38 protein-coding genes and 1 pseudogene are annotated in these 57,671 nt (G+C 58.8%); 29 read left to right on the top strand and 10 right to left on the bottom strand.

All coding sequences use genetic code 11. The features are described from left to right. Positions 1 to 216: 216 nt before the first annotated feature. Positions 217 to 2,643: a DUF3772 domain-containing protein gene (locus tag HDE79_RS15705; protein WP_184603149.1), complete on the bottom strand. Its 2,427-nt coding sequence runs from the start codon at positions 2,641 to 2,643 to the stop codon at positions 217 to 219. Between the two features lie 102 nt (positions 2,644 to 2,745). Here HDE79_RS15705 and nfi point away from each other — a divergent pair, with 102 nt between their 5' ends. The 4 genes from nfi (at position 2,746) to HDE79_RS15685 (ending at position 7,111) form a co-directional block, all read left to right on the top strand. After that, positions 2,746 to 3,480, top strand: coding sequence for a deoxyribonuclease V (gene nfi, locus HDE79_RS15700; RefSeq protein ID WP_184603147.1), 735 nt, complete (start codon positions 2,746 to 2,748; stop codon positions 3,478 to 3,480). Positions 3,481 to 3,671: 191 nt separating this feature from the next. Next, positions 3,672 to 5,513, top strand: coding sequence for an ABC transporter ATP-binding protein (locus tag HDE79_RS15695; RefSeq protein WP_184603651.1), 1,842 nt, complete (start codon positions 3,672 to 3,674; stop codon positions 5,511 to 5,513). Between the two features lie 214 nt (positions 5,514 to 5,727). Continuing rightward, positions 5,728 to 6,333 (top strand): outer membrane beta-barrel protein, encoded by a 606-nt coding sequence (locus tag HDE79_RS15690; protein ID WP_184603145.1) that lies wholly within the window; start codon positions 5,728 to 5,730, stop codon positions 6,331 to 6,333. 583 nt (positions 6,334 to 6,916) lie between these two features. After that, entirely contained in the window at positions 6,917 to 7,111 is a 195-nt protein-coding gene (locus HDE79_RS15685; RefSeq protein WP_184603703.1) for a hypothetical protein, read from the top strand. 524 nt (positions 7,112 to 7,635) lie between these two features. Here the strand turns inward: HDE79_RS15685 and HDE79_RS15680 are convergent. From HDE79_RS15680 to HDE79_RS22160, 5 genes are all read right to left on the bottom strand, one after another. Beyond that, positions 7,636 to 8,373: a tail fiber protein gene (locus tag HDE79_RS15680; RefSeq protein WP_184603144.1), complete on the bottom strand. Its 738-nt coding sequence runs from the start codon at positions 8,371 to 8,373 to the stop codon at positions 7,636 to 7,638. Further along, positions 8,370 to 11,399, bottom strand: coding sequence for a hypothetical protein (locus tag HDE79_RS15675; RefSeq protein ID WP_184603142.1), 3,030 nt, complete (start codon positions 11,397 to 11,399; stop codon positions 8,370 to 8,372). The genes HDE79_RS15680 and HDE79_RS15675 overlap by 4 nt, the downstream gene beginning before the upstream one ends. 34 nt (positions 11,400 to 11,433) lie before the next feature. Beyond that, positions 11,434 to 12,048 (bottom strand): hypothetical protein, encoded by a 615-nt coding sequence (locus tag HDE79_RS15670; RefSeq protein WP_184603141.1) that lies wholly within the window; start codon positions 12,046 to 12,048, stop codon positions 11,434 to 11,436. Between the two features lie 78 nt (positions 12,049 to 12,126). Further along, positions 12,127 to 12,678, bottom strand: a complete 552-nt coding sequence (locus HDE79_RS15665) for a hypothetical protein (protein WP_184603139.1) — start codon at positions 12,676 to 12,678, stop codon at positions 12,127 to 12,129. 279 nt (positions 12,679 to 12,957) lie between these two features. Next, on the bottom strand, positions 12,958 to 13,557 hold the full coding sequence (locus HDE79_RS22160) for a response regulator transcription factor (RefSeq protein ID WP_184603137.1): 600 nt from the start codon (positions 13,555 to 13,557) through the stop codon (positions 12,958 to 12,960). Positions 13,558 to 14,151: 594 nt separating this feature from the next. On the opposite strand from HDE79_RS22160, the gene HDE79_RS15655 reads away from it, so the two are divergent. From HDE79_RS15655 to HDE79_RS15605, 11 genes are all read left to right on the top strand, one after another. Then, positions 14,152 to 17,433: a winged helix-turn-helix domain-containing protein gene (locus tag HDE79_RS15655; protein ID WP_184603135.1), complete on the top strand. Its 3,282-nt coding sequence runs from the start codon at positions 14,152 to 14,154 to the stop codon at positions 17,431 to 17,433. Continuing rightward, positions 17,430 to 17,864, top strand: coding sequence for a hypothetical protein (locus HDE79_RS15650; RefSeq protein ID WP_184603134.1), 435 nt, complete (start codon positions 17,430 to 17,432; stop codon positions 17,862 to 17,864). Before HDE79_RS15655 ends, HDE79_RS15650 begins: the two co-directional genes overlap by 4 nt. 691 nt (positions 17,865 to 18,555) lie before the next feature. Then, entirely contained in the window at positions 18,556 to 19,884 is a 1,329-nt protein-coding gene (gene folC, locus HDE79_RS15645; protein ID WP_184603132.1) for a bifunctional tetrahydrofolate synthase/dihydrofolate synthase, read from the top strand. 70 nt (positions 19,885 to 19,954) lie between these two features. Further along, complete coding sequence (locus HDE79_RS15640; protein ID WP_184603131.1) at positions 19,955 to 20,986, top strand: SPOR domain-containing protein; 1,032 nt, start codon at positions 19,955 to 19,957, stop codon at positions 20,984 to 20,986. A gap of 82 nt (positions 20,987 to 21,068) precedes the next feature. Then, the gene (locus tag HDE79_RS15635; protein ID WP_184603129.1) at positions 21,069 to 21,734 is read left to right on the top strand and encodes a CvpA family protein; all 666 of its coding nucleotides are present in this window, start codon (positions 21,069 to 21,071) and stop codon (positions 21,732 to 21,734) included. Between the two features lie 14 nt (positions 21,735 to 21,748). Continuing rightward, on the top strand, positions 21,749 to 23,224 hold the full coding sequence (purF, locus tag HDE79_RS15630) for an amidophosphoribosyltransferase (protein WP_184603127.1): 1,476 nt from the start codon (positions 21,749 to 21,751) through the stop codon (positions 23,222 to 23,224). Between the two features lie 60 nt (positions 23,225 to 23,284). Next, positions 23,285 to 24,088: a ferritin-like domain-containing protein gene (locus HDE79_RS15625; protein WP_184603125.1), complete on the top strand. Its 804-nt coding sequence runs from the start codon at positions 23,285 to 23,287 to the stop codon at positions 24,086 to 24,088. A 500-nt stretch (positions 24,089 to 24,588) separates the two neighbouring features. Beyond that, entirely contained in the window at positions 24,589 to 25,623 is a 1,035-nt protein-coding gene (locus HDE79_RS15620; RefSeq protein WP_184603123.1) for a site-specific integrase, read from the top strand. Positions 25,624 to 26,164: 541 nt separating this feature from the next. Next, on the top strand, positions 26,165 to 26,872 hold the full coding sequence (locus HDE79_RS15615; RefSeq protein ID WP_184603121.1) for a hypothetical protein: 708 nt from the start codon (positions 26,165 to 26,167) through the stop codon (positions 26,870 to 26,872). A gap of 43 nt (positions 26,873 to 26,915) precedes the next feature. Next, positions 26,916 to 27,095, top strand: coding sequence for a hypothetical protein (locus tag HDE79_RS15610; protein WP_184603119.1), 180 nt, complete (start codon positions 26,916 to 26,918; stop codon positions 27,093 to 27,095). Further along, entirely contained in the window at positions 27,086 to 28,792 is a 1,707-nt protein-coding gene (locus tag HDE79_RS15605; protein ID WP_184603118.1) for a DUF2326 domain-containing protein, read from the top strand. Before HDE79_RS15610 ends, HDE79_RS15605 begins: the two co-directional genes overlap by 10 nt. A gap of 50 nt (positions 28,793 to 28,842) precedes the next feature. On the opposite strand, the gene HDE79_RS15600 is transcribed toward HDE79_RS15605, so the two are convergent. Then, positions 28,843 to 30,210 carry a hypothetical protein gene (locus tag HDE79_RS15600; protein WP_184603116.1) on the bottom strand — a complete coding sequence of 456 codons (1,368 nt, stop codon included), beginning with the start codon at positions 30,208 to 30,210 and terminating at the stop codon, positions 28,843 to 28,845. Positions 30,211 to 30,622: 412 nt separating this feature from the next. After that, entirely contained in the window at positions 30,623 to 30,967 is a 345-nt protein-coding gene (locus tag HDE79_RS15595) for a hypothetical protein (protein WP_184603114.1), read from the bottom strand. Positions 30,968 to 31,191: 224 nt separating this feature from the next. Between HDE79_RS15595 and mobQ the strand changes: the two genes are divergently transcribed. The 7 genes from mobQ to HDE79_RS15565 all read left to right on the top strand — a co-directional run bounded on the left by mobQ (position 31,192) and on the right by HDE79_RS15565 (position 38,197). Then, positions 31,192 to 32,379: a MobQ family relaxase gene (gene mobQ, locus HDE79_RS15590; protein ID WP_221440202.1), complete on the top strand. Its 1,188-nt coding sequence runs from the start codon at positions 31,192 to 31,194 to the stop codon at positions 32,377 to 32,379. Between the two features lie 3 nt (positions 32,380 to 32,382). Continuing rightward, positions 32,383 to 32,694, top strand: coding sequence for a hypothetical protein (locus HDE79_RS15585; protein ID WP_184603111.1), 312 nt, complete (start codon positions 32,383 to 32,385; stop codon positions 32,692 to 32,694). Positions 32,695 to 32,968: 274 nt separating this feature from the next. Further along, the gene (locus HDE79_RS15580) at positions 32,969 to 33,229 is read left to right on the top strand and encodes a hypothetical protein (protein WP_184603109.1); all 261 of its coding nucleotides are present in this window, start codon (positions 32,969 to 32,971) and stop codon (positions 33,227 to 33,229) included. Between the two features lie 422 nt (positions 33,230 to 33,651). After that, positions 33,652 to 34,035 (top strand): hypothetical protein, encoded by a 384-nt coding sequence (locus HDE79_RS15575; RefSeq protein WP_184603108.1) that lies wholly within the window; start codon positions 33,652 to 33,654, stop codon positions 34,033 to 34,035. A gap of 104 nt (positions 34,036 to 34,139) precedes the next feature. Further along, a complete protein-coding gene (locus tag HDE79_RS21850) occupies positions 34,140 to 34,436 on the top strand; it encodes a hypothetical protein (RefSeq protein ID WP_221440201.1) in 297 nt (98 codons plus the stop codon). A gap of 1,337 nt (positions 34,437 to 35,773) precedes the next feature. Then, positions 35,774 to 36,753 (top strand): IS5 family transposase gene (locus HDE79_RS15570; protein ID WP_184603106.1). Its coding sequence is split into 2 segments (ribosomal slippage): positions 35,774 to 36,680 and positions 36,680 to 36,753, totalling 981 coding nucleotides; the frame shifts between segments, so codons are not numbered across the junction. 607 nt (positions 36,754 to 37,360) lie between these two features. Beyond that, positions 37,361 to 38,197, top strand: coding sequence for a 4'-phosphopantetheinyl transferase superfamily protein (locus tag HDE79_RS15565; protein WP_184603105.1), 837 nt, complete (start codon positions 37,361 to 37,363; stop codon positions 38,195 to 38,197). A gap of 232 nt (positions 38,198 to 38,429) precedes the next feature. Here the strand turns inward: HDE79_RS15565 and HDE79_RS22005 are convergent. Continuing rightward, positions 38,430 to 38,615, bottom strand: a pseudogene (locus tag HDE79_RS22005) (IS5/IS1182 family transposase); the annotation flags it as partial. A gap of 295 nt (positions 38,616 to 38,910) precedes the next feature. Continuing rightward, positions 38,911 to 39,168 carry a hypothetical protein gene (locus HDE79_RS15560; RefSeq protein ID WP_184603103.1) on the bottom strand — a complete coding sequence of 86 codons (258 nt, stop codon included), beginning with the start codon at positions 39,166 to 39,168 and terminating at the stop codon, positions 38,911 to 38,913. 707 nt (positions 39,169 to 39,875) lie between these two features. On the opposite strand from HDE79_RS15560, the gene HDE79_RS15555 reads away from it, so the two are divergent. From HDE79_RS15555 to HDE79_RS15525, 7 genes are all read left to right on the top strand, one after another. Then, positions 39,876 to 40,949, top strand: a complete 1,074-nt coding sequence (locus HDE79_RS15555) for an IS5 family transposase (RefSeq protein WP_184603102.1) — start codon at positions 39,876 to 39,878, stop codon at positions 40,947 to 40,949. Positions 40,950 to 41,300: 351 nt separating this feature from the next. Then, positions 41,301 to 42,221 carry a cupin-like domain-containing protein gene (locus tag HDE79_RS15550; protein WP_184603100.1) on the top strand — a complete coding sequence of 307 codons (921 nt, stop codon included), beginning with the start codon at positions 41,301 to 41,303 and terminating at the stop codon, positions 42,219 to 42,221. A 187-nt stretch (positions 42,222 to 42,408) separates the two neighbouring features. Further along, entirely contained in the window at positions 42,409 to 44,709 is a 2,301-nt protein-coding gene (locus tag HDE79_RS15545; protein ID WP_184603098.1) for a M28 family peptidase, read from the top strand. A 190-nt stretch (positions 44,710 to 44,899) separates the two neighbouring features. Further along, on the top strand, positions 44,900 to 48,049 hold the full coding sequence (locus tag HDE79_RS15540; RefSeq protein WP_184603096.1) for a non-ribosomal peptide synthetase: 3,150 nt from the start codon (positions 44,900 to 44,902) through the stop codon (positions 48,047 to 48,049). A gap of 30 nt (positions 48,050 to 48,079) precedes the next feature. Next, positions 48,080 to 49,735, top strand: coding sequence for a cyclic peptide export ABC transporter (locus HDE79_RS15535; RefSeq protein ID WP_184603094.1), 1,656 nt, complete (start codon positions 48,080 to 48,082; stop codon positions 49,733 to 49,735). A 3-nt stretch (positions 49,736 to 49,738) separates the two neighbouring features. Next, a complete protein-coding gene (locus tag HDE79_RS15530) occupies positions 49,739 to 53,164 on the top strand; it encodes a non-ribosomal peptide synthetase (protein WP_184603092.1) in 3,426 nt (1,141 codons plus the stop codon). Continuing rightward, positions 53,164 to 57,671, top strand: a 4,508-nt coding sequence (locus HDE79_RS15525) for a condensation domain-containing protein (RefSeq protein WP_184603091.1), incomplete at its 3' end; no start/stop codon positions are given. The genes HDE79_RS15530 and HDE79_RS15525, both read left to right, overlap by 1 nt.

Here is a 57,671-nt window from a genome sequence, read left to right as displayed (position 1 = left end):
GACATTAAGTACGTCTTGTGGATTTTCGCAGGCGACATGTTCACTTCGCCCATTCAATCGACCAGCAGCGACCGAATGCGTGCGAGCTTGCGCATCGATCAAACCGTCAGCGGTGCGGCTGGCTGGCTTTGTTGAGTTCCATCGGCAAGTCCCCGACTGATGGCGATCAGTCCAGCCCTGACTTGGCTGGGGGTGAGGTGATTTAGCAGTCGCCGGTCAATCCTTGTCGTCGCGGTTGTCGTCGTTCGTTAGTGAGGCGGGCAAGGTGTGCACGATCATGCTTTGCGGGCTGGTCATCGGCAGCTTCGCGTCGCGCAGGCGGTCCAGCGTTTCGAACAGCAGATCGCTTTTCACAGCGCTGACGTCGCGCGGGCTGTTGACGTAGGCGGTGCAGTCGAACGTCATGGTGCCGGCGTCGAGGTTGTCCAGTCGTACGACCGGCGCTGGCGTGGCAAGTGTTGATGGATGTGCGTTAAGCACCTCCAGAATGATTTCGCGCGCCTTGCTGGCATCGGTATCCAGTGGCATCGGCAGGGTGATGTGCACACGTCCCTGCGCGTTGGCCAGGGTCACGTTGCGCACGTTCTGGGTGATGAACTGGGAGTTTGGCACGATCATGGTCGAGCGGTCGCCCATCTGGATTTCGGTAGCGCGCACGTTGATGCGGCGGATATCACCCTCGACACCGCCGATGCTGACCCAGTCGCCGACCTTCACTGGCCGCTCGGCCAGCAGGATCAGACCGGAAATAAAATTCTGCACGATCGCCTGCAGACCGAAACCAATACCGACAGACAGCGCGCTGGCCATCCAGGTGATGCTGGTCAGGTTGACGTTCAACTCGAGCAGTGCGAGCACGAACACGAATACGCCGCCAACATAGCCCAGCAAAGTCAGCACCGAGTTCTGCATGCCCAGATCGAATGAAGTCTTCGGTAGCAGTTGCTCGCTTAGCCAACGCTTGATCACCCGCAACACGACCAGGCCGATGCCGAATACCAGCAAGGCACCAAGGATATTGCTGGGTACGATCTTCAGCGAACCCAGCGAGCCACCCGACAGCAGCGTACCGATACGTCCAGCCAGTTCCTCGGGTCCAGCACCAAATGGCGCCAATACAAACGCTATCGCCATGATCAGCAGGATCGCGCGGGTCACGCCGGACAGCACGGTACCCACCTGTTCCAGCGCGCTGGCCGGCAGGCCAAAACTGTTCTGCATCCGCTTGCCGGTGCGGCCCTTCGGCGCAAAGACGGTATCGAAGATATCGTCGACCAGATGCATCATTAGATACAGCGCGGTGAGGATCACGCCGACCCACAGCATCTGTCGCGCGATAAAGAAGGCGAACGCGATATAGCCCGATGCGACGCCGAGCAGGGTGATGCCAACGGAGATGAACGCGGCGGCAACCACCAGACCGACCCAGATCGGTCGCTGGGCCGGCTCCTCGCCCGCCGCCAGCATGGCGCGCCGGGATTTGCCCAGGCGGATCAAGGCATCGGCTACCAGCACGCCGATCAGCACCGAGATAAAACCGCGAGTCGCAACCGAAGCCGACAAGCTGATGCCGATCGCGTCGTTGATGCTTTCCAGCAGGCCCAGCAGAAATGCCGCGCCGCCCAACAGCCACGGGAACATGCGCAGCCGCTGTGCGGCATCGTCGGATAACGCTGGAAGTCGCCATGACGGGCGTTTGATCGACAGCATGGCGCGACCCAGTCCGGTCATGAACGCCGCAAAGGTCACCAATCGCACCAGTCTTTGTGCCAGGCCGTCCAGGTCTTCGCTGAGGATGTCGTTCCAGTTCAACGCCAGATAGACGAAGTGGGCCGACAAGCCGACCGTTAAGGTATAGGCGAGTGTGATCGTGACGGCCAGTGCGCTGCGGCGTAGATGGCCGGCCGGCATGCGATTGGTGGTTACCTGCACCAGTGCGCGCTCAATCAGCCATCGACCGACCGTCAGCAGGAGCACGGCAACGATCAGGCACAGGATGAGCGATATACGATTTGGCGGCTGCCACGCTGTCGATACAGCGTCGGCCACCGAACTGTTCAAGTGCTGTTCGCGGGTGAGATCGTCGGGAAATGCCTGCGCTGGATCGACCCAGAATGCGCGGCTGAACGGCGTTGCGGTTCGTGAGGCCAACGAGGCCTGAAACTGGTCGCGGCGCAGTTCCGAAACGTGCACCGCCAACTGCGCCGCTTCCGTGCCGAGCGAATTGGCCTGCTTGATCTGGCCGTCCAAATCAGTTTTCGTTTTTGTCAGCTGCCGGCGCTGCGTGCTGAGTTCCGACGATTCGGGCGGTGCACCTTTGACCGGTGCTGGGCCAAGCACATCGAGCCGGGTCTGCAGGCTGGTCGATTGCGGTGACAGGCTGGTGGCGAGTTGTTCGGCCTGCTGCTGCACGGCCAGCGCACTGGTGCGCAGATCGTTCAACGGGACGTCCGGCTTTTTGGTGTCCACCGAACTCTTGATGTCGTCCAGTTGCGCGCGCAGCTGGGTCAGTGTCTGCACTGGCGTCAACGCAGGCTTGGCGATGGCCGAGCTGCTGGCTGCAGCTGGCGCGTCCTGTGCAAGTGCGATGCCGCCGGAAAAGGTCAGCAGAAGGACGAATAAATAACGAAGCAAGTTAGGCATTTCCCGATGATCCGGTCCTTGTTGCAGTCGGTCAACCGAAATGACTGTTGGGCCACGTCAGCTTTGACGCAGTGTTCAGATAGCGTAATCCACGCTAACGGCATGAATGGCCGAAGCATAGACAGCTGGCTAGACCTCGACATTGGGGACGCCTTGGCGTGGGATGGTGACGTCACTCGCGCTCGCGCACTGCAGACTGAACTCGCGCTTCGGGTCCGACTGGACGACGAATTCCCGCCGCTACGCCTGCTGGCCGGCGTCGATGTGGGCTTCGAGGCGGGCGGTGCGATCACCCGCGCGGCAGCGGTGTTGATCGATGCAGGGACTTTGCGGCCGATAGCCGAAGTCGTTGCGAGATTGCCTACGCGGATGCCATATATGCCCGGGCTGCTGTCGTTCCGCGAGTTGCCGGCGGTGCTGCAGGCATTGGCCGAACTGCCGCAGCAGCCCGATCTGATTTTCGTCGATGGGCAGGGCGTAGCGCATCCGCGTGGACTCGGCATCGCTGCGCACCTTGGGGTAATTACCGGTCTGCCGACGATCGGGGTGGCGAAATCGATCCTGGTCGATAGCCATGGCGAGCTTGGTCAATGCCGCGGCGACCGCACTGATCTGATCCACCGCGGCAGGATGATCGGCACGGTCTTGCGCAGCAAGGACCACATCAAGCCGCTGATTGTTTCGCCCGGGCATCGCGTGAGCCACGTCAGTGCGCCAGATCTCGTACTCGCCTGCTGCACGCGCTACAAGTTGCCCGAGCCCACCCGACTCGCGGACAGACTCGCGTCACGCCGCGACCGGTCGGGGCAGCAAAGCCTGGATCGGGGTCTGAGGTAAGGCGTTATCAGCCTTGCAGGCGTCTGCCGGGATTGGGTCTGTGAAAGTTGTATAGGGCGCTGGCGGCCTCGATTTGTCTTAGCTAAATGCCGGTTCGCACCGTGAATTCGAAGGTGCGCGACCCCATGTCATCGCGACTGCAGTGAGGTGCTTCAAGCACAATGACGGCCTGCAGCTCTGGAGCGCTCATGATTTTCCGCTGGTTCGAATCTCTCATCGACGCGTTCAAGGAACCGTCCGACGGCATGCCACCGCAGGCGGTGTGGCGTTTCTACGCATTTTATCTGCGTCAGGTATGGCCAGTGTTCCTGGCGGCAATCGTGGTGGGTTTCGGCGTGGCGATCGTCGAGGTGTCGCTGTTCGGCTTCATCGGCAGCATTGTCGATTTAACCAAGGGTATGCCGGGGCCGGATTTTTTCCACCTACACGGGCGCGAGTTAATCGGTATGGGTCTGGTTGCGCTGATTGCGCGGCCGGTGCTCGCTGGCTTGCATGACCTGCTGGTGAACCAGGCGATCGTACCCAGCCTGACCAACCGCATTCGCTGGCAGAACCATCGCTATGTGATCCGCCAGAGCCTGGGTTTTTTCCAGAACGATTACGCCGGACGTATCGCCAATCGCATCATGCAGACCGGCGCGAGCCTGCGTGAGTCGGCGGTGCAGATTGTCGATGCGCTGTGGTACGTCACCATTTATACTGGTAGCGCGATCGTGCTGTTCGCCAAGGCGGATGCGTGGTTGGCCGTACCGTTGGTGGTGTGGGTGATCTTTTATGTCGGATTGATGGGATATTTCATTCCGCGCATCAAGCAGCGTTCATGGCATGCGTCCGAGGCCCGTTCAAAACTGATGGGACGCATTGTTGATGGTTACAGCAATGTGCTGACGCTGAAACTGTTCGCGCATACACGGCGAGAGGAAGCCTATGTCGCCGACGCGATGGGCGAGCAAACCAGCAAACTGCGCCGCATGACCCGCCTCACCACGGGGATGGATGCCAGCATCACCACACTCAACGGGTTCCTGATTGTCGGCACGTCGGCGCTGGCGATCTGGCTGTGGAGCCAGGGCAAGGTCAGCGTGGGGGCGATTGCGTTGTCCACCGGCTTGGTGATCCGCATTAACAACATGTCCGGCTGGATCATGTGGGTAGTCAACGGTGTTTTTGAAAATGTGGGTACGGTGCAGGACGGCATCACCACCATCGCCCAGCCGCGTGCGGTGCAGGATCGTGAGGATGCGGAGCCGCTGACAGTGATGCGCGGCGATGTGCACTTTGATGACATTCATTTCCATTACGGCAAGCAGGGCGGTGTGATCGCCGGCCTCGATCTGGCTGTGCGTGCCGGCGAGAAGATCGGTGTAGTCGGGCCATCCGGTGCCGGCAAATCTACCCTGGTCAATGTGCTGTTGCGGCTTTATGACCTGGAGGATGGACGTATCCTGATCGATGGCCAGGACATCGCCAAGGTCACGCAGGAGAGTCTGCGCTCGCAGATTGGCGTGGTGACGCAGGACACCTCGTTATTGCATCGCTCGATTCGCGACAACCTGCTGTATGGACGTCCGGATGCCAGTGAAGCACAAATTCTCGACGCCGTGCGCAAGGCGCGCGCCGACGAATTCATTCCGCAGCTGGTCGACGGCGAGGGTCGTTTTGGGTATGACGCGCTGGTCGGTGAGCGTGGCGTCAAGCTCAGCGGTGGCCAGCGCCAGCGCATCGCCATTGCCCGCGTGCTACTGAAGGACGCGCCGATCCTGGTGCTCGATGAAGCCACTTCGGCGCTCGATTCCGAAGCCGAAGCGGCAATCCAGGACAGTCTCGATATTCTGATGCGCGGCAAGACGGTGATCGCGATTGCGCACCGACTTTCCACCATCGCGCGGATGGACCGCCTGGTGGTGCTGGACAAAGGCCATATCGTCGAAACCGGCACGCATGCCGAACTCATCGCGCATCAAGGTCTATACGCGCGACTATGGAAACGGCAGACCGGAGGTTTTGTGGCGGCTGAGGATGCGCTGGCGTGAAAGCTTAATTCTCGGCGGCTTTGATGGCTGTCGTGCAGATTGAGTTAGTCTGGTGAGTAGTGTTGCCTGCGTAATCTAGCGCTGCACGTACACTGCAGACGGGCCATGAAAGTTCGCCGCAAGACAACCTGAGCATGAGCATGGCACTGCGTAGACCATACGGTTAGCAGTGAATTTTTCTGATCTGGATCTACTACAAAATAAAAGGGGTTTCATGAACAAGTTCGTTCTTTCTGCCGCATTGGCTGCGGTGGTTGCATCTTCCTTGCTGAGCCATGCAGTTTGCGCTGCGGATAGCAATCCACTGGACAACTTCTATGTGGCTGGAAGCTTCGGTCAGAGCCAATATCGCGCCGATGCCAAGCATGCCGACAGCGTATTCCAGAACCTGCGCTTCGGCTGGCGCTGGAATGGCATTTTCGGGCCGGAAATCGGCTACGCCTATCTCGGTCGACGCAGAGACGTCAACTCGTCGGGCGGGTTTCGTTACAAGACTTCGGTCAATGCGCGCGCGGCCACCCTCGGCATCAGCGGCAAATACAACTTCGGCCAGAACTGGTTCTTTACAGGCCATGGTGGTTATCTGCGCTCGCATCGCAGTCTCGATGACCTTGGGTATGACAGCGGTAATACTTTGGCTACCCACAAGAGCTGGAACAATGGTTGGTACGGTGGCGTGGGCGTGGGTTATGACCTGACCAAGAATGTAAGCATAGGCGTGAACTACGACAACTATCACCTGCAATACGGTCACGACGGCGGCTTTCGTAGCAAGGTCAACGTGGCAGCGTTTTCCAGTTCGATTGAATATCGCTTCTGAATCCGCTGATTATCGGATCATGAAAAAGCTACGGCCGCCGATCGGCGGCCGTAGCTTTTTCAGACGGCCAATTGGCGCGATCAGTCGTTTGCACCAGCCAAGCGGATATCGGGAGCAGGCTGAGTTTCATGCCTGTTCGGAAAGCACGAATCTTGGACTCGCTGGGCAACGAACGAAGTGGCATATCAACGCTGCAATAGCGTTAGCTCGGTATTGCAGGAGAACAGCCATGCTGCACGACTCCACGTGTCGCCGGGGTGTACGACGTGGTGACGATTGTCACTGACGATGATTGACGGCTGCCTCTGCTTTGACTGAGGCAGTCGATGGATTATCTCTCCACGCACCGCGGTGGTGTCGGAGAACTGCCATGAAAATTTTCGTCGCTTACTCGATCTTCCATCAAGCCCTGGCCATCGTATTTGCGGTGCTCGCCACGGCGTCAGTCACCTTTGCCCTGTGTCAGGCCAGCCTGCTCATGCCGGCCTGATCCTGGCCCAACGTGCCAGGCGCAAGTTGCTGACCTTTCCAGTCATCCATCAAAGGCACCGCCCTCATCTGGACGAGTTGCAGGAGAACACTCATGAACGTATTCAATAATGACCGCATGAATGACAGCCGCGTCACCGACACCATCAGCAAATTGGAAAAATACATGCCGCTGATGTTTGGCTTGCTGATCGCATTTCTTGCCGGCAAGGCGCTGAAGAAAGTGTTCTGGACCGCATTTGGCATGTACATGGCCTTGCACTACAGCGGTATCCATCTGTTTGGTTGAGCGTGGCGAATGGGGCGCGCGTCCTAGCCATCATCCTGGTGCAGACCACTGGCTGGCTCGATGCATCGTGTTGCATTGTCCGTGCGCTCTTGCCGGTTTGCGCCTTCGGGACGTACGCCTCTAGCGCCGGCGCGCGTCATCGTCTATCGATTAGGCGCTAGCTGCCCTGATGTGGAACCCGTGGATGAGAGCATCCTTAGATAGGCTTTTTGCTCGAGCGTCGCATCGCAGAGATCGACGCCATATAGCGCATAACGTGAGCTTGCCCAGGTGACCGCTGCCAGTAGTGGCCCTGTGGCGAACGGGACGATTTTGCCATAGGGCTGGACGACGCGCTGTTCTGCGTGCGCGGCGCTATTCAAAACTGGGGGCATCGCGGTCGTACGACGCGCCGGCAAGCGAGCTGAAGGATTCCGCCTAGCCTTGTTGCCCTGCACCGACATTATTCGATCGTGCATCCGCAGGCACTGGGCACGTTGTGCCTGGGCCTGATATGGCTGCGCGGATCAGTCGACCGCGATGCGTCACTTTCGCGGCCGCCGCCGATCTCGTTGCGTCAGTTCGGCCAGCGACAGTTCTGCGGAGTACAGGCCCATCAGATGCGAAAGCGCCGCGGTGGGCTTTCCGACGGTGTGGGTGAATTTGATCAATAGATTGATCGAGATGTTAATCGGGCGCGTTTCTTTGAAAGCCTTGCCGACCCACTCCTCGGGCGCACCGTAGTCGGTGGCGCATGAGGCATCGGCGACAAGGGCCAGCAGACCTTCACCCTGCGCGACCAGATTAGCCTTTGGCGGCGTGGCAGGGACGAGGTGGTTGTAAGCATGTCCGTGGCTTTGGACTACCGTGCCCTGGGTCGAGCCGACGGCGGTCGGGTCCAGCGTGGGGCAGGATGGCGTGCGTTCTTTCCAGTCGGGATCTCGCGGCTGGTAGGGTTCTTTGGGGTCATGGCGGTTGTCGAAATCGCGTCCCCGGAAAAAGTAGCCGCGATAGTCCGGCAGATTGAAGCCGCTGCCGTCCCCACCGTAGATGGTGCCGATCACATGGAACAGCGGGCAGTAAATCGAAGGGGTTTTATCGAGGTTGTGAAAGGGAAGCGTCGAACCGTCGCAGACCAGCCAGCCGCAACTGCGCAGCTTTTGCCGTAGAGGCCCTGCTGGCGAGGCCTGGTCCTCGACGGGGCCGGCGTACATGATGACCGTGCCGATCGGTTCGTGGACAGGGTGCAACGAATGGCTACCGACGTCTTGGGCATGGCTCACCGTTTGCGCTCCCGTGGATATTCGCCTTCAGTGGGCGATGGGGTTGCCGGTTGCAGATCGACATGAGGCAGTTCGTCGCCTTCCTGCAGAACTTCCAGCGCGGTGGGTTCTTCTATCCACCAGCCGTGCCGACGTGACGTGCACGGATGCGCGATGTCGGCGGCGGCGTCCAGCCATGGCTCGGGCAACAGTGCAACGCCACCATCGGGTCGCCACAGTGCGCCGTAGCTCAAGTAGTACATCAGCGCGAGTTCGTAGCCGGGCGTCACCGGCAGCAGAACGCGGGCCGATCCGGCGGCAAGAAAGGCATCCAGCAATTCGGCGTCGCGGTGGCTGGCGCTATCGAGACCGCGCCAGTGCAGCCCCGCCTCCGCGCCGGGCTGGTCGACGTTCCAGGGGAAAAAAGCATAGGCCATCTGTCGCCACTGGAAAGCCTCGTCCAGCGTTGTCTTGACGAAGGAGGGAGCCGCCGATGGCGTGCCTGCGGGGGAGCAATACTGCGCCGCCAGAAGATCCAGTGCCTGGCGTTTGAGTTCGCTGACAAAGAATGCGCGTTCGGACGTGCCCAGATCGTTGCTCACCCGTTCCATCCGTTCGCGGTCGTAGTGGCGCCGCCGCTCGATACAGGCGGACAACAATTGGTCGTAGAGCGCCTGCTGCCACTGTTTGGTTCGTTCCGCATACATGCTGTCCTCCGCCAGCAAAGTCACCGTGAGGGCATAGGACTGCGCATGCGAATAGGCGAGGATCGGAATGTCGGTGGCCGACGGGTCGATCGTCACCGATGCATCCGTGCCCGCGGAGGGGATGACCGGCGGTATCGGCGGTTTCTGTGTGAACGGGTCGATCATCTTGCAGCATGGCGCCGCCGGGTCTTCGGCGGCTATCGCAGGCACGGTCGCTGGCGCAGGCGTCGAATTGGTGCCGCCATAGACGGCTTTATAGTCGCCGACGATGCATGCCAGCACTTCGGTCTTGTCCGAAGTGACATAGCTGAGCGTGGCCGTGACGGCTGACGATAGCGTCGTTGAGCCGCGGCCTGCGGAGGGTTTGAAGCCTTCGGGAAGGCAAATCGCTTCATGCGATGGCGACGCCTGACCCGAAAGTTGGGCGATGAACTGGCGATACTGCTCCGGCGGCGCTGGCGGGTTTTCGAAGCCGTAGATGCTGGCCAGCTCAAGGTAATTGCCGTGGTTGATGTCGGACGGATGATGGATGGAGAACGACGCGAGCGTCGGTGGTGGTGTGATCGGCACGCCGGCAGGCTGATCCACTTGTGTGATGAACGCCGCGGCCGGTGTTGCAATGAGGCATTCAATGACGAGGCGGCGGCCTTCGTCATGCAGCACCAGTCGCGAGCGCCGGATCAGCCAGCGATACAGCCCGTTGAGGTGCGCGGTTCCGTTACGGTTGTCGATGTCCCTGGCCACGGTATGTTGCCACCGCCGGGCATGGATCACGCGGCGAGTCTGCTGCACGCTGTCGGCGATGCGACGCGTGGCACGGCGCGTGATTTCCTGGGCGAGTCGGGTGACCTGCGTCTGATCGTGGACGTTGGCGGTGTCGGTATCGACCCAGTCGCCGCTGATGGTCTGCGGCATGTAGATGTCGCTGTAGACGATATTGAGCTTGTTGAAATCGCGCTCGTGGCAGCCCGACTCGACCGTCGCGCGCAGCGCCCCCTCCAGATCGCTGGCATGCATGTGGCTTTCGTCCGCCAGTGTCGTCGTCGCCTGGGCGGTAGCGTCGTCCAGGTGTTCGACGTCAACGCTTTCTTCGCTTGTCTGCACACGTCGACGCTCGCCCTGCAAGACAGTAAATGTGCGCGATACCGGGCCAAGCGCGTAGCGCTCGCATTCCTTGTAGATGGCCTGCAGTTCGCCTACGCCCAGTGCCCGTACATTGCCTTCTTTGGCGTGTGGGATAGCACCCGGCGGCGGTACCGCGCACGTTGGTATCACGATCACGCCCCCCAGACGATCCCGGCGGCCTTGCTCCTGCATCAGGCTGGTGTCCCTGATGCTTAGATCGAATACGAACACGGCGACGCGGAGTACATTGCTCAGCGCGTCGGCAAAGTTCACTTTACCCGTGGTCAGGATGAGTGCGATCAGGCTTTGCCATACGCGGATCCATTGGGTCCGGAATATTTTGTCTTCGGCGAACCGGGACCGGTCGGCGATAGTTTCGGCGACGATCGCATCGAGAGTATCCAGCGACACTTCGCCGTGTACCTGCAGCAGACGCCGCTGCAGATCGATGAACGACTGCCACTCCTTGTCCAGGTCCGCCAGTGATTTTATGTAGGGGTAGGCGACATCGCTCTTTGTCTTTGCACCCGCGCCGACATAGGTCGTTGCGGTTGCGCGTATGGCCGTCCATGCCGCGGCGGCATCCGTGGCTTTTTTCTGGTCTTGCCGTAGTGCCGAAAGCAGGGGGCAGGCGGCTATCGCCAGCACATGCTCTACCCGGATGAAACGCGGATTGTCGGCGGTCGCCGGCCGGATATCGCGCAACCAGAGAAAATTGAAGATCTGGTAGCGATTGCGCGGGTTGGCGATGTTGAAGCCGTGGGCCTGTTCCGGGTCGTGAAAAGGACTCCAGGAGGGGGAGTCGGGCTGGTCGGGACCGTCGGGGTCCGCCGGCCGTTCGGGCTCGCGTGGATCGGGCCGCGGCACCAGGAAGTCGCGAAACCATTTGTTGATGGCGACAGGAATATCGGCATGAATCCGTATGCGATCGTCGGCATCGTATTCGAGATGCATTTCGACGTGTCGCTCCTGCGGGCCGATGACATGAGCCGGCATACGGAATTTGCACACCGGCGCCGTTGCCATCGATAGCTTGCAGGTGTGGATGTGCGTCGCCGGCATCGTGATCATTGAGTGCAAATGCACGGTGACCGTTTCGCCGTCCTCCCACACCCAGTGCACCGACAGTTGCGCTGGTCCGCCGAGAAAGCGCGAGCATGCAGACTCTGCTTTTCCGGCGAGGGGAGAAGCTGACTCAATGTGGGCGGTAGTCATGGCGGTAATCCGGCGGTATCGCATAGAAAAGCGATCAGTGCGATCGCTTTTTACCCGTGCCTGCTTTGCTCTTGTCGGCCGGACGCTTGCCCGTCGACGCAGCAGTCAACGGCTTGGCCGATTTTTCCGAGGGCGGGGTCTCGGCTTTTTCAGGTGCATTCGGCCGTTCCATGAAAAGCCCGTAAGTACCCTGGGCGATCTTGGCGCGGCATCCGTTCGATGCGCCTAACTGGCAGTGCACGTGCAGGTACAAATGGGCGTGGTGGGGGAAGACGACGGGAATCGCCGAATCGGGCGAGGCCAGGAGTCCTCCCAGATAGATCAGGCCGTGGGTCTGAAAGGGATTGACGCCATCGCTTTCCGGCACGATTTCACCGAGAAGCGGCTGACGTTCGAGCCAGAACGGTTGGGGAGCGCTCTTCGGACTGAGCTGGATCGTGAGGGTCCCCGAAGGCGGGACATAACTCGGCGCGTCGTGCGGCCTGCGCGTATATAACTTGCAGACAAGCGTTGGAGGCCGGCTTTTCTCTTTCTCCAGCTTCCAGGCGATGACCAGGCCTGCGCTGCCCTTGAAGTACTCGATGCCTTCAAGCATCGACGGCAATTCGATCTTCTGTACGGGGTCGGGAACGACTGATGGATCATTCATGAGTAAATCGCCTCATTGATAGGTGGAGAAGGGCCGATCCGCTTCCTTCGAGGCGGATCGGCTCCGCTGCGTGTGGCGTCAGCTCACAAACTTCACGCTGTAGCCGACAAAATCGGAAACCAGTTCGTCGTCGGCGTAAATTTGTACCGTGACATTGGTGTTCGACGTGGTGATCGACGAAGAGGTGACGCCGTCGATGATCGATTTGAAGGTGTAGATTTCGCGGGTGCTGACGAAATCGCGGTTGTAGTCGTCGATCACCGTTACCGAGCGCAACGGATTGCCGTCCATGGAGGTTTCGAACGACACCGGGTACTTGGTGTGGTTGTGCAGGGTTATGCCGCCAGGGTTGGTGCCTGGGTCCGTCTGCAGACGGAAAGCGAAAGTGCCGTTCTCCTGCAGCACCTCGGCGGTGACGTCTTGCGAATTGCTGGAGAAGCTGGCCGGACCGCTCACGTAGGTGTTGCCGTCCTCCATGGTGACCCTGGCGATGACGGAGTACGAATTGGAGGTCGGTACGCTGACCAGGCCATTCCCATCGATCGGCAGGCGGCCGGTGAGGGTGCCGGCGCGCGACATGATGACCAGGCCGGGGATCGAGGTGCTGTTTTTGATCGTGATGTTTGACATTGATGTGGTTCCTTGGCTTCGGTGGGAAACAGGGGCGCATGCCCCGTGCATTCGTGTCTGCTTTACGAGCGCGTCACGCGGCACAGCAGCGGGAGCTGGTCGCTGGACGATGCCTAAGCTAAGCGCGAAGCAGCCATTGCGGTATTCGTCAAAACCCTGATTGCGTCTGAGAAAATCGGTGTTCAGGCATGCGAATAGGCGCCGCCCCTGCTCAGATTTTTTCCGGGTTCACGTCGGAAAATTTCGTAGTGCGGGTGACGGCGGTGTGCCGATCGCGGCCTATAACTCGATGAGCTCGCGTCTGATCGCAAAACGCACGATGTCGACATTCGTTCGCAGCCCGAGCTTGCGCATCAAATTCATGCGGTGGGTATCGACGGTTTTCACGCTGATGAATAAACGCGCTGCAACTTCCTTATTGCACAAACCCTCCGCCAACAGGCGCAGCACCGACAGTTCGCGACTGGTGAGCTGGCTTTCCGGCTGGTCGTTGCCCGGGCACAGATAGCGGACGGCGAATGATTCCTGCAGGCTCAGCGGAACGAAGAGCGTGCCGCTGGCGATCGCGGTGATCGCCGTCATGAATGCGCGCGGCGGTTCGCTGATGGCCACATAGCCGCGAGCGCCTGAACGGATGAGGCGCGCGGCGTCGTCGTCGTCCCGCTTGAGTGCCAGCATCAGCGGCTGAGATTGCGGGTGCCTGCGCAACGCCTGCTTGAGCTCGCGCGAGGTGCTCTCCGAATGCCCTACGGCGAGGATCACCACGATATGCGGTGCGCTTTCCGTCCCGCCCGCTCCGGTCGTGTCGTATGGGTGGTCAGTGGAATCGTCTTCATGCACGATCACATGCTGCGACCCGTGGAATTCGGAGACGGCCATGCTGAGCGCGTAGCGCAGCAAAGGTGGGATGCCACGCAAAGTCACGTTGATGATGCTTCTGCCCAGCATGCCGTTCCGTGCGGAGGTGCCGGTGTGCGTTTCGCTACTGGTCTGCATAGGTATTCCCTGTAGATCGCCGGGCCTGGCCAGCAGGCTGTTGGCGGATGACTGCCGTGCGATGTCCGCGTTGGCGATGGAGCCACAGGTTGAAAGAAGTCCTTCGGCCGAACCTTCCAGAAACCTTCTTTCTGAGAATTTTTCTCAGAAACAGCTTGTTATACGCGGCAGCGGGTTGGGCTTCCGGTCCAGACGAGGGGGCCGAAGGCATAGGTCCCCGGGCGATCCGCCGGCGTCGCGGGCAACCAGAACATCGAGATAGGTATGGCGTGTGCCGGCGGCGCCACCTGCGCCTCTATAATCGCCAGTCAGGGGGAAGACCGGCCGCGGCTATTCGATCGTTGATCGGGTTGAGTTCGCCGTGGCGCCGTTCCTTCTCAACAAGTGTTTTCGTGCTTGCGATTGCACCACAGGGGAAGCGGCGTGATAGGGAGCCATAAAGCACGCATAGCGCATTTTCGTTTGGGCGAATGGATCGTGAAACCGCAGGAGCGTGTTTTGCAGCGTGGCCCGGTCTCGGTGGAGATCGGCGTCAAAAGCATGGATGTTCTGGTCCATCTGGCCGAACAAGCCGGGGCCGTGGTGAGCGCCGAACAGCTCCTGATCGAATGCTGGCGCGGCACGTTTTACGGCGACAACCCGGTTCACAAAGCGATTACCGAGCTGCGCAAGCAACTCGGCGACAACGTCAGGTCACCGACTTATATCGCGACCATCCGCAAGCGCGGCTACCGGCTCCTGGCGCCGGTCGTCTTTCCGGACAATTTTGCGGGCATGGTGACCCGCTCGGACCCTGCCTGGGGACACGGTTCACCGTTTCGCGGGTTGGAACCTTTCGATGCCAGGTATACGACGGTGTTCTTCGGCCGCAGCAGTGCGACCGCGCAGATTTTGCAGTCTCTTCGCCGGCAGATCGATGCCGGTTGTGCCTTCGTACTGTGTGTCGGACCGAGTGGTTGCGGCAAAACGTCGTTGATTCGCGCCGGCGTGTTGCCGTTGCTCACACAGCCTGGGGGCTTCGACGGAATTGCCGTCTGCTCGGTTACCGAAGTGAGTCCCATCGGCGAAAGTCTCTGCAAAGCGCTGGCACATGCCATGACCGCTTGGACTGTGCGCGATCGGCCGGTCTTCATGTCATCGGAGATTCAGGGTCTGGCGATCGAGCTGCAGGCCGATCCCGAGGCTGTCGTAGGGCGTCTGGCAGCGGCACTGCAACGGCTGGAGCTCACGTCGACCACCTATCCAACAGGTGTACGGTTTGCACTGGTCGTGGACGCACTGGAAGGTCTTTTTGCGAATCCTCTGGTCAGCGAGCATGACAAAGCGTCGTTCGTGCGTGCTCTGGACTTATTCGCCCGCTGTGGCCACGTGCTGGTCATGGCCACTTGCCGCAACGATTTTTATCCACGCGTGGTCGAATTGCCGGTGCTGATCGAACTCAAGCAGGGTAGCGGTCTGTACGACGTAAAACCTGTGACGCTGGGCGAGATTTCCCAGATGATCCGTCGTCCAGCCCAGTCTGCCGCGTTGACATTCGCACGTGACGCACAGACCGAAGAGTTGCTCGACGACGTGATACGCGATGCGGCGGGGCGCAATCCCGAGGCGCTGCCGCTGCTTCAGTACACATTGCAGGAACTCTATGCCCGGCGCAGCGACGCTGGCGTGCTCAGTTTCGAAGCTTATCGCGAGATCGGTGGCATCGAAGGCGCGCTAGGCACGCGTGCCGAGGCGATTTTTCAGCAGTTGGACAACGAGGCGCGTTCGGCACTCCCGTGGCTGTTGCAACATTTGGTCAATCTGCACGCCGACGACGGAGGTGTCACCGGCCGGAAAGTCGCCTGGTCGTCTCTGGGCACCGAGGCCCGCCAGCGGCTAGTGCAGCGATTAGTCGATGCGCGGTTGCTGGTGAGCGAGCTGGCGTTTGAGCAGCCGATGGTTTCGGTGGCTCATGAGGCGTTGTTGCAGCACTGGCCACGCGTGGTCGATTGGATCGATGAAAATCGTGCGGCATTGCAGGCAAGGGCGAGACTGGCAGCGGTGGCTTTGCGGTGGAAGCATGAGGCTCGTCGCCGTGATTTTCTGTTGCCGAGCGGCCGCTTGCTCGATGAAGCGCTCCCCTTGCTGGAAAATATGGCGGTTTCGTTGGCCGACTATGAGATCGCCTTCATCCGCATCTCCGATCGGCACGCTCGATTTGCGCAGCGCATGCGGGTATTGGCCGTGTCATTGATCAGCGTGTTCGCCGTCATGGCTATTGCCGCCGCCGTGATGGCCATCCGCGCCCGGCAGGATGCGGATCGCCGACGTGCCGGTGCCGAAGGGTTGGTCGATTTCATGTTGGGTAACCTGAGCGAACGCCTGCAGCCGCTGGGCCGACTCGACCTGCTCGACAGCGTCAGCACCGAAGCGTTGCACTATCTTACCCATGCCCAGCCTGCCGACATGGATCGTGAAAGCTCGTTGCATCGAGCCAAGGCGCTGATGCAGATCGGCGATATTCGGTTGGCACGCGCCGACCGCGAACAGGCACTGGTAGCATTTTCCCAGGCAATGACCCTATTGCAGCAACTGCATATCGAGGCACCGAAAGATGCCGACATCCTGGCGGAGCTGGGCAAGGCGAATTTCTGGATGGGACTTATCGATTTTCGCAAGCACGACCTGCAGGGCGCGGCAGTGGCATGGGAGCGCTATCGTGTAGCCACCTTGCAGCGTAGCGTTATCCAGCCGGGCAATCCGGATGCGTGGCTGGAGATGTCCTATGCCTACAACAATCTGGGAACCCTGGCCGCCGCCCGTAATAACTACGACGAAGCGCTGGCCGATTTCCGCCGGTCGATTGAGCTGAAGCGACGCGTGCTGCAGGAACAGCCAGCCAACGACAGTGTGGCAGTGGAGCTCGCCGACAGTCTCTCGTGGGTCGGATCCAATTTGCTGCATACCGGCAGGCTGCTTGCTGCCAGGGATAGTTACCAGCAGGAGTTTGATGCGCTCAGCAAGGCGCGGGTGGCTGATCCCATGGCGGCCGTATGGCGGTTTCGATTGGCGAATGCACACAGTCACATTGCCGGTCTGGCGATGTTGACCGGCAACCTTGCGGTGGCGCAGGAGCACTATGAATCGGCGCGCGTCATCCTGGTCGACATCATTGCCAAACAGCCCGACAATCGTTCTTGGCAACATAGTCTGGCTGTCTTGCAGATCGAGATGGGAGGGCTGTGGCTTGCCGGGTCGCGGCCGGCGCAGGCGCAAGCGATACTGGTCCAGGCGATCGCGACGATGGAGTCGCTATTGCGGCGGGATCCGTCGGTCCGGGATTGGCAGTTGCAGCTCGCGCTTGGTTACCGTTATCTGGCCGTCGCCTGCCTTGGCACCGCGCATCTCGCCGAGGCACGTATTCACGCGGATCGTTCGGTCCAGATAGTTGAGGGTATCGCGAGTAAAACGGCTGACGATAACCCTGTCGATCGCGCAGCGTTCGCCCAATCGTTGATTGTCCGTGGCGACGTCGAGCTGGCGGCTAGGCGGATCGACGTCGCCACGCAGTCCTGGAGCAGGGCTCTCGAATTATTGGCACGGCTTGCTCCCGACAGCCGCGATCCGCGCATGCTCGAACCTTGGGTACGCGCTCTTGTCCGGTTGCATCGTGATGAGCAGGCGGTGCCCGCCATCGATCGTCTCAGCGCTTCGGGCTATCGTGATGCCTTCATGTCAGTCACCGCTTCATCAACCGCAGCAAGGGAGCTAGTCCAATGAAGTCGAAGGTAGGAAGCAAGTCAGCAAAGTCCTCAAAAAAAAGCATCGTCGACGCCGACTCCGCGGTATTGGTCATCGTAGAGGTCTCATACGTGGGCAATGGAGGCAACACCGGTTCAGGGGTCTATCACTATTCCTGCACTCCCGACCCGGTTCATGTGACCGCAAAGGACACTGCGATCACGTACGTCATGTCGCCGCTGGTCGGGCCCCAGTTTGTATTCACCGGACTGTACTCGTCCGACTCGCTTTACGAGCCGCAGTTGAGCAAGAAACCTTCGATCAAGTCGAAGGGTCGAGTCATGCTGACAACCCATGCAAACAAGGTGGCCACGCTGATCAATGTCTCTCTGCAGATTCAGGACACGACCAAGCAAGTGCGTATCAGCTGCGACCCTCAGGTGACCAACGATCCCAATCCGAGCGGCTGATACAGCCATGCCGGACGGCTGCATGAGTGCTGTCCGGTCCATTCAACGGCGCGGTGACATTGCGTCCGGCTTCTGTTGATCAACGATTTCGCGCATCGTTCGGTGACGATCGTTACCGGCAATAGCCGGAAGCCGGTCCCATTTTCGTCAGGGCCGGTATGGGATGATTCTTCCGCACCGTGATCGTGCGGACAACTCACAGGAAAACCTCCATCAAGCGCTTCCGGCCAGGGAACTGCATGTCGCTGGTATTGGAGACTTTTGCCATTGGCTCGATCGTTCTCGAACCGGGTCGGGCCATCGCCGTTTCGCGGATCTGGCGGTTGCTATACGGCGTCGCCGGATTTCGCCGGCTCCCGCTTTCGTCATCGGGTCCAGGGCAAGACGTCCGTCGTCATGGCGCATCGTCTTTCCGCGGCGGCGAGGACGGACGGCTTGACGGACCAGCGCGTATCGTCTCAACCGCCATGCATAGGGAATGGACCGCGCGTCCCGGCCAGCATCCTGGTGCAGACCACTGGCTGGCGATATGTGGGGCTTCGGGTTAGTGCATCGACGCATTGATATCGTGCTGTCAAAGGCTGGAACGCAGTCGCTTGGTTGAGCGAATGCCTTAAACTTCGTATTCGTCCATCAGCGATGCGCTGCTGCAGCGCGAACGCCGTCGAATACTCCCGCACGAAGTCTTTGCATGACCCGCACTCTCGCCGAATGGTTGTCTTACCAGGAACAAGTCAACGTGCGCAGCATCGAGCTGGGGCTCGATCGTGTGCGGGCGGTGTGGGAGAGGATGGGGGCGCCAGCAACCGCGCGTAGGGTGATCACGGTTGGCGGCACCAACGGCAAGGGTTCCACCGTGGCGCTGCTGGAAGCGATGCTGACGGCGGCTGGGTTGCACGTCGGTAGTTTCACGTCGCCGCATCTGACCGAGTACAACGAGCGCGTGCGGATCAACGGCGTCAATGCCGATGATGCGTCGCTGGTTGCATCCTTCGAGCGCATCGAGGCCGCATGTGGTGCGGGCCACAACGATGCTGGAATGCACGAAGAGATCCCGTTGACCTATTTCGAATTCGGCACACTGGCAGCGCTGGATCTGTTTGCCCGCGCTGATCTGGATGTGGCCATTCTTGAAGTGGGACTGGGCGGTCGGCTGGATGCAGTGAATATCATCGATGCCGACGTATCCGTCGTGACGACGGTCGATCTCGACCATATGGAATGGCTGGGATCGGATCGCGACAGCATCGGCCGCGAGAAAGCGGGTATCGCGCGGGCCGGCCGGCCGGTTATCGTTGGAGAGCCGGATCCACCTGCCGGTTTGCTTGATGCATTGATCACCAGTGGCGCCGAAATAAGGCGCGCGGGAATCGATTTCACCGTGGAGCGTCTAGGCCTCGGCTGGCGGTGGCAGCATCGCGACGGTTTGGCGATGGCGTTGCCTGATCCTGCGCTGGCAGCGCCAGTGCAGTATGCAAATGCGGCGACCGCTATCGCTGCGCTGCACGCTTTGTTTGCCGATGATGCATCGATAACGCCAAAAGATTTTTTCGCTGCGGCGAGCCTTGGTCTGCGATCCGTTCGCGTGCCCGCCCGGCTGCAGTCGCTAGGTGGCGATCCGGCAGTGATCGTGGACGTAGGGCACAATCCGCAGGCGGCCCGTGCACTGGCGGAATGGCTGGATGCGCACCCCGCCAGCCGCGTGCATGCCGTGTATGGTGCGTTGAGCGACAAAGATGTGGCCGGCGTCATGGCCGCGCTCGGTTTGCGTATCGATCATTGGCATCTGGCTGGGTTGGATCGCGACACGCCGCGCGGCCTCACGGCGGCTTGGCTGGCGGAACGACTTGGCAAAACCTTGCCGCAGGCGTCGTTCGATGTGCATGCCGACGTGGCAACCGCATTGGCTGCCGCCCGCGCTGCCGCTCATTCGGGTGAACGTATCCTTGCATTCGGCTCGTTTTTTGTGGCCAGCACTGTCATCGCTGAAGCGGCAAATAAACCGGCGTTACCGGATTGAGCGTGGTGGGGGACGCAGGCAGGTATAATCACCGCGTTACGTACCGCGTTTGCCGCTTTGGAGCCAAGTCTTGAAAACACGCCTGCTGGGTGCCGCCGTCCTGCTAGCACTGCTGGTTCTGTTTGTGCCGATGTTTTTTTCGAGCAAGCCACCGGCACCCGGCGGTGACCAGACCGTGAGTCTGGCGATCCCGCCAGCACCCGATCGCGATCTGCAAACCAAGACCATGAGCCTGAATCCGGACGCTGCCGTCGGTGCGGCGTCTTCAGCACAGCCGAATGCCGCGACGGTGACGCCGGGAACGAGTGGCCAGCTGGCCACGGTCGATATCGGTTCGAACCGTCCGCGTGACGTGGAAACCGATCCGCAAGCGGGCAAAAAGCCTGCGGTGACGACGGTTACCACCGGTTCGGGTGCAACCTCGGCCGAACCGGTCATCCCGATGCAGAACAAGGTTCCGGCAACAAAGCCGTCTGCCGCGATCACCGCGGTACAGAGAACGCCAAAGGCATCCGCAGTGACGCTGCCGATCGACGCTGCGCCGGCAAGCGGTCACGGCAGCTACAAGGTCAATCTCAGCGCATATGCCAGTGCGGCGGGTGCGGCCAGTTTGCAGCGACGCGTGCAGGCGCTGGGTTATCCGGTGAGCAGTCATCCCATTACCCAGGGCGGTCAGCCGCGTACGGTTGTGGTCGCTGGGCCCTTCGAAACGCGCGCCGCAGCCGAAGCGGCGCGGCTGAAGATCACCCAGTCGGTTCCCGGCGTGCCCGCGCGGCTGCAGCAGGACGCTAGTGAAGAGAGTGCTTCGACGCCGGTGTCTGCAGCTCCCGCTACGGCAGCTGCTCCTGCAGCGACGAAATCCAGGGCCGGCGGTTTTGCCGTGCAGCTGGCGGCGATGAGCAATCAAGGTGATGCCAATGCGTTGCGCGATAAATTGCGTGGTGCCGGCTTCGACGGTTTCGTGGATTCGGTGCAGGCTGGCGGCAAGCAGCTCTGGCGCGTCCGCGCCGGTCCGCAGACGCAACGTGCCGATGCGGAGCGTATTCGCGATCAGATCAAGGCCAAGCTGGGTGTTGCCGGCAATATCGTTCCGGTGTCCTGACTACGCGTGTCACAACTGCACGTGTCACGGTGTCGGTCAGGTCGTGCTACTCAAATAACGCGTCAGCAGCGCAGGTGAACGGATGAACTGGACCGACTGCATCATTCTCGGCGTACTGGCCCTATCGGTTCTGATCGGTCTGTTCCGTGGATTGGTTGCCGAAGTGCTGTCGTTGGTGATCTGGGTGGTCGCGTTCTGGGCGACGTGGGCGTTCGGCCCGATTGTATCCGCGCAGCTGGCGCATGCGATTACGTCGGTGCCGTTGCGAACTTTCGTCAGCTACGGCATCTGCTTTGTTCTGGTGCTGATACTGGGAGCGATCATACGTTTCACGATCAGGCGGTTGATCTGGAGCAGCGGCTTGTCGGGCGTCGACCGTATGTTCGGCACGGTGTTCGGCTTTGTGCGCGGTGTGCTGATTGTGGCGGTGTTGGTGTTTCTGGTCGGTCTTACCGGTTTCACGAAGGAATCGTGGTGGCGTGAATCGACGCTGGCACCTCAGTTTCAAGGCCTGGCGTCCTGGCTGGGGCAGGAGGTTCCCACAAGCATACCGGCCAGCGTACGCAATCAGGTTCATCCAGAGGCCTTGCTCGAGAAGATCCATCCGTCGGACATGCTTAACCATATGCCCAACTTGTCTACACTGCCGCGCGTCCCCATGTTCGGCTCGCCGTTTACACCTGCGGCATCACGCACAGCGTCACCGGCCCCCGCGACGAGCGTGGCCACACCCCCTACGAATAACTGAAGCAGGCTACGACCATGTGCGGAATCATCGGTATTGTCGGTACCACCGAAGTCGCGTCGGCCCTGTATGACGGGCTGACCGTGCTGCAGCATCGCGGTCAGGATGCGGCGGGCATCGCCACCGTGGACGGTGCGCGTTTGCGATTGCACAAGGGCAACGGGCTGGTACGCGATGTGTTCGGCCAGGCATCAATGAGCGAGTTGCGGGGCCGCATCGGTATCGGCCACTGTCGTTATCCGACCGCCGGCTCGGAAGGTTCGGCGGAGGCGCAGCCGTTCTACGTCAACTCGCCGTATGGCATTGCTTTCGTGCACAACGGCAATCTGGTCAACACCGAATCGCTGCGCCGCGAAATGTTCGAAGACGATCGTCGGCACATCAACACCGACTCGGATTCCGAAGTGCTGTTGAACGTGCTGGCGCACGAGCTGCAGATCCAGGACCGGATGCAGTTGACGCCGGATCACATCTTCAAGGCGGTTGCCGGCGTGCACGCGCGCGCCAGCGGCGGTTATGCCTGCGTGGCGCTGGTGCTGGGCTATGGACTGGTGGCATTCCGCGACCCGCACGGCATCCGTCCGCTGGTGCTGGGCGAGCGTGTGACCGCGGTAGGCACAGAGTACGCGGTGGCTTCCGAATCAGTAGCGTTCGACGTGCTGGGCTTCAAGCGCGTTCGCGACATCCTGCCGGGCGAGGCGATCATCATCACCGACGCTGGTCAGCTTTATTCGCGCCGCTGCTCCGAAGGTGCGGTGCACGCGCCGTGCATTTTCGAGTACGTCTATCTGGCCCGCCCCGACTCGATGATCGAAGACGTGTCGGTCTACAAGGCGCGGTTGCGCATGGGCGAGAAGCTGGCTGAAAAGATCATGCGCGAGCGGCCCGATCATGGCATCGACGCGGTGATCCCGATCCCCGACACCGCACGCACCGCCGCCAGCGCACTGGCTGGCGCATTGGGCGTGCCGTTCCGCGAGGGCTTCGTCAAGAACCGCTACATCGGCCGCACCTTCATCATGCCGGGGCAGGGTGAGCGGGTGAAATCGGTTCGCCGCAAGCTCAACGCGATCGATCTGGAGTTCCGCAAGAAGAACGTGCTGCTGGTCGATGACTCGATCGTGCGCGGCACTACCTCCAAGCAGATCATCCAGATGGCCCGCGACGCCGGTGCCAAGAACGTCTACTTCGCCTCGGCCGCGCCGCCGGTGCGTTATCCCAACGTGTATGGCATCGACATGCCGTCCGTCTCCGAACTGGTCGCTGCTGGCCGCACCGAGAAAGAAGTGGAGACGACGCTCGGTGCTGACTGGCTGATCTACCAGAGCCTCGATGATTTGATCTGGGCGGTGCAGGACGGCAACGAAGAACTTCAGCACTTCGATACCTCCTGTTTCTCCGGCGAATACGTCACCGGTTTGGACGATCGCTATCTGGAGCAGATCCAGATGCTGCGCTCGGACGACGCCAAGGCTGCTCGCCGCATCGCCTGACGCCTCTGCTTCCCCCTCCGCTTGGGGGGAAGCGAGGTGGCACGTCTCGGCTGAAACTCAATGACCGATCTCCACGCCGCCGCCAAACGTTGCCTCGATGCGACCGATCCGGCTGAAAAGCTCCGTCTGACGCGTGAGACCTGGGAGTCGCTTCTGGCAGGTGAACTGCGCGCCGAGCCATCATCACCGCCGCCGGAACCCATCGGTGCGCCCGGCCGCCCGGCTAAACCGTTGCTGGTCAATGCACGACAGGTGCCGCAACGTGGACTCGGCAGCGCCGAGGGGCGTGCGGCGCTGGTGCATGCTGTGGCGCATATCGAATTCAACGCCATCAATCTGGCATGGGATGCGGTCTACCGCTTTCGCGGCAAGCCCGACGAGTACTACCGTGACTGGGCCAGCTGCGCGAACGACGAGGCGCGGCACTTCGCCATGCTCTCTGCTCGCCTCACCGAGATGGGTCACATCTACGGTGATTTCGATGCACACGATGGCTTGTGGGCAATGGCCGAGAAAACCGCCGATCACGACACCGCCCGCATGGCGCTGGTGCCGCGCGTGTTGGAAGCACGCGGGTTGGATGTCACGCCCGGCATGATCGAACGGCTGCGCCATCTTGGTGATACGCGCACAGTGGCGATACTCGAAGTGATCCTGCGCGAGGAAGTGGCCCACGTCGCCGCAGGTACCCGTTGGTATCGCTACTGTTGCGAACGCGACGGACTCGATCCGATCGATACCTTCTTCGAATTGCTGCACGAGTACATGGGCGTGAGCCTCCGTGGCCCGTTCAACCTGCCGGCGCGTCGCGAGGCGGGTTTTGATGAACGTGAACTCGATCAGCTGCTGGCGTTGATGCCGTAGCAACTCACGTTAGCCTTGCTGGCCTTCCGCTGCGAGCGATGACTTAGCGCTGCACTGCAGCTTTTCCATAACGGCCGGGTGAGTAGGTTCGCGAGGCCGAGTTGTCATTTTCCAAATTTTGGTTGTGTCGCGGAGCTGGCGTTTTCAAGACAAACCTCCGTCATCCATAGTGGAATCCAGAGCCATCGTCCGCGAATATGCCAAAGAGGGCGGCTTTCCAGCCAACAAGGTCACGCGTATCCACACCACAATCGGCCCAGCCACGGCTGAGTAAGTCGGCCAACACACAAAATGCAGCCACAAAAAAGCCGGCGCTAGGCCGGCTTGATCATCGAATTTGGTCGGGGAGACAGGATTCGAACCTGCGACTTCTACGTCCCGAAGGCTAAATTACGCAAAAATAAAAACCGCATAACATGGAGGTTTGTGCGGTAAACTCACCCATAAATCGCCCCTAGAGCCCATAATTGGGACACTTTCGGGACAGTTGTGAGGAAGTTATGGCTTCGATCACGCGAACAGCAAGCAGCACATGGCGGGTGCGCGTTCGGTTGGTTGGTGGCCGGTCAACGTCCGCCAATTTCGATACAAAAGCCGAGGCCCAGGCGTGGGCAGCGAAGGAAGAGAGCGCAGTTCATCACCGCGTACAGCGTGACTACACGGCCGCCGAGAAAACGTCGCTGCATGATCTGTTGACGCGCTATGAGCGCGAGGTTGCATCGACGCTGAAATCAGCCACGGTGATGCACTATCACCTCGCACGTTTCGTGGACGACCTCGGCCACCTGCGGCTGGCCGGCCTGACGCCGGAAGCGCTGACAGCTTGGCGCGATGAGCGTCTACGCACGGTGTCGTCGGCCACGGTGCGGCGTGAGCTGCAGACTCTGGGCAGCGTCATGACGTGGGCGCGCAAGGATTTGTTAATCGCGATGCCGGAGAATCCTGTTTCCACGATCCGCTTGCCGCCCGCGGGGAAGGCGCGCGATCGACGACTTGAAGGGGACGAGGAGACGCGCTTGATGCAAGCGCTGGGCGATCATGCGGCGCCGACGAAGGGCGCGAAGCGCGCGGGCAATTACCGGGTTGGCACGCGAAACATCTGGATCAAGCCGGTGATTCAGTTCGCCATTGAGACCGCGATGCGCTTGAGTGAGATTGTTGGCCTGTGCTGGGGGGACGTTGACCTGGGTGAGCAAACGGCGTTCCTCGCGGACACCAAGAATGGTGACTCGCGCACGGTGCCGCTGTCGAAGCGTGCTGTTAGGTTGCTCAAGGGCTTACCGCGCATCGAGGATGAGCCGCGCGTGTTCCCCGTGTCGGCCAATGCCGTGAAGCTAGCGTGGCGCCGCGCGACCGCGCGCGCCGGCATCACGGATCTGCGAATCCATGATCAACGGCATGAAGCGACCTCGCGCATCGCCAAGAAATTACCGAATCCTCTCGATCTGGCTGCAGTCACTGGTCACCGTGACCTGCGCATGCTGCAGCGTTACTACCATCCGCGCGCAACCGATCTCGCCAAGAAACTCGGGTGAGAGTGAAGATGCGGGTAGCGAATGAACAGCGTGCCGGTTGGATCTGGTCACCTGCGCCGGTTGCGTCACTCTCGGCATGCCGAGGCTGATGGCGGTAGAATCGGAATGGTATCGCGATCTTGACTGCACTGCCGCCAGCGTACCGCCCGGAGCAATCTAGAGTGCACGCGATTCCATCGCCTTCCGCCGCTACATCGCGGCGAGGGATCTTTGCAGAAGTCGGATCGGTTTTGATGCGCGGCAGGCTGCTGCACCAATAATTCGGGGGATCATCAGTGGAACTCTATGTAGGCCTAACCTTGATGGGATTGGGCATCGCGCTTTTCTTCGTCGGCCGCTCGAAGTCCAAGATAGTGCGAGTTGAGGCAAGCGGCGGTTCTATCGCAGTCGGTGGCAAGAACACGGGATCGATCACGAATGTAAACGTCGGCACACCATCTCCAGCGGCGCATGGCTCGCACTCACTAACCTACTTGGCCATCGGAGTGGAACTAGTTGGCATCGCGGTCACCCTCTGGCACGCTTGGCACATGGCTGCAATATGACCCAGGACAAGGACGAGCCCAACGTCGGCAGGGTCTTGTCGGCGTTGCTGCCGGCCGTGACCAAACTTACCAAGAGCGCGCCGCCGCTGCTGGAAGCATCGGTGACGGCTAGTACGGGAAGTGTTGCCGTCGCCGGGGCCAACTATGGCTCGATCAACAACGTCAACGCGCAAAGCGTCATCTTGGTCGAGCGGCAGATCGCCCGAGAACTGCCGTCGTACCTGTCTAACGTGGTCGCGCGATTCTCGGAAGATTTGTCCGCATACAATACTGGGCCCCAGCGATCGTTGCCGCCCGAGGTCAGCGTCAAGCTGGCTTACAATGACTTTCCGCCGGCGCATTACATCATTACCGACTACTCGAAGTACTCAAACGTGCTCGAGGCAACTTATCGGGGTGTTGAGCAGCGCAACGACGACGCGCGTCGCTTGGTCCGCCGCCGCGCGGCAGTGGCTTATACGGAGCAGCTGCACAAGCTGTGCGCGGCCCATGGCATCAAGCATGCGCAGGCACACGACTTCGCCAGGAGCCATGCTGTTCCTCTCGTTATAGAGGTGGTTGCCGCTCTCCTTGCTGATTTCTCAACTGGAGGCGCAGCCCACGTGATGCAAGAGACCGCGCACTTGGCGGTCTGCTTAATCGTTGCCGACGCAGTGATTGAATGCGAAGTTCTAGAGAGGCCGGTCGATGCTCTTGCCTCGTGAACAGAGTCCCTGGAATTGCGGTTACTACCTTGGCGCTATGGCCTTGAAAGCCCTTAGCGAAGCGCCTGAGGGCAAGCTCGACCTTCTGAGCCTACAGGAACGAATGGGGCTGCTCACTAAGCGCGCGATCTCGCCGACGCAGGCGGTAGCTGCGGCGGCGTGGCTGTACCTCATCGACGCGGTGAACCTTGATGAGACTGGAGCAATCCAAAAATGCAGCTAGTCTCACTCAGCATCGAGCGCGCAAACCAATTGTTGCGCGAAATCACCTTCAAAGATGGGCTAAACCTCATTCTCGACAAACCGACTGTTCCCGGCCAACAGAGTGGCAACAATGTTGGCAAGACAACGGCCATTCGCCTTATCGATTTTTGTTTAGGATCGGACGGCGACGAAATATGGCAGGACTCCGAGTTCAGAGGTAGCGTCAATCAGGATGTCTTCGACCTGCTTCATGGGACGCCTGCCGTCTTCATCACCCTGACGATTTCCGACAAATTCCGGGGCATCCATTCGTTCCGTCGTTCATTCAAAGTGAAGGCGCAGAAGGGCACCGGCCTGCTCTACATCGACGATGTTCCGCAAGACTCGATTACCGCATACCGTGACGAAGTAAAAAACATTCTTTTTGGCACGAAAGCGAAAAAACCCAGCATGCGCCAACTGGCGCCGAAGTTCGTTAGGTCTTCGAGCGCCGTGATGAGCAAGACGTTGAAGTTCCTCGGGTCCTTTGGCAAAGAGGTGGAGTATGAGGCGGTACACCTCTTTCTCTTTGGATTCTTCAATGTTGGTGTCTTGGAGGAAAGAGCTGCTCTCAGTAGCAGGCGTAGCGTTGTCGCGCGAGATCTACTTGGGGCAACTCGTCAGCGGAAAGAAGGGGAGATCGAACAGCTCTTGCTTCACCTGCGGCGCGAAATCGACGAGGCTCAGGCCTCAATCCAGCTCCGTGGTGAAGTTCCAGAGATCGCTGCTGCGGCCAATTCTGTTTCTGAGATCCGCGCACGGGCCTCGGACGTGGGAAGCGCTTTGGGAAGGATCGAGGGGGAAATTGCCTCGATCAGTTTGGCTATAGCCAGTTTGAAGCATGACTACAACAACATCGACTACGTCGCAGTCAAATCAATTTACTCAGAGGCTGGCAAATATCACGAAAAGCTTCAGCACGATTGGGAAGATCTCTCCAATTTTGTGGCGAATTTGCGCGGACGGAAGGAGCGTTTTCTTCAGCAGCAGTTGGATGAGTTGAACGAGAAAGCTGCGATCGCCCACCAAGACCTTGCACGCCTTCAGGTAGAAGAGGAAGGCTTGGTAACGGCGCTGCGTCAAACGCGAGCTTTCGAGATTGCACTTGAGGCTCGAGCGGATCTACATGAAAAGCTTAAGCAGGTGGGCGGCCTTGAGGAAAGCCTGAGCGCAATTCAATCGCTTCGAGCCTCTCTGGAACACATTGACAGCAAGCTCAATGCGACACGGGAGACCGTGGAGGAAGGGAAGGCGCAGCTGACGCAGCGCGTGTCATTATTCAATGAGTTTTTCTCGTCCCTTTCGAAAGATTTGTATGGCGAGCAATATTTGCTGACCTTCGATGAGTCCAAGAACGGCTCGATAGTCTTTTCTTTGACCTCCGTTGGTGCGAACGTCGGTGCGGGCAAGAAGGTCTCACAAACGGCAGCCTTTGATATCGCTTATATCAAGTTCCTGCATGCAGCCAGAATCAACTTTCCGACCTTTGTTTGCCACGATGGCGTGGAGGCAATCCATGGAAATCAGCTATCGGAGCTGCTGACGACAGCCAACGGTCTAGATGGCCAGCTGGTACTTGCTGCAATCCGAGACAAGCTTCCTGGGATCAGCGAGACGTTTCTTGAGGAAAATACGATTCTCGAACTGGCTCAGGATGACAAGCTATTTCGGCTGTAGGAGAGCTTCATGCGCTGGCCGTAAAAAAAGGCGATCCTTCGAGGCAAGGGCTAAGCGACAGCCACCGGATAATTCTTGATGGGGAAGCTCTCGGCACCGTAGTCCGTAAACGGGCCTTTATATCCGAGAAGATGGAAGATGATCTGATAGATCAGTACTTCGACGCGGTAGGCGTTGTTCAGAACACGTTGATAGGTGGCTGGGCTGGGTGGTTCCAAATCAGCCAGGGTGGGGTGAACGTGTCGGTTGCGCAGATCGGTCCACGACTTGATGTAGTCCTTCTGAATGAACCCTCGTTCGGCGAGTTCATGCAGTGTGTCTTGGGGGCGCTTCTTAGACCACTGGGCAAGCATGACGTCCAGCCGCGTCGTGAGGCCGGAGAATTCTGTCTGCTGGGACAGGTGATCGTGCATGTGCTTCTGAAACGCTTCGATGCGTTCGAGCACGTCCTCCTCATGTTTTGTAGCGGCCAAACTCACGATGGCTTCGAGCGTCACGCTGACACCAACGGCGCCCGCGTCAATTGAGTTCGCCGTGGATTCCCGTGCGTTGTGGAGGTGATAGGCGATGGGATTCCATTGCGTGCCGTGCGTTTGAGCGGTCACATAGGCCAGGAAGCAACCGAACAGTCTCCACCCGTGCGCGCGGAATTCCGCGGCCCCCTGAGAGATGGGAGGTTTCAACGACGTCTTACGTGCTTTTCGAAACGGGGAAGTGAGTTCAAGCACAAATGCATCTGGGCTGACTTCGACCCGTGCGCGCCATGCGACGGTCTTGCCGGTGAGGAATTGCAGCGCCTCTTGGGCTCGCAGGTAAAATGACGCGGGCAGAGAGTTATCATGGGTCACCTCCATCACGGTGTCCCCCGATCCTTTTCGCGTACGGACTTCGAACTTCAACTCGCCAATGTCAAACTCGGACCGGTCCAGGGTGTAAAACTTGTGCCCGTTCCGATCCGTCTCACTCATCAGATGGAGAGGCAGTTCAAGCTCCTCGAAAAAGTGCAGGCGCTGGTAGTAGTTGCGGTTGTGGTTCGGAAGCTCAGCGCGAATGGTCTCCAATTGACCGTAGGAGATCTTGGTGTTTGCTTCTACGTCGGAGCTGAACGAAGGAAAGAGCCGCGACGCTGTCCATATGGTGCCCTCGATCGTGGTGGCCGTGAGGTCGTAGTAATCCTCGTCCTCGAACAACTTGCCGGGACGGACCTTGCTGTAGATTTCCAGTTGCCGAAATGGGCCGCTGTTGAGCGAGGTACCCACATACAGTTTGTACGTCAGGCGGCCGTCGGGTCCTTGCTTGATGTAGCCGCTGCCTTGGCAGACCTCGCCGTTGTCCTTGCGTTGTTTCAGTTCCATGGTGGGGCAGTCAACTTCGAGCGAACGTTGCCGAAGGGCTTCGATGCTGTCGTCGATATCCATCTGTGTTCGTTGGTCCATTCGCCCTTGGATTGATGTCCATCATAGTAAAGGAGACTTGGGGCGATCTAAGTACCCTGACTTCAGGGATCGATCTGCCTTGGAGTTCCAAGCATCCAGCGCTCATCGGGGTACGCTCTGGGGCGACATGTGGCCTTCAATCGGGTGTTCAACGGGATTGCCCACGACTGTTTAATGACCTGGCAATCCGTAGCTCAAGACCTATGCGCAACACGCGTTTGCAAACGCAAGAAACGTTGGCCGCCGACGGGGGCACGGGCGCTTGCCTATGGCATGCACGTGGGGCCGGTGCTCGGGTCGAACGGCGGGACCGCTGGGTGTCGTAATGGTCCGCGCGGCGACCGTTGGAGCTGCAGCGGCGAACATTTCGAAATCAAAAATTCAGTTCTGTTTTTCATTGTTGGCTCTTGCTATTTTGGTTGTTGGCCATCGCGGGCGGGGTTGGCGCGGAGAGCTTGAGAGTGCCTAGAAAACCGAGGGCTGCGGTGCGCTCGTTTTCACGTTTCAAGTGCTTTTCCAGAATCGCGCGAAGCAGGTCGATCCTCTCGGGGTCATCGAGTACCTCGCACTCCATCGCTACGCCCCATAGAACCAGCGCCCTGTTTCGTGTCGCACGTGCCTTACTACTGTGGCGAGCCTTTTCCTGTGCCTCGCGGACCTGTTGTTGCGCCTTCAAGGTGGCGAGTTTGGCGGCGGCCCGGTCGATCCTGTCCTTCAACGGATTGTTTTGTTTGTCCATGGTGTATCTCCGATATATCTGCAATATGTATGTAATTTCATTTAGCCGGCTAGACGTCTAAATGCTTGCATTTACACTATCTCTGGTGGCAGCATGGCGTCAAGTTTTCGCTTGCCCGAAGCCGCCGAAGGCGAGCAAGGGCGCGCTTATACGTTGCCCCTGTGGGACAACGTGCGCGACCGCCTGTCGGCGGCATCAAGCCAGAGCAGGAGCAAAGCAGAGCCGTGGCAATCTACCGTTTCTCCGCGCAGGTCATCGGACGCAGTTCCGGGCGGTCAGCGACCGCGGCGGCTGCGTACCGTGCTGGCGTGGAATTGACGGACCAGCGCACGGGTGTCGCTCACGACTACACCAGGCGCAGTGGCGTCAAGGATGCTTTCATTCTCACGCCAGCCGGCGCGCCCGTATGGGCGGCTGACCGTTCCGCACTGTGGAACGCGGTCGAATTGGGCGAGAAGCGAAAGGACGCTCAGGTATGTAGAGAGGTGTTGTTGGCGCTGCCTCACGAGCTGGACACCGACCGACGCCGCGCGCTGGTCGAGGGCTTTTGCCGCGATCAATTCACGGAGCGCGGCATGGTGGCAGATGTGGCTTTGCATGCGCCAAACCGCAAAGGCGATGATCGAAACCACCACGCCCATATTCTGCTGACCATGCGAGGTTTCAATGCTGACGCTTTCGGACCAAAGATGCGTGAGTGGAACGACACCGTGATGCTGGAAGGCTGGCGCGAAGCTTGGGAAGTACACACCAATCAGGCGCTGGAACGGGCGGGCCAATCGGCCCGCGTCGATCATCGCTCTTTGGCCGCCCAACAGGCTGATGCTTTTGAGCATGGCGATCTTGCTGCTGCGTTGGCATTTGGTCGACTTGCCCAAACGAAAGTTGGCGTGAATGCAACGCAGATGGATCGGCGCGCTGGTCGTGTCATTAGTGAACGCGGTCGGGTGCGCGAGCGCGCTATGGTGCTGGCGCGCCACGCGCTCAGTTCTGCGGCACGCTGGGCTCAAGAATTGATGGATGCCATGCGGCCACAAGCGGAGACGTTGGTTCGGGCCGAAATCGGCGAGGTTCAGGCGACCGCCCCAGCGCTGGACGCCGTGAACGACATGCCCGCGTCGGCCGCTCAGCGGCCGGCCGATGGCGTCGATCTGGCCGCGGTGCGGCGGCGCCAGGAAGATGCCGAGAAGCGGAAGAAGAAAGAGGAAAAAAGCCGGCTCGTTGATTTCATCCAAAAGTGGCGGATGAAGGCCGACGAGGGTCGATCGAAACCTGATGAGTTAGTTCACGAAAAGGAGAAAACCAAGATGCCTAGACCAAAAGTAGGTGTGGGAGCGGACGCGTCAGGGCAAGCCCAACAGCAGCAGCGGCAGGAGCGCGACCGTGACGGCGGTCCTGAGGCAAGGGGATGAGCCATGTATGAGAAACCTGAGTATAGGGCATTCACCCGCCACGACCTGTTTACGTGGGCTCCGGACGGCGAGCGGCAAGCGATGGCTTGGAACCGCTTGCGCAGTGTCTGCATTGAATTACACGTGAAGGTGCCCACCATGCGGGACGTCAAGGAAATGGATCAGGACTTGGCGCGCGATTTTTTAGCGTTTCAGGAGCAGTGGAATAAAGACCGGGTGATGTTCGACGAGGAATTTTCCGCGGTCGTGATCTGCGGGGCAGAGAATGGCGACGATGTGGTCTTCGTCCAGTTCGATTCAGGATACAGATTTTAGCAAGAGCTCCGACTCGTTGTGGCATCGCGACGGGTCTTTCAACAGCGCAAAACCGAAACGGGGGAAGGAAAATGACACGTGCGAGCACTTTTCAAATCGACGACCTGGCATTGCAAGACGTCCCGGATGACATCCGTGAAGCTTTATCGGCCGCCGCCGATTCCATCCTGACCAAATGGGAATGTCCTTTTCCCGGACCAAGCTGGGCAGACTTGGAAGCCGTTAGGGCGGAGCTTCAGCGGTATCCGTGGCCTGACCCAGATGAGCAAAACTGATGCTGTTCATCATCATCGCCATCGTGATTTTTCTGGAGCCAAAGCTGGCGCCAGGAGCTGAGGCCTTGGGCAGTGCCGCGGATGAGTTCATGGGAGGCACGGGCGGGGTGCAGCAAGACATGGATCCGCTGGTGGCAGCGGTGGTGGCCTTACCTTATTGGGCCGCAGTCAGGACTGCGTTAAGCATGTTTGTCGCGGCGGGAAAGGCGGGTATGGGCGGCGTGCCCAAGGGCGACGGGGGAGTGACCTCCCTACGCTGAAACACTAATGGGCCTGACTGGTTCGGGCCTTTGATGTACATCAGGCGTGATCGGATAATGGCGTTTCAAAGTAAAACATGGTGCGCACCTGGTGCGTATATGGTGCGCACTTAATATGCATATGGTGCTTAATTTGTATTTGGATGGTGCGTGATTTAAAGAATGAATCGATAGTTAATTAGTAATTAAGCTATAGCTAATATTATTAATTGCCTTCTCCATGGAGGTATAGACATAATGGGGTTATGTCTACGACATCCCGCATTGATTCTTTTTATTTCCATCGTCTTCGGCCGGAAGATGGAGACTATGTGGCGTGCTTGGTGGAGTTCTGCTGGCCAGAAGCCAAGTCGGCCTATGAATCCCTTCGTTGGATGGCGTTGGCGCTCCTGCTAGTTGCGGGCTGGGGACTCTGGTACCGCGTGAGCCACGGCCTCGGCGTAGATTCTGCGACGCTGGCAATTGCGGTCGCTGGCACGACTTTCGGTCTGCTGCGGCCTGCCGCATTGCGCGACGTTGCTAATCGCGGCGCGAAATTGGTTGCGCGAACAGCTGCAGCGAGCATCCCGGCTCCGTCTGATCGTCTCGCTGTTCGGAGCGTGGAAATCGATGCACTGGTCATCTTGGCCACCGCCTGCGCCACCTTGGCGCACACCACCAAGGATCGCGCGCGCACCATCGTGGCTCGCGTGCTGGCCGCCAGGTCGGCCATAACAGAAACGATCCATCTCCGTCTTGCCGCCTCGCTGGCGGCCAACTCGTTGCGCTCAGCGTGGCGAACCCCTAGAAAGCAACAGCGCATTTAGCCGTCCGATCGGCCAAATGAATTTCTTAAGGGCCGCCGCGCGCAAGCGCGGCGGCTTTTTTGCGCGCGCTCCACGTGGCGGCCTCTCGCAGCGAGGCCAAAATCATGCAAGCCAATTTTGTTTCTGCGGCGCAATCGCGTCGCTTGGTCACCCCAGCAGAAGCACTCTATGCACCCGAATTCTTGGCGTTGCCGTCACCCGCCAATCCAGCCCGCGCGGCCGGGCTCCGCATCGCCCGCCGTCGATTCCCGCTGCCGCTAGTTAAAGTCGACGGGAGAAACATGGTGCGCATCGAGGATATCCATCGCTTCATCGACGGGCTGCGCCCTGTTGAGCAAATGCCCGACCCAGCTCCACGCCGCCGTGGGCGGCCAAGGAAGGCGAGGGTGAGCCATGACTAAGCTCCGGGAAGCCCGGATTGAGTATCACACTGGCGGCAGCGCGGGTTTTTTCATGCCGCGGCGAGGCATCGCTGAATATGAACCGTCTCGTCCGTTATCGCCGCTAGCCAGGCTGATCCGAGTGCACCTCCATGATCTCAGCTCACGCCGAAAAAAAGATGGGAGCCCTTGGGAAATAATCGTGGAGCAGATCCAGCGCTCCCTCCGTCTTAACGAGGCCCAGTGGGTGCGCGCTCGACGAGAGCTGGAGGCACATGGCTACTATCGAGCCGAGCGGCAGCGACGACCCAACGGCAAGTGGCAGTGGATCCACCATGCCTTCGAGGATCCGCAGTAGCTAGGTTAGAATCCATCCCCCCAGAATCGAGGGGATGGCTCGCCATGGGATGGCTAGATGGGGGATATACAGATAGACACTTATGGATACACATCTACAGATACAGACTAAGTATCCGTCGCGCTTCGCTGCCGGATGAGTACATGAATATGGGACGGACTGGCCGATGGACGATGGCCTACGGCCACCGTATGGACGGCTGTGGGACAGCCCGCGGGCAGCGCTGAGCGCTGCCCGCCGCCTGCCCCTCACCCGCCCACACTTCGCCCAGCGTCCCGCCGTTGAGAGGCTCTGGCGACGGGTGGGGGAAATCACCACAGCTAGCGATAGAGATAGGCGGAAGCAAAAGCTCAAAGCAGGTTTGCAAGGGGACGGCGGATCATCCGCAAAATGTGCACTAGCTCATGGCTGCACAATTGGCCTTGTTCTGCCGAGGGTTGCGCGGAGTAAGATCATCGTTGGGAGTTGGGGAGGTAGAATGCGTCATTGGATAATTGCGGTGGGTGTTGCCATCATCGCAGGTCAAGTCATGGGGCGACCGTCCGATCGAGAGACTGTCGGTGGGAATCGCGTGGCGAAATACGGTGCACCCGAATGTAAAGCCCCTGTGCTCAGCGGCGTTGGTATCCCAACCCGATCAGCGCGGCCGGCGAAGCTTGGTCGGTGGATTTGGACGTGTCGGATCACGTGGTGGGCATCGACCAAATCGTCTCGCCGTGACACCTTTGTCTAGCCTGGGTTGATCCGAGATCAGGCATCACCCGATGCAGCTCACGGTCACCTAACCCTAATTTCAAGCGTAGGCTGACTGACACTGTATTTTGACGCGACATATCAACAAGGTCGCGATGCTGGTCGTGAGTGACCCTCACACCAATGTCCGGAGGCATTGGCGGAGCTCCCTGCGGATCGCAGGAGCCGTTCAGATACCCTAGGGATGCTCTGATCTATTCCCGGTCTGAGGCATCATAGGGACGAGCCCGCAGGAAGTGCACCCCCGATGAAACAGCGTTCGTTTGCCTCGTTGAGTTTCGACGCCAAGAAGAAGCCGACACGTCGTGAACTATTTCTTGGAGAGATGGACAAGGTGGTGCCGTGGAGCGAGCTTCTGGCCCTCATCGAGCCGAGCTATCCAACCGCAGGCCGTCGCGGTCGCCCACCGATGCCGGCGGCGACCATGCTGCGGATTCACTTCATGCAGCAGTGGTACGCGTTGAGCGATCCGGCCATGGAGGACGCGCTGTACGAGATCGAGTCGATGCGCCGGTTTGCGGGGTTGGAATTGAACGAAGAGGCGATTCCTGACGAGACGACGATCCTGAAGTTCCGCCGCTTCCTGGAACAGCAGGGTTTGGCGGTGAAGCTTCTCGAAGCGGTCAACACGTATCTCAGCGGCAAAGGTCTGCTGCTGCGTCAGGGCACGATCGTGGATACCACGATCATCCAAGCGCCCTCGTCGACCAAGAACCGCGACAAGCAGCGCGACCCAGACATGCGCCAAACGAAGAAGGGCCAGCAGTGGTACTTCGGCATGAAAGCGCACATCGGTGTCGATGTGGAATCGGGGCTGGTGCACACGGTGACCACGACGCCGGCCAATGTCAGTGACGTGACCGAAGTGGACAAGCTGCTGCACGGCAAAGAAAAAACGGTCCACGCCGACGCCGGCTACATCGGCGCCGAAAAGCGAGCGCCCAAGCGCGGGCGAACGTGGTACATCGCCGCCAAGCGCGGTCGCGTCAAGGCGATGCCCGAAGGCGAGTTGAAGGATGCCGTCAGGCACACGGAACAGATGAAGGCAGCGGTCCGGGCCAAGGTGGAGCATCCGTTTCGCGTGGTGAAGCGCCAATTTGGTTACCAGAAGGTGCGCTTCAAAGGACTGCTCAAGAACACTTCGCAAGTGCTGAGCTGTTCGCCTTGACCAACCTGTGGATGGTGCGACGAACCTTGCTAACGAACGCAGGGGAAGTACGTCTATGAGGCGAGAAAGGGTATTGATCAGAGGCGCCTACAAGGTAGGCCGGCAAGAAAACATCGCAAACCTCATTTTTTTCGAAACTTGGCAGCCATTTTCTACCGGCCGTCTGGATGGCCGTTTGATGATCAATAGATCAGAGCATCCTTAACAGAGTGCTTTTCCCGCTTCCCATGCGTATGCTGCTTTGGGCCTGCCACCGTTTTCTGAATTGGTGGAGCGCAATGCGCTGACCGCCACCGAATGCCTTAGGAACGCCGCCTCAAATAATTCGGGAGATGCGGGGAATACCAGAAGGGCGCTCGACGGAGAGAAATTGATGAGTATGCTGCTAGCGAAGCTGCCCGCGAATTTTGCTTTCAACGCCACCTATGACGTTACCGGTGTGTCCTCCTATTTCCATGCAAGTTGATGTTGTATGGCAGCGATGAATAACATCGAGATAGCAGAAGCGGATCTCGATGCCTAGAATCGCCACACGCGCAGGTTTTTTCCACGCGGATGTCCGAAGGCGGTCACTTACTCCTCGGTCCTGGCCGTGAATTGGTTTTCGCGCCAGTCGTTCGCGATCCATCCTAGCGGAGAGCAGATGTACACCCAGGATCGACACAAATGAATTCGAATTGCAAAGATCCCGTTTCGGGCGTGAACTTCCAAGCATGGCAACCGCCTGGTGATCTCATCGCATTGGCTTCGGGCGAAGCACACCTGTGGTACGCGTGGACTGAGAAGTGCTGCACACCTAGGCGTCTGGCTCGATATCGATCGTTGCTTAGCGAGCAAGAACATCAACGCCTTGAATGTTTCCGTTTCGATCACATCAAGCGCGAATATTTGCTGACCAGGGCGTTGTGCCGGTTCACCTTGTCGCGGTATGCCAACGTGTCTCCCTCAGCATGGCAGTTCCGCACTAACGAATTCGGGCGACCTGAAATTGCCTCGCCTGACGCGCCACCATCGCTTCGCTTCAATCTAGCGAATGCAACTAGCCTTGTCGCCTGCTTGGTTGCGTTCGACATTGATGCGGGAGTGGATGTCGAGGAAACGAATCGCGAAGGAGAGGTGACAGACCTCGTTGATCGCTATTTTTCACAGTCCGAAGTGCGCGCGTTACGAGCATTGCCGTTGCCCGAGCAGCGTCGGCGCTTCTTCCAGCTCTGGACTTTGAAGGAGTCCTACATCAAGGCCCGTGGCATGGGATTGTCGATCCCGCTGGAACAGTTTTCGTTCGAACTCGATGAGCCGCCTCCTATCCGGATCAGCTTTGATCCAGTGTTGGAGGATGTCGCGACGGACTGGCAGTTCCAGACGTTTGCGCCGAGTGTTGACCTTCTGATGGCCGTCGGCCTGCGTCGCGGCAACGTCCCCGATCTGCGGATCAGCGTTGCCGAGACGATCCCCGGCGTAGTCGTGGATCGATTTCAGAACGATAAAGATATAGCCTACTGATAATCTCGGACGATGGTAAGCGTCCGCCCATCTCATCTTTCCCGCGTACTGCACGATGCTCACGCTTGAGGCTCGATTGGACGCGAGCCGATGGTGAGTTTTTATTCAATTTGAAACAGCCGTCCGGATGAACGTGTGAAAAGCCCATCGGGCTATACAAAACAACGCTCTCTTAGGCCGTTCCGTGCCCGACATGTTGCCGATCCACACCGCATCAACTCCGATTCCTGCCTCACAGGCGCACCCGTCCTGCGTTTGCCAGCAAAGTTCGCCGCACCATCCACAGATTGGCTAACGCCAATGGAGTCAATACCTACCCGGTGTTCTTTAGCAGCTCATTGAAGCACATTTTTTGGCAACCAACCTGGCACTTCATCACACGGAACTGGTGCTCGACCTTGGCGCACAACGTGGCTTTCGTGTGTTCGGTGTGCTACACCGCGTCTTTTCAACTTAATATCGGGCATTGAGAGTTCCTACGCAAAAGCGGACACCGGTTAGCCACCGGCGTTGGGCGTCGAACTCGATGGGAGAAGCGGCCTAAGGACGAGCGTAAGCGCCTGTTGTCGTAGAAATCGAAGTGACTTCGAATGGTGCATCGCAGCATGCCCTCGACGGTGAAACTCTCGCGGTGATACCGACTTTATGGATTTGTTCCACAACTCCATAACTCGCGTTATCCATCATCCGGCGCGGGCTGCTCACGCTCTAGATCAGGCCGGCGCGTGCGATGGCCGCTTGATGTCATTGGCCAGGAACTCCATCACGCTCACCGTGCAGCGTGCCTGATGACAGCTAGCGCTGGTCTCTTCTAGCGCTCGTTGCATCAGGCGCGCCATCCTGTACAAACTCAAGGGCCATTCTGGCAGTCGGCGCGAATAGCGATCGATCACCATGGACACGTACCGCCACTTCCCCGGAACCTTCAGGTACTTCACATTGGTGACTGAAACCTGACTGAGCCGATTCATCCTCAACTCATGAACCTGATCGTCGGGCCACAGAAGAAGCGGCTCACGCGTGGACAACGACGATACAATAAGTCGAGCACGCGCGGATGGGATTGTCTTGACTCGATGCTCGATCCTACGGAGTCCGACCGACTCGCCATCGCGTTGTTGTCACGCGTGTACGCGCGTACTGCGAAAGTAGCTCGAAAACGCGCTTGAGTAGACGCAAGTCCTCCTTCGCACGCGCCCTTTCCGGACGATCCGGTCATGTGTAGTGGCCGCCGGCAATCAGACCGAACAGCGCACAGCCGCCGCGCTGGGTAGTGCTCCTGCTGCTGCTCGATGAACGCGATCGCTTCTTAAAAGGTCACGCTCAGTCTTCAGTTGATCGCAGGTCTTCTTCACACATCGCAGTCCTTGGAGCTCTGCATACATCGCCTGACCAACGGCATACCCCTCTGGATCACGGTGATGCCCTAGCACCCAGCTTGCTTCGACGAAAACGACCTGAAAGGGGGGGGGTGTGAAGCGACTTAGCGACGTCCTGCTTGTTCGCCGTGGCAACTGGCTGAGGCATGCCAGTTGCCTTAAAGTCACCGCTCAGCGGGTAGGGGTCTTTAAACTTGGCTCCGACACCGGCTCTCCTGAAACGTTAGTTAGCAGGCTGTTGAGAAACTCCGACGCGTCGTCGCGGTCATAGTTTGCCTCAATCGCAGAGCATTCACCCGATGCGCAGTCCCGACGTCCAGCAGCTTGGCATGTTCTCGTATGTGTCTGTAGAAGACCGCGTGCCGAACGATCATCCGATCCGCAAACTGCGCGTGCTGGTGGATTCGATCTTGGGCGAACTCGACGGTGTGTTGACTGCCCGCTACGCCGAAGGCGGCCGACCGTCGATTCCGCCGGAACGTCTGCTGCGGGCTGCGCTGCTGCAGGTGGTCTACAGCGTGCGCAGTGAGCGGTTGTTGATGGAGCCGTTGGACTACAACCTGCTGTTCCGCTGGTTCGTGGGACTCAACGTGGACGATCCGGTATGGGATCACTCGACGTTCTCGTTCAACCGTGAGCGATTGTTTGACGAGGCGATTGCCCAGCAGTTCTTTGAGCACACCGTGCTACTGGCGCGGATGCAGGAGTTGGTCAGTGACGAACACTTCTCGGTGGACGGCACGCTGCTGGAAGCATGGGCCTCGCACAAGAGCTTCCGGCCGAAGGACAGCAGCAGTGACGACGATGACGACTTCCACGGACAGAAGCGAAGCAATGACACACACGCTTCCACCACCGACCCGGACGCGCGCCTGATCCGCAAGGGTAAAGGCAAGGAAGCGAAGCTGAGCTATCTGGCCAATGCTCTGATGGAAAACCGTAACGGCCTGTTGGTGGCCGTGGACGTGCGCCACGCCAGCGGCACGGGCGAGCGCGACGGCGCGCTGGATTTGCTAACCGCTGCGGGCGTAAAGCGCGGCGCTACGCTTGGTGCGGACAAAGGCTACGACACGCAGGACTTCGTCGCGGCGCTGAAACAGCGTGGCATCAAGCCCCACATCGCTCGCCATACCACGGGACGGCGCAGCGCCGTCGACCACCGCACTGCCCGTGGCAAGGGCTACGCGATGAGCCTGCAGATCCGCAAACGCATCGAGCAGGGCTTCGGCTGGATCAAGACTATCGGCGGGTTGCGCAAACTGCCGCGGGTGGCGCTGCCCAAAGTACGCGGCTGGGTGACGTGGACGTTTGCGGCGTACAACCTGATCCGCTTGGGCGGTATCGGAGAGTGGTGGGAGCCGTCGCCGACGTGAGCGATGACGGCAGACGTGCGCAGGCATCAGGGAAAATGACCGTGATGGCTGCTTGCACGTCGTGTGATCCATAGGACGAAGCTATGCCCGCAGCGCCGAAAGGGGCATTCTCAACAGCCTGTTAGGGCTTTCACTAAAACCGTATGAACTATCGAATTAGGAAAATTATTGACACATGCGTCGCGATATGAAACTTTCTCACTGGCGACGGGTGCAAACACGGGGTACAAACAGCGAACGAAGTGTGGTGCTGCTTACGGGCGGTTACACAGAAACAGGCATCGTTGTTCATCGCCTCAGGAAGCAGGGATCGTGTTGCTTAACAGGGTGTTATAAGGAGGTCGGCCGTTTATGGATGTAAACAAGGTGATTCGCGTCATAGATCTCGTTCCAGGATCTGTCTGTGAACTCCCCCGCATTGAGGCTTGCAAGCTAACGCCAGACGTGTTTTGGAACGAGTATGTTCGCAAACATCGACCTGTGATTATCAAAGGCGGGGTGAGTGATTGGCCCGCTGTCACTAAATGGTCCGAATCCGGATATCTCGAAAATATTCCTTCGTCGGAGAGGACCCGTCTTAGTCGGACTTTCAACCCTGTGCCGCCCCAGGTCATTCGTCACGCCATGCATGACTGTGGCATTCCAGAAGGGCTTCGCGAAATGCGTAGTGCACCTGACGATGCTACGTATTCGATGCCTTCCATTCCTGTTCCCAAAGAATGGAGAAAGGACCTCGGTGATTACCCATTCCTGCCTTCGGGCCGTGCCAAATGGCCACGTAATTATCCGCGCCAGCGCCTTTTTATATATCGTAACGCGTCCACCGAGTGGCATTATCATACGATGGATGAGACGCTGACGACTCAGTTGAGTGGTGCCAAGCGTATTTCGCTGATCAAACTTGATGCGAGTAATTGGTCCAGTTACAGGACTATTATCGAATCCAATCTGCATCACGTTAGTTGTGCTAGTCGGTTTTTCCCGACGAACGCACAACCAAAGAAATACGAAGGTATCATTGAACAGGGTGACGTTGCCTATATTCCGCCGTTCTGGTGGCATGGCGTGGATCCTAATGATTCTATGCTTGGCGCGACTCTCGCATTCTGCTTCCGCAGTCCAATAGAGCGCGTTGGCAAGTGGCGCGATCCGGCGACTATGACGATGCTGTCGACGGGATTGAGGAATATGCCTCGTAACGTGATTCGTGCGAGCACGATTGCCTACAGTTCCGTCGTGAGGATGGCCAAGGGAATTAGCTGGGACGAATAGACTGAATGGCTTTTCGACGCGCACCAGTAAGCGCACCGCATTGACGTGTACAAGATAATGAATAGCGTTCTAGCGATCCGTGGATGCTGGTGATTGTGTATATATTTACGTCGTTTAGTGGCAACGGCAAGCCAGGCCGTTCCAATTGAGCGCAAAAGCTAAGCACTGTTGTAACAGGGAGGTTTCATTGCAGTCGAAGTCCTCGCAATCGAACTCGCGGAATCTGAAACTTTTGGCGGGGTTGGCAGCTTGTTTTATGCTGGCGTCAGCATTTGTCAGATTTCGTCATGATACGCCCACGCCTGTGATGCAGGCAGTTGATAACAGGTTTTCCGCGGAAAACGCAGCGAAAATCGTTTCTACGGTACTCGCCGGGAATTCGCCTCATCCCGTCGACAGCGCAGCTAACGACGCCGTACGCGGGCGCATTGTCGGTTTATTGCATCAGTTCGGGTACGAGCCAGATGTCGAGGAGTCAACATCGTGTCGTGAGGGGTCTAGCTTCGTCTGCGCGAGAGTGAAAAACGTCACCGCGATGCTCCCAGGTCGCGAGCGCGGCCAATTGATCACGCTAGTCGCGCACTACGATTCTGTAAGGTCGGGACCTGGCGTGAGCGACGACGGTTCGAGTGTGGCGGTGCTGCTGGAGGTGGCTCGCATGCTGAAAGCGCTGCCCCCGGGCAGGCACGGCGTGCTATTTGTGTTTACTGATGGCGAAGAAGCCGGGCTGCTAGGCGCGAGGGCGTTCATCCGAGACGATGTCCGGGTCCCCGATATTGCCGCTGTCATTAATTTGGAGGCGCGCGGCACGTCTGGGCAAAGCTTCCTCTTTGAAACCGGTGCATCAAGTGGCTGGCTGGTCAGGGCCTTTACGCACAGCGCAAGGCGACCATCGACAAATTCGACGGTTAGTTCCATTTACCGATTGATGCCTAATGATACGGATCTCACAGTTTTCAAATCGCGAAGTATGCGTGGCTTGAATTTCGCATTTGGCGAAAACGTCGGTTATTACCACACCGGACACGACGACCTCGGGTCGCTCGACCTCGGCAGCCTCCAGCATCAGGGCGACAATGCCTACGACTTGGTGCTTGCCTTGCGTGATGAAGTATTTCCGGCCCGTGACATCACGGGCAATTTGATCTACACGGACATCCTTGGCATAGGTGTCGTGAGCTGGACAACGCCGACAGGGTGGTTGCTCTGGATAGCATCCCTGGTAGGGCTTGGCGTGGCGCATCGGCGTCTGCGACGCTCGAAGTTGAATGGACATGGGGACGTTGTGCGCGGCTTATTGCTCGTGCCTCTCTCAGTGCTCCTTGCTGTTACTGTGGCCTACGTTCTTACCTTGGTCCTAGCTACGGTCAGCGGGGGCTTACCAGCTTGGCACACTGCGCAGCTACCCAATCGCTGGTTCCTGTGGCTATCGACGTTGCTCGCCGTGCTCTCTCTTCAGCACAGGTTCGCGCGAGGTGCCGAGCCGCTTGGCTTGTGGTTTGGGGTGGGTTACGCATGGGTCTTCTTAGATCTGCTTGCGATGATTTGGCTTCCTGGAACCAGCTACCTGTTTGCGATGCCTGCCATGGTCACGGCCCTGATCGCCATCGCAATTTCGCTGGCACAGATTAGGGTTGGTGAGCTGCCGTTGCTCGCGCCCTTGCCAGCGCTGCCGGCATTCGTACTGTTGCTGCCGATCGTCTTTCTCATTGAAATTATGCTCGGCTTCAACACCCTCGCGGGTGTTATCGGTATGGCAGCGCTTTTGGGTCTCGCCTCGTCCTTTGCCATCCCGCTGCTTGCCGCGTCTACGCCGTCGCGTGGGCTGGGCTACCTCGCCCTGGGGGCTGTGGCGGTAATCATTGCCAGCGGAGTGCTCTCGATCAGTGCTCCCAGTTTTTCGTCGTCACAGCCAAAGAGTGTCAACGTGTTGTATATCCAGAATGCGCAGGGCAATGCTTATCTGGTTTCGTCGAAGATCACGGCGACTGCGTCGATGATGCGGAGCATGGGGCGCGGAGCCTCCGTGCGCGAGGTGGTCCCAGAGTTGAAGACGAAGTTCCTAGCAGTCCCAGTCGCGTCGGCGAGCCTCTCGCCAGCACGTATTTCCATCCTTGACGAGCATCAAGTTGCGGACGGTATCCAGTTAACCATGGCTCTGAATGCGGATATCGGCACCGATGGCATAGAGATCCTGTTTCCGAAGACGATGCATCTGCGTTCGCTGGAAACCGACGGGCAGCGAAAAGACTATGCGATGACGTCCGGCAAAATCGGCGATTACGATTCTTTCGTTTGCATCGGTGAATCGTGCCGTAGCAGAACGCTCACAGTGGTGTTCTCCTCACGAGCCACGCAACCGGTGGTATTGCAGCGACTTGCCCAATTGCCTGCGCTGGCCAACGATTTGGTGAAAGCGAGGAACGAGGAGGCTGTGGCACAGCAGGACGGAGACCGGGCAGTCGTTGTCGATCGAATACGCCTCTAGATGTTAACAGGGCAGACGCCTAGGAAGCAGTCCATCTTCCGAGGCGCCATGTTTGCGAGGATTTATGGACACTCTGATTTATTCGGGTCTTACTTAGGGGGCAGTTGGCCGAAGTCTACTTCGCGTAGGACAAGGAGAAAGTTATGCGTCGCGCTTCAATCCAAGTGACAGGAACCGCAGGTACTGAGCCATGAACGAATCCGTTCTGGAGCTCACGCCGGCGCAACAGGATATATTTCTCGAAGGCAAGCTTTTCGGGAAAACGCTGAATAACATTGGCGGATATCAGGTGTATCGCCATGGCGTTGATGTGGACCGTTTTGCGCGCGCGCGTCACATCCTCCTGAACGAGAACGATGCCTATCGGCTGCGTTTCCGGGATACAGGCGACTACTGCCAACCTTTCATCTCAGTCGACGAGCCGGCTGACTTGCGCCTGGTCGACTTCAACGAAGGGGGACAGGCTCACTCCTGGATTCAGTGCGAATTCGAGCGCCCGTTGGATGATCCTTCGTCCTGTGTTTTCGAGGATGCGCTGATCCGCTTTCCTTCGGGTGAAGCATGGTACTTTGCAAAGGCGCACCACCTGATCATGGATGGCTGGGGCTTCGCATTGCAGATGCGTCGGTTGCTCGCGCTCTACGCGGAAGTCGGTGCTCCGACTGATACTCAGGTCGACCGGCCATCGTTCGTCGACTTCATGTACAGCCAGGCGGGCTATCGCGCCAGTTCCGCCTACCAGGCGAGTCGTGATCACTGGCTCGCGAGGCATTCCGGCGCGTGGGGTAGGATGTTCATGCCCCTCGCGCACGACGGTCTCGCCGGACGCAGCGAACGTCTTACGGTCGACCTAGATGGTGCGTTGATTGAGAGCCTCAGGCAGCGTGGCCGCGAAGCGCTGGGGAATCTCGTCGCGGTGATGTACGGAGTACTATACGTGTACTTCTCGCGCGCTTGCCAGCGGCGTGACATCGCCATCGCCTCGCCTGTGCACAATCGCCGCACGGCGCAAAACAAAGAAACCATTGGTTCGTTCGTCAACGTGAACGTCCAACGTGTGCTGGCAGAGCCGGACGTGACCTTCGACGCACTGGTCGATCAAATCGCCAGCACTCAGCGCCAGGACTACCGGCACAGCCGATTCCCGCTTGGGGACCTAGTCAGGGCTTCGCGCGAGGTCGCAGGCACCGATGGCGACTTGCTATACGAAATCGCCTTCAATTATCAGAAACTCGATTTCCAACTGACAGCCGACGGACAGCCGACAGAGACTCACTATCTGTCTCACTCCCGCGAACGGTTGCCGTTGACCTTTGTGATTTGCGACTACGGCACGGCCCAGACGCCCCGTCTGCATTTGGATTACAGCTCAGATTATGTGAGGGGCGAGGAAGCATCCGCCATCATGGATAGGCTGCTCGGATTGATGCGCCAAGTCGGCGAGTCAGGCGCACGCCCCATCGATGATTACAAGATCCTCACGGATCGAGACTGGCATGAACAGTTCGTCGCTTGGCAAGGGGAACGCGTACCTCTGGACTATCTGGGTTGCATCCACGAACTCGTTAGTGCTCAGGCGCGTAGAACCCCGGAGCAGGTTGCGATCATCTGCGGTGGCGCTGCGCTGACCTATCGTGAACTCGACGAGCGCGCGGATAGGCTTGCGCGACAGTTGCTCATGCGCGGGGTCGTTCCAGGCAGCCTAATCGGTATCTGCCACGCTCGTTCACTCGACCTTATCGTAGCCATGCTGGCGATATTGAAGTCCGGCGCGGGATTCGTGCCACTGGATCCAGCGTACCCGCGTGCACGTTTGGACTACATTCTCGAAGACGCCCAGCTTTCGACGGTGATAGCCGACGCCGCTGGAGCAGAACTCCTGAACTTGCCAAAAGGCCGTGTGGTAGCGGTTGATGCCTCTGTTGTAGACGAGACGCTGCTCGGCAAGGCGCCGGTCGCGGCGACGACGGACGACGTCGCGTACGTGATCTACACGTCTGGATCTACGGGTCAGCCGAAGGGCGTGCTCATCGAACACCGCAACGCGGTCGCGTTTATCGCGTGGTCGTTGCGCCAATTCACCCGGGAGGAAACTTCATCGGTGCTGGCAGCGACGTCGACTTGTTTCGATTTATCAATCTTCGAGATCTTCGTGCCGCTGGTGAGCGGCGGCCGCGTCGTGCTCGTCGACAACGTCCTTTCGCTGGTGGGCGGCGGCGTACAGGAAGAAATCAGCCTGATCAACACCGTTCCGTCGGCGATCAGGGGCTTGCTCGAGGCGGGAGCCATTCCCCCATCGGTGCGTTGTATCAATCTTGCAGGCGAGCTGTTGCGACAGGACCTAGTTGATGCCCTTTACGAATACGGGGTGGCACAGGTCTACGATCTTTACGGTCCATCAGAAAGTACGACTTACTCGACTTGCTGTTTGCGCGAATACCACGGTGAACCGTCAATCGGTCGGCCGATCAACAATACGCAGGCTTACATTCTGGACGAGGCTGGTAATCCTCTACCTGCCGGCGCGGTGGGCGAGCTCTATATCGGGGGCGCGGGCTTAGCTCGCGGCTACCTTAACCATCAAACAATGACTCGCGAAAAATTCGCGTTCAATCAGCATGCCAAGGCGCGGCTTTATCGCACGGGAGACTTGGTGCGCTTCCTCGGAGATGGACGCCTGCAGTATCTCGGACGCAAGGATGGGCAGGAGAAGATTCGCGGCTACCGGGTCGAACCGGGTGAAATCGAGGCGCGGATCATCGCTCATCCCATGGTGGCAGACTGTGCCGTCATCGGGCATGACGTCAGCGGTCGCGAGGGGCGCACACTGGCCGCCTACGTCGTGCCGATCAATGCAACGACGTCGCCCGATGATCTTATCGAGCAACTGCCGGCTTTCGTAGCGCTCACGCTGCCCGCCTACATGGTCCCCTCGGCCTTCATCATGCTGGCTGAGCTCCCACTGACTCCCAATGGAAAGCTCAACCGAAGAGCATTGCCTCCGCCTGTGGCGAGTGATCGACTTAACGCAATGCGTATCGCATCCCGTACACCTGTTGAGGAGGGGCTCTATGCAATCTGGCAGCGCATCTTACCGGAACGCGACATAGGCGTCCTTGACAGTTTCTTCGCGAGCGGCGGCGATTCCTTGCTCCTGCTTAAGCTAGCCATGTCCATCGAGGCGGAATTCGGCCTCCGAGTGGAATTAGCCCCGTTGTTCACCCATCAGACGATCGAGAAACAGGCGCGCTGGATCGATCAGGAAATGGCGCTTGCTCGCGTGTTTCATACATTACGAGCCACGGAACAAGCGTCACGCTCAAGCTTCATCGCCCTTTAGCTCTTTTACTTCTCAAATGGGTATTCGACAGTGCTAGACATCATTAACCAAAACAAGAAGCGGATCATCCTAATCAGTGCGTTCAGTGCGCTGGCAGGTGTCGCCAACATCGGCCTGCTATTTCTTGTCAATCGGAACATGCATACAGGGACGAGGGACATGCAGTCGGCATTGGAGTTCGTGTCCGTCCTCGTGCTGATGGTCGCGATCAACTTTAGCTCGCAGCTAATGCTTTCCCGACTTGGTGCGGTGGCATTCATGCGGTTGCGCGATCAACTGGTTCAAGGCATCAGCCGCCTGACTTCTCTGCAAATGGAGCGTATAGGCCGTCCTAAGTTGTTCACGGCGATCACCAAGGACGTGCCGGCCGTCAATGATTTGATAATCGTCTTGCCGAACTATGTATTCAATGTGGCAGTAGTGGTCTCCTGCCTCGTTTACCTTGCTTTGGTCTCCACACTGCTATTGGTGGCACTTGTCGTATTTCTCGGCGTGGCGCTTGCCGTGGCGAAATTCGGCATCGCCGAGCGGGGGAGGCGACGGTTTGAGATTCGCCGCCATGCCGAGGACGAACTGTTCCGGTGCTACCAGGCGATCATCGACGGAAGCACCGAGCTGAAATTCAATCGCCGCCGCCAGGAGCAATTCGTCAAGCAGGAGGTGCAGGAGCACGCGGAAAAGTATCGTGACGCGACTCTGGCCGCCGAGCTGTACTGGAATATTTCAAGAAACTGGACGACAGCGTCGATCTTCGCTGGCCTGGCTGGGCTGCTGTTTATCTCCTCACTTATCGGGATCGGCGCTGGTTCGCAGGTTATATCGACTTTCGTTATGGTCATCTTTTACCTCTTGGGACCGTTGGCGACCATCATGGATTCGTCCCGATTCACCCAAGCCGCGCGGCTGGGTATCCAGCGTTTGGACGCACTGCATCTGGATGTCACGAGTAAGGAAAGTGCAGATCTGACCGCAATCGCCCGTCCCTTTCAGTCACTGTCCGTGCGCGGTCTGACGTTTTGCTACGAGAAGACCGATGGCCATCGCGAACGTTTCAGTGTGGGTCCCTTGGATCTAGATATTTATCGTGGAGAACTTGTATATCTGGTTGGTGGCAATGGAAGCGGCAAGACCACGGCTGCGAAGGTGCTGTCCGGCCTGTACACCAAACAGAGTGGAACCGTGTTGGTCAACGGTATCGAGGTGATTGATCAGGAAGCCTACCTCCAATATTTTTCGGCGATCTTCCAAGACTATTACTTGTTCGAACACCTTATACCCAAGCGCGGCCAGGAACTTGACGAGCGCGCCGTCGCGATATGGGTGGAGAAGCTCAATCTGACCGACAAAGTGCGCGTAGAAAACGGCCGACTGTCCACGACAAGCTTGTCTTACGGCCAGCGCAAGCGACTGGCACTACTGGTCGCCTTTTTTGAAGACTCCGATATTTACGTCTTCGACGAATGGGCGGCCGACCAAGACCAGGAGTTTCGTGAGTTCTTTTATGCGGAATTCCTGCCAGAGCTCAAGCGCTTGGGTAAGACGGTACTGGCTATCAGTCACGACGATCGTTACTTTCACCTCGCGGACAAGCTAATGAAGTTCGACGGCGGCGTCATCGTTTCGACGACGCACCCGATGGCTGAGCGTCGCGCTATTGATGCCGATCCGATCAGAGCCAAGGTGTAATCCTTGAATATTCACGAGCTCCTGGTTCGCTGCCTCGACTGCGGTATCTCGCTTAGTGCAAGAGACAACGAACTCCGCGTCCACTATGAACGCGAGGCTCCCGACGGGGAGCTGCTCGCGCTCTTGCGCCAACACAAGCACGAACTGATGCGCTACCTGCTTCAGCCGACTGGAGCGAGGATCAGTCCGCGTTCGGATGCGCAGCAGAGCGGATTTCCCGCCTCTCTGGCCCAGCGCCGCATGTGGTTCGTCGATCGCTTCGAGGGAGCCGGCTCGGCCTACAACATGGTGGGTTTGTATCGCGTTCAAGGTCGGTTCGAAATCAATGCCCTGCAGGAGGCGATGAATGTCATATTGGCCAAGCACGAGGCGCTCAGGACCACTCTGCATGAGGTCGATGGCGAGATCCGCCAGTTAGTGCATGAGCCGTCGATAGTGCCGTTGGCGGTTGTGGATCTGTCCGCATTTCCTACCGATCTCCAGGACGTGCAGCTGCGGGCGGTGATCCGCGAGGAAAACGCACGACGCGTTGATCTTTCGACTGGGCCGCTCCTTCACGTAACCGGCGTCCGCCTGGATGATGATACGTGGATCCTAATACTTAACGTCCACCACATCGCGTGCGATGGGTGGTCGGTGCAGTTGCTTGAACGTGAGATCGGCACCGTCTACCGCGAGATCGCTGCGGGCGGCTCGCCGATGCCACACGCGCATGGCCCTCAATACGGTGACTATGTCGTGTGGAGTAGTGAGCGCGACAGTGAAGCCCCATGGCGAAACCAACTGCCGTATTGGCAGGGTGTCCTAGATGGCATGCCATCGCTGCACAATGTGCCGTTGGATCGGGCGCGCCCACCGGTGCAAACTTTTGAAGGGGGGACCATCCGCCATGATCTTCCGGCATCGTGGCTTGGTGATGCCCTTACCCTTTGCCGTGAGCATGGCTCGACACTCTTCATGTTCCTGCATGCTGCCTTGTCGGCGGTCATCGGCGTGTATTCAAGCGAGAGCGACATCATCATCGGGTTCCCTGTCGCCGGACGCCGTCATCCCCAGGTAGCATCGACCGTTGGCCTTTTCGTCAACACCCTTGTTCTGCGTACGCCATTCGATGGCAACGCATCATTACTCGACGCGCTGAAGCGAAGCAGGCAGGCGGTAATCGATGCGCTTGACCACCAGGATGTTCCGTACGACGCCCTTATCGAAGCGCTGCGTCCGCAGCGAAGCCATGCCTACTCTCCTCTGGTGCAGATCGTCCTGGCTCTGCAGAACGCCGACGGCGCAGGACTTAATCTCGGCGGATCGCAAGTCGTGTCAATGGAGAACGACGACGCGCCAGTGAAGTTCGATATCCAGATCGAAGCCACGCAGTCCGCCGATGGCTTGGCTCTGGCCTGGCGCTTCAACAGCGCAATATTCGACGATATTTCGGCACAGCGCATGCTTGCCTGCCTGGTTGGATTACTGGAACAGGCAGTGCAGAACCCCCTCGAGCGGCTCTTCATGCTACTGCGCGAGGAAAGCACGCCAGCGACCGAAATTTATTGCGGTGGGTATTTCCCGCGCCTGGAGGACAGGATCGGTGAGTTCGTAAGGGCGTTTCCGGATCGCCTTGCGGTGGTCGCTGAAGACACGTCGCTCACGTACGGTGAGCTTGATTGTCGTGCTAAAGCCGTTGCGTTGCTCTTGCGCGCGCGCGGCGTTCGCGCAGGGGCAACGGTCGCACTGTGCACGCCGCGCTCGGTGGAGACGATCGTGGGGATGCTTGGAATCCTCAAAGCAGGGGGAGCATATGTGCCGCTCGATCCGGCTTATCCGTCGGCGCGCCTAGCGTTGATCCTTGAGGATTGCGGTGCTGAGATCATGCTAACCAAGCAGATCCTGGCCGAGCAATTGGCTCCGTTAGGTTGCTCGCTGGTCCTGCTCGATGGGATGCCCGCCGAGTCGCCGCATGGCAGGTTCGATGCCGACGACCTAACTGTCGGCGATGCGACCGATCCCGCCTACATCATCTACACATCAGGCACTACCGGTAAACCGAAGGGCGTCGTTGTGGCTCATGCCAGCGTGGTTAACCTCGTTGAGCATTTTGACGAGGTTGCGCCACACGACGAGTCTTGGAGTGGTTCGCTATGGAGCAGCATTAGTTTCGACGTGGCGGTCTATGAAATTTTTACTGTGTTGTGCCGAGGCGGGACGCTGCACATCGTCCCAGAAAATCTCCGTCTAGCGCCGGAACGACTGTTTCGCTGGACCGATGATCATGCGATCACCAGTGCTTTTATGCACGCCGGCTACTTAGAGCCGTACATCGAGTACTTAAGACAACCTGGTTCGGGTGGGAGCTTGCGCCGCATGCTGGTCGGCGTCGAGCCCATCGCCAGCGATCATCTGCTGGCGGTAGCCAACAGCCTACCGCAACTGCGCATTGTCAACGCGTACGGCCCGACAGAAATCACAGTCTGCTGTACCACGTTTCTGTTCGAACCATCGACCCACACGTCCGGTGGCCGCGTTCCGATCGGCCACGAGGTGCGCGGCACGACCCTGTTTGTGATGAACGGTGGTGGTGAGCCAGCTCCTCGCGGCGCGATAGGAGAGCTGTACGTTGGTGGCATCGGAGTGGCGCTGGGCTATCTCAACAACTCGGCGTTGACCGATGCTCGCTTCGTTACGGTGGTTCTCAGTTCTGGAACTATCCGCATGTACCGCACCGGCGATCTGGTGAGGTATCGCCGCGATGGTGCGCTTGAATTCATCGGTCGTGCGGATGACCAAATAAAGATTCGCGGCTTCCGCATCGAGCCGGGCGAAATCGAAGTTCGCCTCTGTGGTCTTAATACCATTAGCGATGCGGCGGTAATCGCGGTCGGCGACGGTGCGGCCAAGCAGTTGGTTGCCTATGTCGTGCCGCGTCCTGAGTATGTCGTACAGGCGCGATCGGGTGATGCGTTCGTCACCTTGGTCAAGCGCGAACTGCGCAAGGACCTGCCCGGTTACATGATCCCGGATGAGGTAATAGTCATCGATGAGATACCCCTAACGACGAACGGCAAATTGGCACGAGCGTCTTTACCGCCGGTGACTAGCGCGCAAATCCCGGGGGAACGCGTGGCACCGCGCAACGATATCGAACGCCGCGTGGCCCTGATCTGGAACGCCGTCCTCCACGTCGAGGATATCGGAGTCTACGACGACTTTTTCGCGCTAGGTGGCCAGTCGCTCCTTGCGACGCGGCTGATCGCTAGGGTACATCGCGAATTCGAACTGGAAGGCCTGGGTCTGCCGTTCGGGACCCTGTTTGAAAACCCTACGATCGCTTGTTTCTCCGAAGTGTTGGGGCGCGCGATTCAGGAGCAGGATTTGCGCCGAAAGGCGGCCCGTCTGGCTTCGCTCCAGGAGTACGTTGATGAGGGAACGTTTTGATGGACGGCAAGCAAATTTATGCGATCGCCCTTGAGGCCAATGTACTCCTGAAGCTTGAAGATGGCGTGCTCACCTACAAGGCCGCCGACGGCATCCCTGACGATCTGCGTGAGATTGTCCGATGTAACAAGGACGAGGTGACCCGCTACCTGGCGGATTTGAAGGATGCGCCATTGGCCGAACATGGGCTGGCCACGCGTATCACTCGTATAAGTGATCGCGGCCAGTTGCCAGTATCTCGGGCTCAACAACGCATATGGCTGGCCGAACTTCAATCGGCCAATAGTAGCCATTTCAACATCCAAGGCTGCTTCATGGTCGAGGGCGACCTCGATCCCGCCCGAGTCGATACTACGCTGCGCCAGCTGACCCGCCAGCACGAACCGTTACGGACACGATTTTTCGAGAAGAGCGGCCGTCTACACCAGCACATTCACGACCACGACGAGATTCTTCTTTTAAGCATTGATTTTTCCGACATGGATCCGTCCTCAAAGGAGAGCGCGGTTCGCAGCTTCGTCCGCGAGGACCTCTGGCGCCCATTCGACCTTGCTGCAGACGCCTTGCTCCGCGTAACTGTGCTTCGCCTGGCAGCTGATTGCCATATTCTCGTGTTCAACATGCATCACATCATCTCCGACGGTTGGTCGGTTGGCCTGCTGATGGAGGAGTTCTGTGCGGCCTATGCCAGCGACGCCACCGAACCAGACGCGGGTGACAAGCCCGCGTTGCAATACGGTGATTTCGTGGCTTGGCAGGAAACGGGGCTGCGGGACAACATGCTTGAGCGTGGGTTGCGTTTTTGGCGCGAATACCTCGCCGGCATCCCCCAATTGAATAGCCTGCCGATCGATCGTACGCGGCCGGCGCGTGTGTCGTTCCAAGGTGAACGGTTGCGCTCTGTGGTCGACGCCGCACTGGAGCGCAGGATCCGGGATTATTGCATCGCCCGTCGCGTTACTCTATTCACATTCTTGCAGACCGCGCTCGCTGTGTTACTTGCCCACTACGGTAGCGACAGTGACATTGTGATGGGCACGCCGGTTGCCGGCCGCACATCGCCGGAAACTGAATCGATCATCGGCCTGTTCGTCAATGTCGTGGTCCTGCGTACACAAGTGGACATGTGTGCGACTTTCGATGAACTGCTCCTGGCAAACAAGGACCGCATATTGTCTGCTTTCGAACACCAGCATGTACCTTTTGAACTGGTGGCCGAGAATTTGGCGCACAAGCGCAGCTCGAGTTATAGCCCGATATTCCAAATCTGGTTCGTACTCCAGAACAATCGGCAAGTGGAGTTTTCGCTGCCGGGTTGCCAGATTAGCGAATATTTTGATGCGCCAGAACCGTCGGCCAAGCATGAATTGAACCTCTACGCCCAAGAACGCAACGGCACGATCGAACTAGACTGGGTCTTCAACACCGATGTATTTTTGGCCAAGTCGATCGGTTACGTTGCGCAACAATTCCTTGCCTTGCTACAGAACATCGTCGACAGGCCGGATGCGGTGTCCTTTGCGCACGGCTTGTTTGATTCTTCGAAGCGCCGCGCCGAAGCCATGGTTGTCCCGGCCGCGGTTGGTCAGGTGGCCGTCGGCGGTAGCATTCTGGATGCTGTGCAGCGGCATGCCGCCCAGTACCCCGAATCACGTGCCGTAGTTGCGAAGGATCACTCGGTAACCTATCCCGAGCTGCTTCATGTCTTACGTGGCTACGTAGGAGCAATCCGCCGCCATGAGAGTAAGTGCGTCGCTCTGCTGCTCGATCGAGGCGCGTCCATGGTGGCGGCTATGCTGGCTGCGCTGTCAAGCGGTACGCCGTATGTTCCTCTGGATCCCGACTACCCTCCGGATCGCCTTCGCTTCATGGTGGAGCATGCGAACTGTGATCTGCTGATCACTAGCCCGTCGTATGCGATGCTCGCTGCGAGTATTGCCGGCACCGCCGCCGTGGTGGAGCGGGGCGACGATGCATGTGACGACTTTACGTTCGCGGCAATGGACAACGACACGACGGCTTACATTCTCTATACCTCCGGTTCTACTGGACAGCCGAAGGGTGTGTTCCAGAGCCATGCTGGTCTCGGCTACCAAGCAGGTAGTTATGTACACGCACTGGAAATTGGCCGCAACGATCGCATTCTGCAGCTAGCTTCGTACAGCTTCGATGCGAGTGTCCTGGACACCTATGGTGCTCTACTCAGCGGTGCCGAACTGCACTTGGCCGATGTACGGTTAATATCTAGAAATGACCTGTGGCATCGGCTTTCCGATGAGCGCATCACCGTCTACCATTCGACGCCGACTGTTTTCAAACAGCTATTCTCCGTTGCTCCGCGAAACGTGGCGCCATGCGTTCGCCTCATAGTCATGGGAGGTGAGCGCGTCGACGAAGCGACGGTCGAGGTGTTCCGTCAGGTCTTTGGTGCTGAGTGCCGATTAGTGGGCCTCTACGGTGCGACCGAGTCGTCGCTGGCCACGCTGAACATCGACTGCCTCGCCGGGGATCCTGTTGGAAGCTTGGGTCGTCCCATCTTAGGCACGGACGTGGCTGTCATCCGCGACGACGGAACGCCAGCGCGGATTTTTGAAGTTGGTCAGATCGCGATTCGCAGCCGATTCATCGCTCGTGGCTACTGGCGTGATGAATCGTTGACCGTAGGCCGCTTCCTGCCTGCCGATGGCAACGAACGTATTTACCTCACGGGCGACGCAGGGTATGTCTTGCCCGACGGGAGTGTGCGTTTCACCGGGCGTCGCGATTTTCAGATCAAGCTTAACGGTATCCGCATCGAAACCGGCGAGATCGAGGCTCGCCTTCTGCAACTCGACGTGGTTGCTCGTGTCGCAGTCGTCGCGACATCGGAACCCGCAAGGCTAGTGGCATACGTCGTGCCTGCTGCTGAGATACTGCTCGGCGATGCTGGCACCAGAACGAAGGCGGAGCGGCAAATCGCGGCCACCTGCCGCGAAGCGCTGTGGCGCTGGCTGCCAACTTACATGGTGCCGGCATTATTCGTATTTACCGACACGCTGCCTTTGCTTCCGAGTGGGAAGATAGACCGTCGAGCACTCGCCGCGCTGACGGTTGATGCACGCATCGACTCCGATTGTGCACCGCCAGCCAATGTGCTGGAGTCGCTTCTGTGCCACATCTGGCGCGAAGTCCTCTCCTTAGCGCAGATCGGCGTCGACGACAACTTGTTCGATGTCGGCGGTACTTCGATGCACAGCATCCGCCTGCGGCAGGAAATCCTTGATCGAACCGGCTTGGATGTCACTGTCACCGATCTGTTTGCTTACCCCACGATCCGAAGTCTCGTCCGCCACCTCCACGGTGACTCGCCGGCCGGCGTTGCCAAGACTGGTGCACTGTCGAAAGTCTCGCAGGCTGACAGGAGTGACAGGAGTGATAGCTCGATCGCCATTATCGGCATGGCCGGGAGGTTTCCCGATGCTCCGGATGTCGAGGCGTTTTGGTCGAATATCGCCGGTGGCGTCGAGTCGCTGCGGGTATTCACCGATGAGGAAATGCTTACCTTTGGAGAGGATCGCGAGCTGCTAGCGCACCCGGAATACGTGAAGTCCGGCGTGCTCCTCGATGGTTTGGACTTGTTCGATGCCAACTATTTTGGCCTCAACGCCCGAGAGGCTGAAGTCACTGATCCGCAGCAAAGACTGCTTTTCGAAGCGGCCTCGGCGGCGCTAGAACACGCTGGTTATGGCGATGTGTCGAGTCCGCGTCGGGTAGGCGTGTACGTAGGCATAGGAGAAAGCAGATACCTTTTTGACAACCTGCTGCCTCAGGCGTCAATGCTCGATGCCGCGCGAGTGATCGCGATGCATGCCAATCGTCCCGCATATGCGGCAACTCGCATTGCCTACAGTCTGAATCTTTCCGGGCCAGCTATGAGTATCGGAACAGCTTGCTCCTCCTCACTAGTGGCAGTGCACAGCGCCTGCGTAAGCCTGCGAAACGGCGAATGCGACATGGCGCTGGCTGGTGGCTCCTCGGTCACTCTGCTTGGACCGCAGGGCTATCTGTTCCAAGAGGGAAGTATCGTATCGCCGGATGGTCACTGTCGCACTTTCGATAGTGAAGCACGTGGGACTCGCTCAGGTAGCGGTGCTGGCTTGATCGTGCTTAAACGGCTGGATGAGGCGCTGGCAGACGGCGACGCCATTTATGCGGTCATTAAGGGATCGGCCAGCAACAACGATGGCTTCGACAAGGTTGGTTATGCCGCTCCGAGTGTGTCAGGCCAGGCGCAGGCCATACGCGACGCGCATCGAGTGGCCGGCATTTCACCAGAAACCGTCCAGTATGTGGAAGCGCACGGTACCGCTACGCCGTTGGGCGATCCAATTGAGGTGGCTGCACTTACCCGCGCATTTGGCGCCGCGCAACGCCAGCGCTGCGCGCTAGGTTCGGTTAAGCCGAACATCGGTCATCTGGATTCAGCGTCTGGCATAGCTGGCCTGATCAAGACAGTGGAGGCACTCAA

Source organism: Rhodanobacter sp. MP1X3 (assembly GCF_014207165.1).
Taxonomy (GTDB): domain Bacteria; phylum Pseudomonadota; class Gammaproteobacteria; order Xanthomonadales; family Rhodanobacteraceae; genus Rhodanobacter.
Note: the sequence above shows the minus strand (reverse complement) of the source record. Positions and strands in the feature narration are given on the sequence as shown.

What these genes read in the sequence shown, in the direction of transcription:
- HDE79_RS15705 (WP_184603149.1), bottom strand. Translation starts at nt 2,643, where the DNA reads ATGCCTAACTTGCTTCGTTATTTATTCGTCCTTCTGCTGACCTTTTCC.
- nfi (WP_184603147.1), top strand. Translation starts at nt 2,746, where the DNA reads ATGAATGGCCGAAGCATAGACAGCTGGCTAGACCTCGACATTGGGGAC.
- HDE79_RS15690 (WP_184603145.1), top strand. Translation starts at nt 5,728, where the DNA reads ATGAACAAGTTCGTTCTTTCTGCCGCATTGGCTGCGGTGGTTGCATCT.
- HDE79_RS15685 (WP_184603703.1), top strand. Translation starts at nt 6,917, where the DNA reads ATGAACGTATTCAATAATGACCGCATGAATGACAGCCGCGTCACCGAC.
- HDE79_RS15675 (WP_184603142.1), bottom strand. Translation starts at nt 11,399, where the DNA reads ATGACTACCGCCCACATTGAGTCAGCTTCTCCCCTCGCCGGAAAAGCA.
- HDE79_RS15670 (WP_184603141.1), bottom strand. Translation starts at nt 12,048, where the DNA reads ATGAATGATCCATCAGTCGTTCCCGACCCCGTACAGAAGATCGAATTG.
- HDE79_RS15665 (WP_184603139.1), bottom strand. Translation starts at nt 12,678, where the DNA reads ATGTCAAACATCACGATCAAAAACAGCACCTCGATCCCCGGCCTGGTC.
- HDE79_RS22160 (WP_184603137.1), bottom strand. Translation starts at nt 13,557, where the DNA reads ATGGCCGTCTCCGAATTCCACGGGTCGCAGCATGTGATCGTGCATGAA.
- HDE79_RS15650 (WP_184603134.1), top strand. Translation starts at nt 17,430, where the DNA reads ATGAAGTCGAAGGTAGGAAGCAAGTCAGCAAAGTCCTCAAAAAAAAGC.
- folC (WP_184603132.1), top strand. Translation starts at nt 18,556, where the DNA reads ATGACCCGCACTCTCGCCGAATGGTTGTCTTACCAGGAACAAGTCAAC.
- HDE79_RS15635 (WP_184603129.1), top strand. Translation starts at nt 21,069, where the DNA reads ATGAACTGGACCGACTGCATCATTCTCGGCGTACTGGCCCTATCGGTT.
- purF (WP_184603127.1), top strand. Translation starts at nt 21,749, where the DNA reads ATGTGCGGAATCATCGGTATTGTCGGTACCACCGAAGTCGCGTCGGCC.
- HDE79_RS15625 (WP_184603125.1), top strand. Translation starts at nt 23,285, where the DNA reads ATGACCGATCTCCACGCCGCCGCCAAACGTTGCCTCGATGCGACCGAT.
- HDE79_RS15620 (WP_184603123.1), top strand. Translation starts at nt 24,589, where the DNA reads ATGGCTTCGATCACGCGAACAGCAAGCAGCACATGGCGGGTGCGCGTT.
- HDE79_RS15615 (WP_184603121.1), top strand. Translation starts at nt 26,165, where the DNA reads ATGACCCAGGACAAGGACGAGCCCAACGTCGGCAGGGTCTTGTCGGCG.
- HDE79_RS15605 (WP_184603118.1), top strand. Translation starts at nt 27,086, where the DNA reads ATGCAGCTAGTCTCACTCAGCATCGAGCGCGCAAACCAATTGTTGCGC.
- HDE79_RS15600 (WP_184603116.1), bottom strand. Translation starts at nt 30,210, where the DNA reads ATGGATATCGACGACAGCATCGAAGCCCTTCGGCAACGTTCGCTCGAA.
- HDE79_RS15595 (WP_184603114.1), bottom strand. Translation starts at nt 30,967, where the DNA reads ATGGACAAACAAAACAATCCGTTGAAGGACAGGATCGACCGGGCCGCC.
- HDE79_RS15585 (WP_184603111.1), top strand. Translation starts at nt 32,383, where the DNA reads ATGTATGAGAAACCTGAGTATAGGGCATTCACCCGCCACGACCTGTTT.
- HDE79_RS15580 (WP_184603109.1), top strand. Translation starts at nt 32,969, where the DNA reads ATGCTGTTCATCATCATCGCCATCGTGATTTTTCTGGAGCCAAAGCTG.
- HDE79_RS21850 (WP_221440201.1), top strand. Translation starts at nt 34,140, where the DNA reads ATGCAAGCCAATTTTGTTTCTGCGGCGCAATCGCGTCGCTTGGTCACC.
- HDE79_RS15565 (WP_184603105.1), top strand. Translation starts at nt 37,361, where the DNA reads ATGAATTCGAATTGCAAAGATCCCGTTTCGGGCGTGAACTTCCAAGCA.
- HDE79_RS15560 (WP_184603103.1), bottom strand. Translation starts at nt 39,168, where the DNA reads ATGAATCGGCTCAGTCAGGTTTCAGTCACCAATGTGAAGTACCTGAAG.
- HDE79_RS15555 (WP_184603102.1), top strand. Translation starts at nt 39,876, where the DNA reads ATGCGCAGTCCCGACGTCCAGCAGCTTGGCATGTTCTCGTATGTGTCT.
- HDE79_RS15550 (WP_184603100.1), top strand. Translation starts at nt 41,301, where the DNA reads ATGGATGTAAACAAGGTGATTCGCGTCATAGATCTCGTTCCAGGATCT.
- HDE79_RS15540 (WP_184603096.1), top strand. Translation starts at nt 44,900, where the DNA reads ATGAACGAATCCGTTCTGGAGCTCACGCCGGCGCAACAGGATATATTT.